Source organism: Paenibacillus koleovorans NBRC 103111 (assembly GCF_004000845.1).
Taxonomy (GTDB): domain Bacteria; phylum Bacillota; class Bacilli; order Paenibacillales; family NBRC-103111; genus Paenibacillus_AA; species Paenibacillus_AA koleovorans.
In genome coordinates, this window is record NZ_BIMA01000018.1 from 1 (window position 1) to 57,671 (window position 57,671).

The following is a 57,671-nucleotide window of genomic DNA, read 5'->3' on the forward strand; positions in this document are numbered from 1 at the left end:
AGCTTGCCGACGGGAGCGGCAAGCTGGCCCGCCGCCTCGCCGCGCTTCTGCGCGACGCGCCGCCGGCCGGCGCCTTCGCCGCGCTCGAGGTCGCCGCGGCCAGCGCGCCTCGCTCCGCCGCAACCAGCCGCCTCGCCGTCGGGACGCACACCGCTCCTATCGACGAAGCCTGGTTCGAGCAGCTCGAGCTGGAGGCCGACCTGCAGCTCACGGCGATGCAGGAGCTCGCCTTGCAAGAGTGTGCTCTCGACAACGCATCCGCGCAGGCGGAGAGCTTGAAGCAGCAGCTCGGCTCGGTCCAGTCCCGCATGAACGAGCTGGCGCAGCTGGAGCAGGGCTGGTCGCAAGCTTGGGCTGCCTGGCTCGAGGAGCAGAGCCTTCCCCGGGCGCTTACTCCGGGCGGTGCGTCCGAGCTGCTTCGCGAAATCGCCCAAACGCGCGAGCTCCTCAAAGATCTAACGTTTATTAGCCAGGAAATCGCAGCGATCACCCAGGATTTGCATGACTACGAGCAGGAAGCGCGAGCTTGCCTGAACCGCCACCCGTCTTACAAGCCCGATACCGACATGCTGCTCTCTCTCAAACAACTGAAAGCCGCCTCCGAGGAACAACGGCTCCTCGAGCAGCGGCGAGAGCAGACGGAGCGCGAGCTGGCGTCCGTTCAAGTCGATATAGAAGCTTCGGAAGGCGATTGTGCACGCGGCCGCGAGCAAATCGATCAGCTGTGGCGGTCGTCGTATGCCGAGTCGCTGGAGCAATTTTGGCTAAACGTACGCGAGCATGAGGAGCGCCAAGCAGCGCTGATCGAGCAAAAGGAAGCGAAGCTGCTGCTCACGACCATTTTCGGCCGCGATCGTGTGCAAGAGGCGCAACACTCGCTCCAAGCTTGCCCGGCATCCGTGCTCGAGGATGAGCGACGGGATGCCGAGAACCGGCTCCAAGCAACCGCCCTTGAGCTGAATGAGCTGCGCGATCGCCGCGGTCGGCTCCTGCACGAGATGGAGGCGCTCGAATCCGGCGAGGATCACGCCGACCGGATGCAGCGCGCGCAATCGGCGGCAGCCGTTGTGCAGCGCCAAGCGCGCCGCTGGGCGACCGTGACGCTCGCCTCCTCGCTGTTCCGCACGGCCCGGGCCAAGTACGAGCAAGATCGCCAGCCCGGCGTCCTGCAAGCAGCCTCACAATACTTCGGCCAAATGACGGATGGCGCTTACACTCGCGTATCCGCGCCGTTAGGGGAGAAAAAGCTGCTCGTCACCGATCGGGACGGACGAACACTCGACTCGTCCGCCTTAAGCCGAGGCACGGCCGAGCAGCTGTACTTGGCGATGCGCTTCGCTTTCGCCGCCGAGCACGGACAGACCGCCGCCTTGCCTTTTATCATGGACGATGTGTTCGTTAATTTTGATCCTCTTCGGCTGCGGGCGTGTTTCCAGCTCGTGAAGGACATTTCCCGCCAGCATCAGGTACTCTTTTTCACCTGTCATCCGCATATTCGTCAAGCTGCTCAAGAGGCGATTCCGGAGCTTCAGTTGATCGAGCTGTAGGTTACTCCCCATCTAGCTTGTAGAGCCACGATTTTACACAAAAATACGAAAAATGATATAAAACCCCTAGTTTCGACTGTATACAAAATGTATCTCCATTTTATACAATCATTTCATATGAATTTATTCCCAATTCATAGAGAAAAGGCATAGAGGAGAATGTGTGTGAAGTCGAAAGTGACTGCAGGCGTGTTGGGCATCTTGCTAGGAGGGTTAGGGGTACATAAGTTTTACTTGGGCAAACCGGGGATGGGCATCTTGTACATTTTGTTTTGCTGGACGGGCATTCCTGGGATCATCGGATTGATTGAAGGGATCCTCTACTTGGTCAAGACAGAGGAAGAATTCAACAGCAAATTCAACCAGAAATACGCGCGTGGTATTGCAGTCTAGCTTCATTGGGAATAAAGTACGGACTGGAAAGTCTTTGGGGGGTAACCTCAAGGGCTTTTTTCTTTAATAGGGAAGGGAAGAGGTGTCATGATCGGAAGTTCACCGGTCCGGTTCTCTGGTGTAAGCGTTCAGTTGGCGCGCGGGGAGGAGAGGAAGGGGTCAATGCTGTCAGGGTAGGGACTCTAACAGCGGCGAGTATGCGGACCATACGGCTCTTATTTGTGAACAAAATGGCTATTTTACTTGACTCTTGCAAAAACCTTGCTGTAAAACAAAGTAATCATTTGTAAACATATAAGAACCTTTGTCGAAAGGCCGAAAACGAAGAGGACATCTGCCATATTTGGAGAAGTTGTTGGTTACCACACCCACAAATTCCCAGATAGGAGATGTCTTAGGAATATGGTAACCTTCTATACGGCGATCGTCAAGTTTCTTTTAGCCCTACGCTTGGAGTTGTCAGGTCCCCAATTCAATCACCTTCTCCATCTCGTGCATGGCATCATTGTGTGCGAGGGACGTAAAAACATATCGCAGCTCCGCAGGTCAACAGGCGAGTACCGCGACCTCAGCTGTATGACGAAATTCCTGAAGAACTCGCCCTGGAATGCGAATCGGCTGCAGCGGCGTCACATGAAGTTTCTCATGGAGAAAATCCAGCGAGAGCGCACCAGGCAAGGGGATCGCCGCGCAATCACCTTCTTCATCGTCGACGATACGAGCTGCAAGAAGGACACCTCGACCAAACATATCGAAGGTCTCGATTTTCACTACTCGCATAACGAGGGAAAAAGCGTTTGGTCCCATTGCGTCGTCACCGCGCACCTCGTAAGTAGTGGCTGCTCCTTTGCCTGGGATTTCCGTCCCTATTTTCGGGAGGAGTACTGCGCGACGCACAAGCTCACCTTCAAGAGCAAGAACGACCTTGCTGTCGAGCTGGTTCAAGCTTACGAATCCGACCAGAACGAGCTGGTTTACGTACTCATCGATAGCTGGTACACAAGCCAAAAGCTTGTCGATGCTTGCAACGCCAAGGGCTTCCACGTCATCGGGGCCGTCAAAACGAACCGCACGATCTGTCCGGCCTGGCATCCGCATCCAGCTCAGCGAATTTGCCGCGAAGCACATCCAAAAGGCTGATCTCCGCTCTGTCACGGTGGAGGGTAAGGGGACTTATCGGATTTATGAATATGAAGGGCCTCTGGCCGACATCGAAAATGTCAAAGTGCTGCTGTCCTGGGAGAACGAATTCGATTCAAGCAAATCGCCATTTTGTATCCTCTGCACGGATCAGAGCCTGGATCTCGTCACGATCCTGCGTTACTATGACGTGCGGTGGAGCATTGAAACCGGATATCGTTATTTCAAGGAACTGCTTGGCTTTGACCACTATCAGTTGCAATCGTTTCATGCGATTCAGCGCTATTGGACGATTCAGTTGCTCGTGTACAACTTCCTGGAGTTACAGCGACAGGAATGGTCCAGCGGCAGCGACAGGCTGACTTTAGGCGATGTCGTCCGTCGCATTCGTAAAGAACATTTTGGCCAGACTGTCGTCTACGTGTATCAGCAAGCGCTAGCCCATCGACCTTTGGCCGAACTTCTTGAAGAATTGAAGCTCAGCGCATAACGGTTGCCGTCGATAACACTACCCGTCTGCCTGTTTGAGGCCTTCTATGTATCCATTTGCAAGAGTCAAGTATGTAACTGAACTGGAGTAAGTAGCAATTCCGTATTGGCCATAGCTTTGAAAATATGGAGTTATTTCTACTCTATATGTACCAGACCCATAGCTTGAGATACTTTTGGTATCCCCCGGTCTTAATGCGGGTGACTTCCATGTGGCGGTTCCTACTAATCCTGTATTTGCCGTGATCGTTGAGGTAGCTACTGTATTCCAGACACCCAATGATAGTTTTTGATATTTTACTCTATAATTTATTTCCCCAAAGGCGTAGTCATCCCAATTTACATACATGAACCCTGATATAACAGAGGCGGTAATGCTACTGGCGTAGCCATTACCTAAAAAGTTATCTACTCTAGATATATCATTTGACTGAGGTCCAGTATAGTGAGGACAACCTGGGTGTGCGCCATTCATTACCGTAACTTCTGCTGTACAGCCAGTTCCCGTGAGATCATCGTATCTTTCATGGAGTCCTATAAAATGTCCAATCTCGTGAGCGGCAGTAAATGTCATGTTAGGAGAGATGCTATATAGTAATATAAATAGTTCCTTGTGTAACAAAGTTTGCATTTCGTGTAGTGTCGTTGTAGACACTAGTAATACTATAACAGCCAGCGTCAGATGGGCATAATGCATTAGAATAATTAAACGTTAAGTCGCTACCTGATCCAGATATTCTCACTTCTGGAACCGCACTATTCCAATTTGAAACAGCGGTGTTCACACTGGAGGTTATTGTAGATGAAGTTGACTGATAGGTTGATACGGTACCATTTATCAACCACCAGTTAGTCCACGTTTCATCACCAACAAATAGTGTAGGCAATTGTTTATTGACGTCATTCACCATCCATACTTGATGGTGAGCCGAGACTGACGATGTGAGTACTAGTAAATAAATAAGAGCTACGGCAAATAAACCAGAAATTTTTTTATTCATATTTCTTCACTCCTTCCAGATAACCCTTGATATTCCCTTTTAGAAAGTGAAAGGGTTCTTTAGCATCTGGAGTTAGCTCCACGTTTAGCACAAAGCCCGTTTTTTGACTAATTACAATTATTGAATCTCCGTTTTGTATTGCATACCAAGGGAGGTGGGGAGTACTCGAGTTATTATTTCCCACTGACTGAGCCGCAACTACAAACGCTTTAACATAAACATTTTCCGGTAGCTGTACACGCTCGCCTGCTATCTCAATAACGGATCCCTTCGTTTCTTCTCCTGATACATATTGAATCCTTCCCTTTTGCTGTGCCCATTCAGTAAAATCCTTTTTCCATTGGAGCTGTTCTTTGATGGTGCTCTCATTTGTCAGTGTGTTAGCAAATTCATCATTCGTATCTTTCTCCCCTGATGCTATGACAACAGATGCAACCAAAAAGATAAGTACAAGTAAAGCGAGTGGAGCAAATAACTTGATTGTTCGACCCATATCAGCCCTCCTTATTTTGAGGAATAATTTTCCTCTTATTCAACTATACAGGATGCTCCGGTGTTTTGTATATATGTTGTATTTATAGTAAATTTATGGTCATTTTATGGATAATTGTGGATATTTCCTGCGCTACTTTTATTGTATGTTCTAAATTCTCTTTATGGGATTTTTTATTTCAAATCTCTTGTAGAAGCAGGAGGAAGGAGGAGAAGTCGCACTGATACTGGATATTACAACGATTCGTTCTTGTTATTTCGTTGAGTTTTAACGCAACTATATAGTTTTATTTGAATATCAGGTTGCCTCAGCATTAATTTAAATAAGAACAAATACTTGATTTTCTGAGTACAAACGAATGTTCGGGGATGGTGAGCATGGCTCAGCAAGAAATCATGACACTGTAAGAAGTTTCAAGAAAAGTTCGGGTCCGATCAAGTTTGTCGCGACCATTTATTTCAAATTCGTTGACCAAGAGTTTTTTGCTGCCTGAAATTCCAGCATTATTCATACTATTATTTGGAAACGCGAAAGCATTACTAATGTACGGAGTGCAAGCATCAAGCTTCCGTTACGGCAGGAACAAACATGCATAAATCGCACACACCGCTGCTGACTTGGTTTTGCGCCATCTTTCTAGTAGCCTACGACAAACGAGGCGTATCCGCCAAAATCGGCCGATTGCGGATTTGGTTGTATAGTAGTTGGGGTAGGATTCCTCCTTTGTGACTTTGCATTCTCAAGGGTACCCTACTTTTTTCTTGTCTGCTAGACTCACCCGGCTTACACATGTTATTTTACGCCATCTCAGGTTGAGGTGTCTTCGCGCAAATAGCGGTATGCCGCCATTACCTTATTCTGGTTTGCTGCTGCTGTTGATGCCAGGTTTGATAGATGTATAGAGCCGTTTGCTAGATTCGAAGAAAGAAATACTAGATTCGTAGGTTTAGCTCCCTTCTCTCCTGGACATACTTGGACTAGGTAGGGAAGGGAGTTGTCGGTTATGGTAAAGCGGGTTTCTTTTCGTCCTTATATGTATGTGGCATTTGCCCTTATCGTCATGATGTTCTGTTGGGAATCGAACCGAATTCAAGCGGCTGTCTTGGATTCTACTATACCGGAAGACGCGATCCGCATCCGTATCTTGGCCAATTCCGACAATGCGCAGGATCAATGGATCAAGCGGCAAGTGCAAGCAGGTGTGGCGCTCGCGATAGGGGAATGGGCGCTGGATCCGCAAAACATCGAAGAAGCCCGCGAAGCGATTACGGCGCATTTGCCGGAGCTGGAGCTGATCGCGAATCAAATCGTGAAGGCGAACGGGTTCTCCGACCCTGTGACGGTCGAGCTGGGTCGAGTGCCTTTCCCCGCCAAGCAGTTCGGCAGCAAGCTGTACCCGGCTGGGGAGTATGAGGCGCTGCGGATCGTGATCGGCAAAGGCGAAGGGCAAAACTGGTGGTGCGTGCTGTTCCCACCTCTGTGCTTCGTCGGGGTGAAGGCGAAAGCGGCTCCGGCTCCTACAGCTGCACCGAGCGCCGCCCCAACAGCAACTGCCGGCAAGAACGCTCCAGCCGCCGCTGCTGCGCCGAGCAGCGGGAAAGCCCCTGCCCCGACAGCTGCGTCAGGAAAGACTAACGCTGCCGCCTCGGTTAAATCGGATGCCGGCAAAGCCGTAGCGGCAAGCGCCAATGTTGGTGCGGCCGTTGCAACGGAGGAAGCTCCGAAAGTGGAAACGAAGTTTTTCCTGTGGGAGCTGGTGAAGAAAGTCGTAAGCAAGGTGCAAAGCTTGTTTGCCTAAGCTGGACCTTGACTTAGAACAGGCAGCGTCGGGTGACACCGCGTGAGCAAAGAGCTATAATAGGGAAAATCATTGTTTAACTTTCGAACGCAAGGTGTTGGCCTCATGACTATCGTATGGCATGTAGATCCGAATGATATCGAACCAGCCGACGGCTGGCCCGGTCTTGCCGAAGCGGGGCGTTTGCTCGCTGCCGGCGAGACCGTTGCGTTTCCTACCGAGACCGTGTACGGCCTTGGCGCGGACGCGACGAACACGGCGGCGGTGGAGGCGGTGTTCCAGGCGAAGGGACGCCCGTCCGACAATCCGCTCATCGTGCATATCGCCGATTGGGCGCAGCTGGACGGGCTCGTCGCCGAGGTGAGCGACACCGCCCGCCGCTTGATGGCCCGGTTCTGGCCCGGGCCGCTCACGCTCGTGCTGCCGGTGCGTCCCGGCGCCGTGTCCCCGCGTGTCACGGCCGGGCTCGACACCGTGGCCGTGCGCATGCCGGCGCACCCGGTCGCGCTGGCTCTGATCCGCGCTGCGGGCTGCCCCGTCGCGGCGCCGAGCGCGAACCGCTCGGGGCGCCCGAGCCCGACGCTGGCGGCGCATGTCCGCGAGGACTTGGACGGGCGCATCGCCGGGCTCGTCGACGCCGGACCGACCGGCGTCGGGCTCGAGTCGACGGTCGCCGAGGTGATCGGCGACTCGGTGCATGTGCTGCGGCCGGGCGGCGTGACCGCGGCTGAGATGCAGGCGGCGCTGCCCGACTGCACGGTGGTGAGCGGCGGCTCGCACGCTGGCGAAGCCGACGGCCGCACCACCACTGGCGATGGCGTCGAGCCTCCGTCGGCCGCTGCAGCAGCAGCCGATGCTGCCGATGCCTTGGCCTACGTGCCGAAGTCGCCGGGCATCAAATACACGCACTACGCGCCTAAAGGGGTCCTGACTATTGTACGCCCCAGCATTACCGTCTCAAGCGCAAGCGCCTTAGGCGACTCAGACCCAGACCCGGACCCGGACCCGCTGTGCGGCTGGGTCCAGAAGCAAATCCGCGCCGCCCGCCAGCAGGGCGAACGCACCGGCGTCCTCACCACGCGTAGCCGTGCGCCGCTCTATGATGCCGATCTCGTGATCGGCTGCGGCGATGCCGACGACCTCGAAGCAGCCGCCCACGGGCTCTACGCCGCCCTGCGCGACTTCGACGAAGCCGGCATCGCCCGAATGTGGGCGGAAGCGTATCCGGAGGGGGGTCTCGGCGAAGCGATCATGAACCGGCTGCTCAAAGCCGCCGGCGGCCGCATCGTAGGGCTGTCCTCGCAATCCTAATAGCAGGTGTACATGTTTCCCCCCTTGTCCGCATATGTTGATTAAGAACATAGGACAGGATGTTCGATGATCGCCTGGGGCGCATCATTCGAACAGGACGTGGGGGAGTTCCAATGGCAGTCGTATCCGCAGCTTCCGCCCATGCCGGGCAACTGTTAACCGTGCTGATGATGGCCGTCGCGCTAGGCATGGACGCTTTCTCGCTAGGCATCGGCATCGGACTGAAAGGCATTCGGCTTCTGCATATTCTTAGAATCAGCATTGTGACGGCGCTGTTCCATATCATTATGCCGTTGGTCGGCCTGTTCATGGGGCAGTACGCCAGCGCCCTCCTGGGGGATGTGGCGATGCTGGCCGGCGGCGGACTGCTGTTGCTGCTGGGCGCGCATATGGTGTACAGCGCGTTCCACAACAACCCGATGGTCACGCTCGACTACCGTTCGACTTGGAGCTTGCTGCTCTTCGCCCTGAGCGTAAGCATCGATTCATTGTCCGTCGGCGTTTCGCTAGGGTTATTCTCGACCGACATTATCCTGACCGTGCTGCTCTTCGGCGCGTTCGGCGGCCTTATGTCCATCCTCGGCCTTTGGCTGGGACGCAATGCGGGGCGCTGGGCGGGCAAATATGGAGAGGCGCTCGGGGGCATCATTTTAGTAGCGTTCGGCATCCGATTTTTACTGTAAAATTGTAACAAAAGGAGGCGTGTCATGCTATGAAGGTTCCACACATCCTATTCGTCTGCACCGGAAATACATGCCGCAGTCCGATGGCCGAAGGATTGTTCCGCCGGTTGACCGAGCGTCAAGGGAAACGCTGGGAGATCCGTTCCGCCGGCGTGGCCGCGGCTTCCGGAGCCCCCGTCTCTCAGCATACCGCTACGGTTCTGCAGGCGCGGGGGGCTTACAACAAGCAGCGTTCCGCCGGGTTGACCGGCGAGCAGGTCGCTTGGGCCGATTTAATCCTGACCATGACGAGCAATCACAAGTTTACCGTCATCCGACGGTTTCCGGAATCGATGGACAAGACGTTTACGCTGAAAGAATTTGTGGAAGACGACCCCAAGGTGTTGGACATCCGTGCGGAGCTAGGCGCTCTGGAGTCAGAGCTGCAGATCAAGGCGGCGCTGTCCGAGCGGATCGGGGAGCGGGAGCTGAAGCGGCTGGACGAGCTCGAGCGGCAACTGCCGGATCTCGATATCGTCGACCCGTTCGGCGGGTCGTTCCAGGACTACGAATCGTGCGCGATTGAGCTCGAGCGGGCGCTGCACAAGCTGCTCGTCAAGCTCGAGGAGGAGGAGCGCCGCGGCGGCGGTTGACCCTTTACACGACCCTCCGGCTTGAGGTATAGTAGGAACTAAGATGAGGTACTCGATGTAACTGGCGACTAGGGGATGACCCCAATGGAGCATCGAGTCATACGGCCGGTCGCCTGGGCAAAGAGCAACGAACGTCTGCGGACGGGCGGTTTGCTCTTTTTTTCATCGGAATGAAGCCCTTGTTTCGGTTATACTAGACAGGTATGCAATGCATCAGCTTGAAGGAGGAACGGATATGAAAATCGCACTTGGCGCCGACCATGCGGGCTTCCGGTTGAAGGACGAAGTGATCGCTTATTTGAAACAAGAAGGGCATGAGGTCGAAGACTTCGGCTGCCATTGCGCCGACTCGATCGATTACCCCGACTACGCGCTTCCGGTAGCGGAGCGGGTGGCGAACGGGGAAGCCGACCGCGGCATCTTGATCTGCGGGACGGGGATCGGCATGTCGATCGCCGCGAACAAAGTGCCGGGCATCCGCTGCGCGCTTGTGCACGATCTGTTCTCCGCCAAGGCGACGCGGGAGCATAACGACTCCAACGTGCTGGCTATGGGAGAGCGCGTGATCGGTCCGGGCGTAGCGCTGGAGATTATCAAAGTGTGGCTGGAGACGCCGTTCTCCGAAGGGCCGCGCCACAGGAATCGAATCGGGAAGATCAAGGGACTCGAAGAGAAGTTCGCCGTTCATCCTTAAAAGATAGCCGCAAGCCGCCCGTTCGATCGGGGGTTCGGTTCAGGGAGGTGCCAGCCGGCAATGTCGCAAGAGCAGCAGCAAACCAGTTCCATCGTGCCGGATCCAGCCGCTTCGTCATCATCAAGTATCGATGAAGCCGCCATCGCTCGCGATGTAGCGCTTATTCTGCGCGAGCTTGTCCAAGCAGGCGCAATTGCCGCCGGCCAGATCGTCGTGATCGGCACGAGCACGAGCGAAGTGGGCGGACACCGCATCGGAACCGCCGGCACGGCCGACGTGGCGCGCGCGATATACGAGGGCGTCGAGGAAGTCCGCCGCGAGGTTGGTTTTCACCCCGCGTACCAGTGCTGCGAGCATCTGAACCGGGCGCTTGTCATCGAGCGCGAGCTGTTGCACAAGCAGCCTTGGCTGGATGAGGTTGCGGTCGTGCCGGTGCGGAAGGCCGGCGGCTCGATGGCCGCTTACGCCTACAGGCATCTTGCGTCGCCGTGTCTTGTCGAGTCGATCCAGGCGCATGCCGGCGTCGATATTGGCGATACGCTGATCGGCATGCATCTCCGCCGGGTAGCGGTGCCGGTTCGGCCGTCCGTCCGCTCGATCGGCCACGCTCACGTAACGATGGCTTATACGCGGCCCAAGCTGATCGGCGGCACACGTGCCGTTTATGTGTTGGAAGACGAAGCTTAATAACCCTTTTCATAGCCATCTTATATCATTCAGGAGGTAATCATCATTATGGAAAACTTGCGCAAATCCGATCCGAAAGTATTAGAAGCGATTCAACTGGAGCGCGGCCGTCAGCAAGACAAAATCGAACTGATTGCAAGCGAGAACTTCGTAAGCGAAGCGGTCATGGAAGCCATGGGCACCGTGCTGACGAACAAATACGCCGAAGGCTATCCAGGCAAGCGGTACTATGGCGGCTGCGAATACGTAGACATCGTCGAGACGCTCGCCCGCGACCGTGCGAAGGAGCTGTTCGGCGCCGAGCATGTGAACGTGCAGCCGCACTCCGGCGCACAAGCGAACTTGGCCGTTTACTTGGCCGCGCTGAACCCTGGCGATACGGTGCTGGGCATGAACCTCGCGCACGGCGGTCATTTGACGCATGGCAGTCCAGTCAACGCATCCGGCTTGCTGTACAACTTCGTGGCGTACGGCGTTAGCGAGAAAGACTCCCGCATCGACTATGACGAAGTCCGCAAGCTGGCGTTCAAGCACAAGCCTCGGATGATCGTTGCCGGCGCGAGCGCTTATCCGCGCATCATCGATTTCGCTGCACTGGGTCAAATCGCAAACGACGTAGGCGCGCTGTTCATGGTCGACATGGCGCATATCGCCGGTCTGGTCGCTACCGGCTTGCACCCGAGCCCGGTTCCTTACGCTCATTTCGTAACGACAACAACACACAAGACGCTGCGCGGACCTCGCGGCGGCATGATCCTGTGCCGCAAAGCTTGGGCGCCGGCGATCGATAAAGCCGTATTCCCGGGCACCCAAGGCGGCCCGCTCATGCACGTGATTGCCGCGAAGGCTGTTGCCCTAGGCGAGGCTTTGCAGCCTGAATTCGCTACCTACGCCCGCAACGTTGTAACCAACGCGCAAGTGTTGGCTGAGGCATTGTTGGCCGAAGGACTGAACATCGTCTCCGGCGGTACCGACAATCACTTGATGATGGTCGATTTGCGCAGTATCAATATCACCGGCAAAGACGCCGAGCATGTGCTCGACGAGGTTGGCGTCACCGTCAACAAAAACGCGATTCCATTCGATACTACGAGCCCGTTCATCACCAGCGGCGTCCGCATCGGTACGCCCGCTGCTACTAGCCGGGGCATGGACGCCGAAGCGATGAAGCAGATCGCCAAGATCATCGCCATGACGTTGAAGAGCCCGAAAGACGAAGCGGTGCTTAACGAAGCGCGCAGTCTGGTGAAGGCATTGACCGCTCGTTTCCCGATGTACACAAGCCTTTCTTATTAAACGTTGTCCACACTGAACCTCCAGGGAGAACCGCCGCAGCCCCAGCGGATTCCCGGAGGTTTTTCGGCGTGCTCGAGGCCTTTTTTTGGCCGGGAAATGTATCGTGCAACCCGCAAAATACAATGCTATAATAAGACGGGTGTTTGTGTTTAGCCGATTTGTAAGAACCTGTATATTTCGCTAATCGCTGACGGTTTCATTTTGCAGGAGGATTCCATGAGTAAAGTATTCGTGTGCGACCATCCTTTAATCCAGCACAAATTGACTTACATACGCGACGCGACGACGACGACCAAAGATTTTCGCGCGCTTGTGGATGAAGTGGCGACTTTGATGGCTTATGAAATTACGCGCAACATTCAGCTGGAGCGGGTGGAAGTGAAGACGCCGGTCAGTATGGCCGATTGTCGCGTCATTTCGGGGCGGATGCTCGGACTCATTCCGATTTTGCGCGCAGGGCTCGGCATGGTGGACGGCATCCTGAAGCTGATCCCGGCTGCCAAGGTCGGCCATGTCGGTCTATATCGCGATCCGGTTACCCTGCAGCCGGTGGAGTATTACGTGAAGCTGCCTACGGATGTCGAGGAACGGGAGCTGATCGTGATCGATCCGATGCTTGCCACCGGAGGGTCGGCCATTGCGGCCATCACCGCGCTTAAGAACCGCAACTGCAGCCAGATCAAGCTGATGTGCCTCATTGCGGCCCCGGAAGGGATCGAAGCGGTACAGCAGGCGCATCCGGACGTGGACATTTATGTCGCGGCCATCGACGATTATTTGAACGACCACGGATATATCGTGCCTGGACTCGGCGATGCGGGAGATCGCTTGTTCGGGACCAAATAAGGAAGGTTCGGCCTGGCAAGGGCAAGGAATGGCAATGGGGAAAGGGAGAGAGCAAACGCGATGAAACGAATTAAAATCATGACCATTTTCGGCACCAGACCCGAAGCGATCAAGATGGCGCCGCTTGTGCTGGAGCTGCAGAAGCACCCGGAGCAGATCGAGTCGCTCGTCTGCGTGACCGCCCAGCATCGCGAGATGCTCGATCAGGTGTTGGACATTTTCGAGATCAAGCCGGATTACGACTTGGATGTCATGAAGGCGAACCAGACGCTGAACGAAGTGACGGTGCGCGTGCTGCAAGGGCTGGAGCCGGTGCTGAGCGAAGCGAAGCCGGATATGATTCTGGTGCACGGCGATACGGGAACGACGTTCCTCGCCAGCTTTGCCGCTTATATGCAGAAAATCGCCGTTGGCCACGTGGAAGCGGGGCTGCGGACATGGAACAAATATTCGCCTTATCCGGAAGAGATGAACCGCCAGTTGACAGGTGTAATCGCGGACCTGCATTTCGCGCCTACCAGCTGGTCGGCCGACAACCTCCGCCGCGAGAACAAGTCGGAAGCGACCATCTACACGACCGGCAACACAGTGAACGACGTCGCGCCTTATGTGACCAAGGAAGGCTACACTCATCCGGTGCTGGACTGGGCCGAAGGCAAACGCCTCGTGCTCATGACGGCTCACCGCCGCGAGAACCAAGGCGAGCCGCATCGCAACGTATTCCGGGCGGTCCGCCGACTGGCCGACGAATTCGAGGATATCGCGATCGTCTATCCGGTGCATCTCAGCCCGGCGGTGAAAGGCCCTGCGCATGAAATGCTCGGCAATCACCCGCGCATCAAGCTGGTAGATCCTCTCGATCTAGTAGAGATGTATAACTTCTTCCCTAAGACGCACCTGATTCTCACGGACTCGGGTGGCATCCAAGAGGAAGCCCCTTCGTTCGGGATTCCGGTGCTCGTGCTTCGCGATACGACGGAACGGCCGGAAGGCATCGACGCCGGAACGCTCGAGCTCGTGGGCACGGATGAGGAATTGATCTACTCCCGGGCGAAAACCTTGCTTACCGATGCGGCAGCCTACAGCCGGATGAGCAATGCCGCTAATCCTTACGGAGACGGACAAGCTTCCCGACGGATTGTGGAGGGCATTTTATATCATTTCGGACGGACTGCCGAGAAACCGGAACCTTTCCAGGCCTAACTCGCGAAAATTGTCAGCATTTGTAGCGAAAACCGGACAGTGTGACTGTACGCTGTGAGCCTCCCAAAACCTGAGATCCGTTGTCCCACAAGGGATTTCAGTTATGGCGTTCACACAATGTTTGAATTTATTAGAATTGACAAACATTGTCCGGCTTCGTTACAATTAGTGAGGATTGAAAGGTCTCTTCACTTGGGGAAAGTCTATTTCCACACGAGGAGGCGTGCTGCATGAACAAACCGCGATCGCAGGACAACCCCTGGCGTGCCGTCGGATTGGTAAGCGCCATCGGCGCCGATCTGATCATCTGCATGTTGGCGGGGTATTTCGGCGGAAGCTATGTCAGCCGCTGGCAAGGCGACCAGCCTATCTGGATCGTCGTCGGCATCATGACCGGTTTTATCGTAGGCGTTTTCAGCATCTATCTAATCATTAGATTTTACACGAAGGGCTCTGAGAAAGATGGATGAATTCACAGCCCACCTGAAAGCGGTACAAAAGGTTACCCTCTTTTTTTTGTCCTTTTGTTTGTTTGCTTGGGCTTTCTTGCCTGACTATCGGCCTTATTCGCTTGGGCTGGTTGTAGGCGTAAGCGTCAGCTATCTCAATGCGCAGTACTTGGCGTTGAAGCTGAGGCAGCTGACCAAAGCAGTCGTCGAGAAGACGAATCGCAGAGTCAACCTTGGGTTTATCACTCGAGCGGCTACATCGCTGCTAACGGTGGTCATTGTGGTCAAGAACCCAGACAAGATCGCGCTCTCTACAACTCTTGCAGGATTATTTATCGTGCAATTGGTAACACTCCTACTGGGTATTGTTTCTAACGCTAGGAGGAAGTAACGCGGCAAGTCATATTCCTTGGAAAGGGGTGAAAAAATCGCATGCATGAATCCGTTATTACGCATTTTGGTGGAATACAGTTTGATTTGACTACACTTTTCATGGTTACCCTGACCTGCGTTATCGTCTTCGTTCTGGCGATCCTAGGAACACGCAGCCTCTCTGTTACCAATCCGGGCAAAATGCAAAACTTCTTGGAGTGGATCGTGGAGTTCGTTAGCGGACTGATTTCCAGCACAATGGACATGAAGAAAGGCAGATCCTTCCTCATGCTTGGCATCACGCTGATTATGTTTATCTTTATCGGCAATATGCTGGGCCTTCCGTTCGGGATCTTTACGGAGCATGACAAGCCGTTCTCGTTCTGGGGCATGGAGATTCTCAGCCAAGCCGACATCGACAAAGCACATCACGAGGACAAGCATCTCGCACTAGTTTGGTGGAAGTCGCCTACGGCTGACGCATCCGTTACAATGGGTCTCGCACTCATGGTAATTGTGATGACCCACTACTTGGGCTTGGTCAAGAACACCAAACATTATTTGCACCACTACATCGAGCCACATTGGGCGTTCCTTCCGTTGACGATTATTAAGGAAGTATCCAAGCTCCTTACGCTCGGTCTTCGTCTATTCGGAAACATTTACGCCGGTGAGGTGTTGATCTCCGTAATCCTTTTAACCACATTCGCAAGTACGGCGCCGCTCATCATCTGGCAAGGCTTCAGTATTTTCGTCGGTGCTATCCAAGCGTTCGTCTTTACGATTCTGACGATGGTCTATATCTCGCAGAATCTGCATCACGAAGAGAGCAGTCACTAAGAACGGCTTTGACTTGTCGCATAGCGATAGGCTCATATAGCAATATCCAAAACTAAACAACTTATTATTCCGAGGAGGAACTTTAAAATGGAAATGCAGTTTCTTGCAGCAGCAATTGCAATTGGTCTGGGCGCACTGGGCGCAGGTATCGGTAACGGTTTGATCGTAGGTCGCGCACTGGAAGGGATTTCCCGTCAACCGGAGCTTCGCGGTACATTGCAAACAACGATGTTTATCGGTATCGGTCTCGTAGAAGCCTTGCCGGTTATCTCCCTCGTATTCGCCTTGCTTTACACGTTCGTTCTGTAATAACCTGTGTGGCGGGGAAGGCTGCGGCTTCCGCGCCTTCATTTTGCCGCCGCGGGTTAACGGGTATGGCATTTACATGAGGTAGAAACCGCTCAGAAGGGAGTGACCCGAGTTGACATTTATATGGACATCGACTGTATATTCGCTAGTAGCGTTCCTTATATTGTTGTGGCTGCTTAAAAAATTCGCGTTCGGACCTTTGTTCGGGATTATGGAGAAGCGCCAGTCGTTGATCGCCGATCAAATCTCGACCGCGGAGAAGAACCGCGCCGATTCCGAGAAACTGTTGGCCGAGCAGAAGCAAGCGATTCAAGCGGCTCGCAAGGACGCTTACGACTTGATCGAGCAAGCCAAAGTAACAAGCGTACGTCAGGCGGACGAAATCTTGGCGCAAGCTAAGGAAGAAGCAAACCGCATCAAGAATGAAGCTTTGAAAGACATCGAGAACGAGAAGAACAAGGCCATTGCATCTCTGCGCAGCCAAGTTAGCGCCATGTCCGTTCTCATCGCATCGAAGATTATCGATAAGCAAGTGGACGAGAAGTCCCAGCAAGAGCTGATTGACCAGTACCTGAAACAGGTAGGGGGCAATGTATGAGCAGGGAAACGATCGTAGCCAAACGTTATGCGAAGGCGCTTTTCGAAGTGGCCTTGCAGCAGAACAGCGTGGCGCAGGTTGAGGAAGAGCTCAAGGGAATCCTGCAAGTGATTCGCGAGAACGCCGACTACGGGAAACTGCTCGAGCATCCGAACATTTCCTCCTCCGACAAGCTGGGCTTGCTGAAGCAAGCGTTTGAGGGTAAAGTGTCCGCCGCTGTGTTGAACACGCTGCAGCTGCTTGTGGAGCGAAGAAGAGAATCCGTCCTGTCGGATCTTGTAGATAGCTATGTGAAAGTGGCCAACGAGTCGTTGGGTCAAGCCAATGCCATCGTGACTAGCGCGTATCCGCTAACGGCCGAAGAATCGCAACAAATCGCACAACGCTTCAGCCAACTGACCGGCAAGAAGATTCGCGTTGAGAACGTTGTGAACCGCAGCCTGATCGGCGGCATCCAAGTTCGCATCGGCGACCGTCTGTACGACGGCAGCTTGTCCGGCAAGCTCCAGCGTTTGCAGCAGTCCTTGTTGCAGCAGGCATAACGTGAACGTGCTTCTGGAAGCACACGCATAGAGTGCGAAGAAATTAGTTAGGGGTGAAATTCGTTGAGTATCAGACCTGAAGAAATCAGCACGCTGATTAAAAAGCAGATCGAACAATACCAATCCGACATTCAAGTCGTTGATGTAGGTACCGTAATTCAGGTGGGTGACGGGATTGCCCGTGCTCACGGTCTGGAAAACGTTATGGCCGGCGAATTGCTCGAGTTCGCGAACGGCGTCGTAGGGATGGCGCTGAACCTCGAAGAAGACAATGTTGGTATCGTTATCTTGGGCCCTTACACGGATATCCGTGAAGGCGACCAAGTGAAGCGGACCGGCCGCATTATGGAAGTACCGGTTGGCGAAGCTATGCTGGGCCGCGTAGTGAACGCGCTCGGTATGCCGGTTGACGGCAAAGGGCCGATCAACACGACGGAATTCCGTCCGGTAGAAGCCAACGCACCAGGCGTTATCGACCGGAAATCGGTTCATGAGCCTATGCAAACCGGCATCAAAGCGATCGACGCAATGGTACCGATCGGCCGCGGTCAACGCGAGCTTATCATCGGCGACCGTCAAACGGGTAAAACCTCGATCGCCCTCGACACGATCATCAACCAAAAAGGCAACGGCGTGGTTTGTATCTACGTTGCTATCGGTCAGAAGCAATCCACGGTTGCCAACGTTGTGGAAACTCTTCGCCGCAACGGCGCCCTCGATTACACCATCGTGGTTACCGCAGGCGCTTCCGAGCCTTCTCCGTTGCTGTTCTTGGCTCCTTATGCCGGCGCAGCTATGGGTGAATTCTTCATGTACGGCGGCAAGCACGCCCTGATCATCTATGATGACTTGTCCAAGCAAGCTGCCGCATACCGCGAGCTTTCCTTGCTCCTCCGTCGTCCTCCGGGCCGCGAAGCTTACCCGGGCGACGTCTTCTACTTGCACTCCCGTTTGCTCGAGCGCGCTGCGAAGCTGAACGACGAACTGGGCGGCGGTTCCTTGACTGCCCTGCCGTTCATCGAGACGCAAGCATCCGACGTATCGGCATACATCCCGACGAACGTAATTTCGATTACGGACGGTCAGATCTTCCTGGAGTCCGACTTGTTCAACGCCGGCCAACGTCCAGCGATCAACGTCGGTATCTCCGTATCCCGCGTAGGCGGTTCCGCACAGATCAAGGCCATGAAGCGCGTTGCCGGCTCCCTGAAGCTGGACTTGGCGCAATACCGCGAGCTTGCGGCATTCGCCCAGTTCGGTTCCGACTTGGACAAGAGCACGCTTGCCCGCTTGAACCGCGGTCAGCGCACGCTCGAAATCCTGAAGCAGCCGAACAACAACCCGTTGCCGGTCGAGAAGCAAGTTGTGAGCATCTACACGGTCGTTCGCGGTCACCTCGACGACATCGCCGTTCAAGACGTTCTGCGTTTTGACCGCGAGTTCCTCGCTTTCGTGGATGCTAACTTCCCGCAAGTGTATGCGAACATCCGCGACACGAAGGATCTGACATCTGACAACGAGAAAGTGTTGGTGGACGCGATCCAGAAGTTCAAGAAGGGCTTCGCGCCATCGGCTTAATCGATATAACCCGGCTATGGTCAGCGGATGTGTGCCACATCCGCTTTCTGCAAGCCGCCCTGAATAGAGCCTGCTTGTGTGTATGAGTTAGACTTTCCTACGGAAAGTTGTGGAGGTGAAATGCATGGCAAAAGGAATGCGCGATATTAAACGCCAAATCAAGACCGTTCAGAATACGAAGCAGATCACCAAAGCGATGGAGATGGTAGCGGCCGCGAAGCTGCGTCGCTCCCAGGAAGCTGCAACGGCAGCCCGTCCGTACGCGGAGAAGATCAAGGAAGTCGTGTCCAGCATCGCCGCCGGAACGAAGGGGATCAAGAACCCGATTCTCGTTTCCCGCGAGATCAAGAAGACCGGGTACTTGGTCATCACATCCGACAGGGGTTTGGCGGGCGGTTACAACTCCAACTTGCTTCGGAAGCTGATGCTGACGATTCGCGAGAAGCACAAGTCCAGCAATGAGTACGTGTTGATGGTCGTAGGCCGTAAAGGACGGGATTTCTTCAAGAAACGCAACATGCCGGTTCTCGATGAAGTAACGGGTCTGTCCGATACGCCTCGATTCGCTGACATCAAGGAGCTCGCCTCCAAGGCGGTCAGCAACTACTCGGCCGGCGCTTACGACGAGCTGTTCGTCGTTTACAATAAGTTCCACAACGCGATTTCCCAAGAGCCGGTGCTCAACCGATTGCTGCCTCTTGAGATGTCGGGTGTATCCAACAAGCCGCAAGCTACAGCGAACTACGAATACGAGCCTTCTCCGGAGGAAGTATTGGATGTGTTGCTGCCGAAGTATGCGGAAACAGTCATTTTCAGTGCGCTACTGGAAGGCAAGGCGAGCGAGTTCGGCGCCAGAATGACGGCCATGGGCAACGCTACACGCAATGCGACGGAGATGATCTCCCGTCTCACCCTCGTGTACAACCGGGCGCGTCAGGCTTCCATTACGCAGGAGATTTCGGAAATTGTCGCCGGAGCGAACGCTCAGGCGTAATTCCAGGCTTACGATTAGGAGGAAAGTAAATGATCAAGGGACGCGTATTGCAGGTAACGGGACCGGTTGTCGACGTTGAGTTCGAAAAAGGTCACCTGCCTCAAATTTATAATGCGGTTCGTATTGAATCGAAGCCGCAAAACGCAAACGAACCGCACATCAAGCTGACGGCTGAAGTAGCCGTTCACTTGGGCGACAACGTTGCGCGCTGCGTAGCGATGTCCTCGACCGACGGTCTCGTTCGCGGAACCGAAGTCATCGATACCGGCGCTCCAATCAGCGTACCGGTCGGTGAAGTAACACTGGGTCGGGTATTTAACGTCTTGGGCGAGCCGATCGACAAAGCAGGCGATGTGTCCACCGAGAAGGTGAACCCGATTCACAGACAAGCTCCGGCATTCGACGAGCTGTCCGTGCAAGCGGAAATTCTTGAAACCGGGATTAAGGTCGTTGACCTGCTGGCTCCATACGCGAAGGGCGGTAAGATCGGCCTCTTCGGCGGTGCGGGCGTAGGGAAAACGGTATTGATTCAGGAGCTTATTCACAACATCGCTCAAGAGCATGGCGGGATCTCCGTATTCGCCGGCGTAGGGGAGCGGACTCGTGAAGGCAACGACTTGTACCACGAAATGAAGGACTCCGGCGTTATCAGCAAAACTGCGATGGTGTTCGGTCAGATGAATGAGCCTCCGGGCGCACGCCAACGCGTTGCTTTGACCGGGTTGACGATGGCCGAGTACTTCCGTGATACCGAAGGCAAAGACGTTCTTCTGTTCGTCGACAACATCTTCCGCTTTACTCAAGCGGGCTCCGAGGTTTCGGCCTTGCTTGGCCGGATGCCTTCCGCGGTAGGTTACCAGCCGACGCTGGCCACCGAGATGGGCGGTCTGCAAGAGCGGATTACGTCCACGAAGAAAGGCTCCGTTACTTCCATCCAAGCGATCTACGTTCCGGCGGACGATTACACCGACCCGGCTCCGGCTACAACGTTCGCTCACTTGGACGCTACAACCAACCTGGAGCGTAAAATTTCCGAGATGGGCATCTACCCTGCGGTAGATCCGCTGGCATCGAGCTCGCGCTTGCTGCAGCCGGACATCGTAGGCGAAGAGCACTACCAAGTCGCTCAAGGCGTGAAGAAGCTTCTTCAGCGCTACAAAGAGCTTCAAGATATCATCGCGATTCTCGGTATGGACGAACTGTCCGACGAGGACAAAATTATCGTAGGCCGCGCTCGCCGGATCCAACGTTTCTTGTCCCAGGCGTTCCACGTGGCCGAGCAGTTCAACGGCTTCCCGGGCCAATACGTGCCGGTCAAAGAAACCGTCCGCAGCTTCAAGGAAATTCTCGAAGGCAAACATGACGACCTGCCGGAAGCCGCTTTCTTGTTCGTAGGTACGATCGAAGAAGCCGTGGAAAAAGCAAAAGGCATGAAGTAATTCCGTAAACCTGCCGAGCCGGGGCGATGTCTGTCTGAGCATCCGTCAGGCGCGTCTCGGGAAGCAGTTAGGCTTACGATGAAGCTTTCTCACGAAAGCTCTCAGGAGGAATTTGCGTGAGTACTTTTTTATTGGAAGTAGTAACGCCTGAGCGTATCATTTATTCTCAGGATGTGGATATGGTCAGTGTCAAAGGCGCCGCCGGCGAATTGGGCATCCTGCCCAACCATATTCCGCTTGTCACGCCGCTCAAGATTGCTCCGATTACGATCAAAAAGGGCAATGCTAGCGAAACGATGGCGGTGAACGGCGGATTCATGGAAGTGCGCAAGGATAAGGTCGTGATTTTGGCTGAATCGGCGGAATTGCCTGGCGATATCGATTTGGAGCGTGCCCGCTCTGCTAAAGAGCGCGCGGAGAAGCGCCTCGGCACCAAGCAAGACGAAGTCGACTTCCGCCGCGCCGAACTCTCCTTGCAAAGAGCGATGAATCGGATTCACGTATCGCAGCTGAAGTAGCAGACGAAGCAGAGGATTTCGGTCCTTTGCTTTTTTTTTGTGGACGTGAACGGATCGTTTTGTATGATCTGCGTCAATGTGGTAAATGAATAACGGAGGAAGGACGAATTAAGGACGCGGATGCCCGCCAATGTGCGTAGACGTTTATGGGTCCTTTTGGTATAATTGTGTGGGTGTTTATTAGAGAAACCAGCGCAATTCATAAGGAAAATTGAATAGCCGGTGATAAGATCGAATTGTTGAAAACGTTTCACCAAACTGGTGTGCCGGAGGCGATGGTATGGCGCTGTACACAAACAATTATGTCTTTGTTGCCATCTTTCTTGCATTGGGCATTTTCCTGCCTATTGCCGCTCTAACGTTCGGACGGCTGCTCAGACCGCATAAGCCGACGGAAGAGAAACAGACAACATATGAGAGCGGGAACGAACCGGTCGGCACGAGCCATGTCCGATTCAACATCCGCTATTATTTGTTTGCGCTGATGTTCGTCATTTTCGACGTGGAGACCGTGTTTATGTACCCTTGGGCGGTTGCCTACAACCATCTGGGGTTATTTGCACTCGTGGAGATGTTGATCTTCGTGCTCCTGCTCGTCGTCGGGCTAATCTACGCTTGGAAAAAGAAGGTGCTGCAATGGACTTCTCTCTAGAATCGATCTCGCTTAGCGAGAAACAAGAGCTGGAACGCAACGTATTCACCACCTCGCTGGAGGACTTGAAGGGCTGGATTCGCAGCAGCTCGTTATGGCCGCTCACATTCGGCTTGGCTTGCTGCGCCATCGAGATGATGGGCACCGGCGCCGCTCACTATGACTTGGACCGCTTCGGCGTCATGTTCCGGACTTCGCCTCGGCAATCCGACGTTATGATCGTGTCCGGCACGGTGACGAAGAAGATGGCGCCGCTGCTGCGCCGCTTGTATGACCAAATGCCGGAGCCGAAATGGGTCATCGCCATGGGGTCGTGTGCGACCGCAGGGGGACCGTACATTCGCTCCTATTCCGTCGTGAAGGGCGTCGATCAGATCGTCCCGGTCGATGTCTACATCCCGGGCTGCCCGCCGAACCCGGCCGCGCTCATCTATGGCATCAACAAGCTGCAAGAGAAAATCCGGTATGAAGCGAAGACTGGGAAGAAGGTGATCGAGCGATGAGCGACGAGTCCACCGAGAAAAAAGACGTAAAGGCAACCAATTCCAACCCCTCGGGTGGGGATTCCGAAGCGAAAGCGGTTGAACCTGCTGCTGCCCCTGAAGCTTCAACTGATGTGGATGTGGATGCGGAAAAGGAAGCCAAGATAAAAGCCGCTGCCGAGGCGCGCGCCGCTCGTGCGGCAGCCCGCGCTGCCAGAACAGAAGGTGCTGCAGAGGAGACCGCTGCTCCTGCTGAGACTGCGGGTGCGCCAGCCGCTGCGGAAGGCAGTGAGGATGCGGAGAAAGAAGCGAAGGCGAAAGCGGCCGCTGAGGCGCGCGCCGCTCGAGCCGCTGCCCGTGCCGCCAAGGAAGGCGGTGCCGAAGAATCGTCCGAGCCTAAGGCTCCGTCGCCGAAACAGCCGGTGCTGGATCGCATTGTAGAACTGATCAAGGAGAACGTATCCCCGGATGCGGTAGAAGGCGCCGTTATCAACGAACGGGATCGCCATTTGCCGGTACTTACGATTCGAGCGGAGCACTGGGCGCAAACCGCCGAGTTTGTAAGGGACAACGAGGAATTGGGTTTGTCGTATTTGCGAAATTTGTCGGGAACCGACTTTGAGACCTATATGGAAGTCGAGGTCTATGCGCTCTCACTGGAGAAGAAGCAGGACTATTGCTTCAAGGTGAAGGCGGACCGCGGCGAGCCTTCCATCCCATCCGTGACCCCGGTATGGGCGACGGCCAACTGGCAGGAGCGCGAAGTGTACGACCTGCTGGGCATTGATTTCCCGGGCCATCCGGACTTGAGAAGAATTATGATGCCGGACGACTGGGTCGGCCATCCGCTGCGCAAAGACTATGTACCGCTGGATCCGGAGGTGTAAGTTTTGATTCGTACCGAAGAGCTGCTATTGAACGTCGGCCCCCAGCATCCGAGTACGCATGGCGTATTCCGGATTATCGTCAAGCTGGACGGCGAGCAAATTATCGAAGCCATCCCTGTAATCGGGTACTTGCACCGGGGCACGGAGAAGCTGGCGGAGGACCTGAACTACACGCAAATTATTCCTTATACCGACCGAATGGACTACGTCTCGGCGATGACGAACAACTACGTGCTCGTACATGCGGTGGAGACGATCATGCAGCTGGAAATTCCGGAGCGCGCGCAATATTTGCGCCTCATCGTGATGGAGCTGCAGCGGATCGCCAGCCACATGGTATGGTGGGGCACGTATTTGCTCGACATCGGGGCAATGAGTCCGTTCCTGTTTGCGTTTAAAGACCGTGAAGTCATCATCAATTTGTTCAATGAGCTTTGCGGCGCTCGCCTTACATACAACTACATGCGCGTAGGCGGCGTGAAATGGGATGCACCGGAAGGGTGGATTCAGAAGGTGCGGGAGTTCGTGCCGTATATGCGCAAACAGCTGAAGGACTACAACACGCTCGTGAGCGGCAACGAAATTTTCCTGCGTCGGATCAAGGGCGTAGGGCAATACGATGCGGCTACCGCGATCCAATACGGATTGAGCGGTGCGAACCTGCGTTCGACCGGCGTGAAGTGGGATCTTCGCAAAGATCAGCCATACGGCATCTACGATCGGTTCGATTTCGACGTGCCGGTTGGCGTCAACGGCGACTGCTATGACCGCTACCTGTGCCGGTTGGAAGAAATGCATCAATCGCTGCGCATCCTCGAGCAAGCCGTGGAGCAATTCCCGGCGGAAGGCGACATTATGGGCAAAGTGCCGCGGGTACTGCGTGCGCCTGAGGGTGAAGTGTATGTGCGGATCGAGTCGCCGCGCGGCGAGATCGGCTGCCACCTCATTTCGAAGGGCAAGGATAAGCCTTACCGCTTGAAGTTCAGAAGACCTTCTTTCGTTAACTTGCAGATTTTGCCGAAGCTGCTTGTCGGTCAATCCATGACGAACCTGATTACAATTCTGGGCGGCATTGACATCGTGCTTGGGGAGGTGGACGCCTAATGTTGACCATCCTGGAGGAAAGCCTTACTTGGGCCAACTTCGGCATTATGCTGTCCGTGTCGGTGCTGATGCTCCTGCTCGTATTGGGCTTCGTAACGTACGCGATCTACTTCGAGCGCAAATTCATCGGCTGGATGCAGTTCCGCCATGGCCCGACGAAGACGGGACCGCTCGGGTTGCTGCAATCGGTAGCGGACGTCGCCAAGCTGCTTATTAAGGAAGATACCATTCCGAAGCAAGCGGATCGCGAGCTGTTCATCCTGGCGCCGATCCTGACATTCGTACCATCGTTTACGGCACTGGCTACATTCCCCTTCACATCGACATGGCATTTCGCCGACCTCAATGTGGGCTTGCTCTATTATGCCGCGCTGTCCAGCATCTCGACCATCGGGATTGTATTGGGCGGCTGGGCTTCGAACAACAAATACGCTTTGCTCGGCGGCATGCGGTCCGCGGCTCAGATGGTCAGCTACGAAATTCCGCTTGTCATCTCCGTGATCGGGGTTATCCTGATGTCCGGCACACTGAATATGCGGTTGATCGTCGAAGGACAGCAAGGCTGGTTCTGGGACTGGAACTTCCTGCCGCAGCTCGTCGGCTTGATCGTCTTCGTCATCGCGGGCGTCTCCGAGCTGAACCGGACGCCGTTCGACTTGCCGGAAGCGGAGTCCGAGCTCGTGGCCGGCTATCACGTCGAGTATAGCGGCTTCCGTTTCGCCTTCTTCATGCTGGCGGAGTACGTGTATGTTTTCGCGATCTCTGCCTTGGTTACGATTTTGTATTTCGGCGGCTGGTATGCCCCGTTCCCGTTCCTGGATTTCATCCCGGGCATTATTTGGTTCCTGTTGAAATTCTCGTTCTTCGTCTTCTTCCTCTTCTGGTTGCGGGCGACACTGCCTCGGGTACGGGTGGACCAACTGATGGGCCTGGGCTGGAAAGTTCTGCTTCCCGTCGCGCTGGCCAACGTCTTCTTGACCGCCATCGTGCTGGAGTTTCTGCGATGAGACCACTGAATAACGGGGTGAATACCTGATGAAAGGCATAATTAAAGGACTCGGCTTGACCTTCAAGACGATGACGCAGAAAAAAGTGACGTATGCCTACCCGGACGCTCCGCTGGAACTGCCGGACCGGTTCCGCGGCATTCAGTTTCTGGATATCGAGAAATGCATCGTGTGCAACCAATGCGCCCGGATTTGCCCGACGGAATGCATCACGCTGACCGGGAAGAAAAATCCGGATCCGGAGAGCAAAGTGAAGCTCGTCTTGGATTCTTACGACATCAACTTCGAAATCTGTATTCTATGCGACTTGTGTACGGAAGTATGTCCGACGGAAGCAATCGTCATGACTAACAACTTCGAGCTGGCCAGCTATACGCGGGACGACCTGTTCAAGGACATGAACTGGCTGAACGAGAATAATACGAACGTGCGGAAAGAAAATACGCCGGGTGCGCCGAAGGGGGCGAAGAAGGATGCTGGATAATTTGGCCGCCTTCTTCTCGAGCGGATCGAATATCGTCTTTTTCGTTTTTGCCTTGTTCGCGATTGGCGGCGCGATCTTCATGATCAGCTTCACGAAGGTCGTCCACATGGTTGTTGCGATCGCTTCCTCCTTCATAAGCCTCGCAGGCTTATACGTGTTGCTGAATGCGGAATTTCTTGCCTTCGTGCAGGTGCTCGTCTACGCCGGCGCCATCTCGATCCTGATGATCTTCGGGATTATGATGACGCAGCATAAGGGCGAGGAAGAGGAACCGAAGCGAATGGCGCATCAGGTGCTGCTGGTGTTGGGGACGCTGGGTTTGTTCGGGATCATTTTCTACGCGGTGCAATCGGTAGAATTTCCGACAAGCGATGTGGAGCCGGTCGCAGACAACACGCTGGAAATCGGCAAGCTGCTGTTCAACCAATACGTCATCCCGTTCGAGCTGGTGTCCGTCCTTCTGACGGTCGCCTTCATCGGCGCCATCGTGCTTGCGAAGCGGGAGGAGGATTAAGCGCATGAGCAATACTATACTGCCCTACCTGACCTTGGCGGCCATTCTGTTCTGTATCGGACTCTATGGCGCCTTGTCCAAGAAAAACGCAGTCGTCGTGCTGCTGTCCATCGAGCTGATGCTCAATGCGGTCAACTTGAACTTGGTCGCGTTCTCCAAGATGGGTGTGAATCCGTCGATGACGGGTCAAATTTTCTCGCTGTTCAACATGGCCGTAGCCGCCACGGAAGCGGCCGTCGGGATCGCCATTCTCGTGGCGCTGTACCGCAACAAGGGTACCAGCGACGTAACGGAAATGACATTGTTGAAGAAGTAGTGCTTTCTAAGTGACTTGGTCTCGACTGAGGCCGGTCTTAAGGAGGAAATACCGATGGAATCCTACTCACAAATCGCGTGGCTGATCCCGTTGTTCCCGCTGGTCGCGTTTCTCGTGCTGATGGCGTTCGGAAGACAATGGAGAGAGCTCGGTCCCTACGTGGGCATTATCGCGACGCTGGCTTCCTTCATCCTCTCGCTGCTCGTCTGGATCGAACGGCTGGGGGACAAGGCGGACAACTACACGTGGAATGCGCTCGAGTGGCTTAAGGTGGGCGACGTCTCCATCCGGATGGGCTTTGAGATCAACAACCTCAACGCCTTGATGCTGGTGATCGTGTCCTTGGTCAGCTTGCTCGTCAATGTATATTCGAAAGGCTATATGCACGGAGACGACCGGATTACCGTGTTCTTCGGCTATGTATCCTTGTTCACCTTCGCCATGCTCGGCGTCGTCATTTCGGAGAATTTGCTGGAGCTGTATATCTTCTGGGAGTTGGTCGGTCTCGGCTCGTTCCTGTTGATCGGGTTCTGGTACCACAAGCCGGAAGCGCGAGCGGCGGCCAAGAAAGCATTCATCATGACGCGGATCGGCGACCTCGGCTTGCTGATCGCGATCCTGCTGCTGTTCTGGTACATCCCGAGCCACTCGCTCGACTTCACCAGCATCCACAACGCTTTGTCGGAGCAACTGATTCCGGACCATATCGTCACTTGGGTCGCGATTCTGATCTTCATCGGGGCCATCGGCAAGTCAGGTCAGTTCCCGCTGCATACGTGGTTGCCTGATGCGATGGAAGGCCCGACGCCGATCAGTGCGCTGATCCACGCCGCTACGATGGTTGCCGCCGGCGTTTACCTAGTGGCGCGCACGTTCGACATCTTCCAGGCTTCGGCCGTGGCGATGGATGTCGTGGCGTATGTCGGTGCGTTCACGGCGATTCTCGCTGCGACGATCGGTGTCGCGCAGAACGACATCAAGCGCATTCTCGCTTATTCGACCGTCAGCCAGCTCGGCTACATGATGCTGGCGCTCGGGATCAGCTCTACGATCACGGCCGGGATGTTCCACCTGTTCACGCATGCGTTCTTCAAAGCGCTGCTGTTCCTCGGTGCAGGTAGTATCATTCATGCCGTGCATACGCAGAACATCCATGAGATGGGTGGCCTGGCCAAAAAAATGAAAATTACGACTTGGACGTTCGCGATCGGAACGCTGGCGTTGTCGGGGATTCCGCCTTTCTCCGGCTTTTGGTCGAAGGACGCCATTTTGTACGAAGCTTATCATGGCGAGCATTGGGGATTGTTCGCTATTGGTCTTATCGCAGCGTTCTTCACCGCGTTCTACATGGCGCGCCTGTTCTTCCTCGTCTTCCTGGGCAAACCGCGTGGAACTAGCGAGGCCCACGAATCGCCTTCCGTTATGACTGTGCCGCTCGTTATTCTAGCGATACTGGCGCTTGGGGCAGGCTTCGTCCAGACGCCGTTCAACGGCTGGTTCGGCGAATGGCTGACCGGGACCGAGACGGCCGAGCACGAAGGGGCGGGACTCGTGATGATCGTGTCCACCATTGCCGGACTGCTGGGCATTTATCTGGGCTATATGATGTATCTGAACAATCGTATTTCCAGGGAAATAATATCCGGACCGGCTCCATGGCTGCATAAGCTCGTGCAGAACAAGTACTATCTGGACGAACTGTATTCCGCCATTATCGTGAAACCGCTCAAGGCGCTCGGCTCCATGCTTATCTTGTTCGATGAATTCATTGTAGACGGAATCGTTCGCTTATCGGCCGCCGCTGTCGGCGGTGTTGGCAAAGTCGGTTCTCGCGTTCAGAACGGGCAAGTGCAAACGTACGGTCTGTTGACCTTGTTGGGACTGCTCATACTAGCGCTGGCGCTTGTCGGAAGGAGGTTCATCTAATATGCTGGATAACTGGCCGATTTTGTCGATGATCACCTTCTCTCCGCTGCTCGGCATTCTCGTACTCCTTTTTATTCCCAAGGATAAAGGTCGTACGCTGAAGACGGTTGCGATTGTGACTACGCTCGTCCCGCTGCTGTTGTCCGGACTGCTCTATGCCGACTTCAAGCAAGACACGGATGAGATGCAATACAAAGAAGAAGTGAACTGGATCCAAGTCCCGTTGAATAAAGAAGTAGGCGAGATCAGCTCCCTGGAATCGTTCTACTACGAATTCAACTACACGATGGCTGTAGACGGCCTGTCGCTGCCGCTCGTGTTCCTGACCGCTCTAGTGACCGCCATGGCGGCGCTGGCTACGGTCCATCTGAAGAAACGCTGGAAGTCGTTCTATATCTGGTTCTTGATGCTCGAGGTAGGCATGTTCGGCGTGTTTATGGCGCGTGACTTGTTCCTCTTCTTCCTGTACTTCGAGCTGACGCTGATCCCGATGTTCTTCCTGATCGGAATATGGGGCTATATCAATCGGGAGAAAGCGGCCAACAAATTCCTGCTCTACAACGGGATCGGGTCGGCCATCATGCTGCTTGCCTTCCTGATCATTGTGAATACCGCCGGGTTCACGATGCTTCAGTCCGATACCGGCACGACTTTCTTCTACAGTGGAAGTGTAGATGTCATTGCCAAGAACTTGTTCCAAGACCCCGAATCGTTCGTGAACGCCACCGCGGAGATTATCCCGGACAACCCGTTCTACATGAGCGACACGATGAAATGGTCCTTGTTCTTCATGCTGCTGATCGCCTTCGGCATCAAGCTGCCGATCTTCCCGTTCCACACATGGATGCTCAAGGTGCATCAGGAGGCGCATCCGTCAGTCGTTATGATCCACTCCGGCATTTTGCTTAAAATGGGAGCTTACGGGCTGATCCGATTCGGGGTGCTGCTCTTCCCGGTGCAAGCGAAGGAGTGGGCCGTCGGACTGGCCATTCTAGGCGTGGTCAATATTTTGTACGGCGCGATTCTCGCGTTTCGTCAGAAAGACTTTAAGCTTATTCTGGCTTACTCGAGTATCAGCCATATGGGCATTGTGCTTCTTGGACTCGCCGCCTTCAACGAGATCGGCATGCAAGGCGCGATCTTCCAGCTCATCTCGCACGGCCTGATCTCGGCGCTGATGTTCCTCATCGTAGGCAGCCTCTACGAGCGGACGCAGACGACCGAAGTCGATCAGCTGGGCGGTCTAGCTTCGGCGCTGCCGTTCATCTGCGGCATTCTGATGCTGGGCGGCATGGCGTCGCTCGGACTCCCGCTGCTGTCGGGCTTCATGAGCGAGCTGCTCTCCTTCCTGGGGCTGTTCGACACCATGCCGGCCATCACGATTGTGGGTACACTAGGTGTTGTCTTTACAGCGGTATACGTGCTGCGAGGTATTCTGAAAGTAAGCTACGGCCCGATGCCGGAAGCATTCCGCTCCTTCAAGGATGCTCGCCTCATCGAGGCGGTGCCGATGATCGCGCTGGCTGCGTTCATCATCTTGCTCGGTGTGTATCCGGCGGTGCTAAGCCAGACCGTGCACTATACGGTGAGCGGCTTCGATCAATGGATTCAAAGTATTGTGAAGGTAGGGGGTTAGAGAGCGATGGAGGAGCTGCAACGTTTACAAGTCTCCGATTTGGCTCACTTGGCCCCGGAGCTCACACTGGTCATTACGGCGATCGTGTTGTCCTTGCTTGATTTGTTCTTACCCAGCCGGGTGAATCGTAATTTCGTAGGCTGGCTCTCGCTGGTCGGAATTGCAATTTCCGCTTTGTTCGTGGCGCTCGATATTCGCGAGCTGAATCCGATAGACGAAGCCACCGGCCTGCTGACATCGCTGGAGCCGGTTCGCCTGTTGGGCGAGAGCTTCCGCATCGACGACTTCGCGAACCTGTTCAAGCTGCTGCTGCTGACCGGCACGGCTCTTATCGTTCTGATGAGCCTTGGCTCCGTCAAGGACGAGGACATTCAGCATAAGGGCGAGTTTTACTACTTGTTCCTGCCGGCAGTAGTGGGAGCTATGGTGATGGCGTCCTCGGGCGACTTGATCACCTTGTTCGTCGGCCTCGAGCTGTTGAGCATCACCTCATACATCATGGTGGGGATGCGCAAGAAACACCTCGCCTCGAATGAAAGTGCGTTCAAGTATGTCGTGCTCGGTGGCATCTCGTCCGCAATCATCCTGTACGGGATGTCGTTCTTGTACGGGATTACCGGCTCGACCAACATCTCGGAGATCAACATAGCGATCTCGGGCGATTATGCCACCTTTGAGCCGATCATTTACCTGGCGTTCTTCCTGCTGCTGGCGGGCTTCGGCTTCAAGATCGCGGCCGCTCCGTTCCACATGTGGGCGCCTGATGTATACGAAGGAGCGCCTACACCGGTCACCGCCTTCCTGGCGGTCGTCTCGAAGGCGGCGGCGTTCGCTTTGGCCTTCCGTGTGTTATACAGCGTTTTCGCGCTTGGCAGCTTCCTGCAGTCCGATATCCACGAGGATATTTTCCTGGCAGTCGCCGTCCTGGCGGCCATCGCCATGATTGTAGGGAACGCGGTTGCTCTGAGACAGGTCAGCCTCAAACGGTTGTTGGCTTACTCGGGGGTCGCGAATGCCGGTTACTTGCTGGTGCCGATCTCGACAGGGTATGACATTGTGCACTACTCGAATTTCTCGGAGTTTTTCTTCTACCTGATCGCTTATCTGTTCATGAACATCGGGATCATCGCGATCTTCATGATGGTGAGCAACTCGACCAAGAACGAAGAGATTTCCGCGTTTGCCGGTCTGTATTATCGAGCTCCTGGCACGGCGGTTGCAGCTGTCATTCTGATCTTGTCCTTGGCAGGGTTGCCGATTACTGGAGGCTTCTTCGGGAAGCTCTACATCTTGCTCGGTACGCTGCAGGTCCATGATTACTGGCTGGCGGCGATCCTGATCGGAACGAGCGTCATTTCGTTCTACTATTATTTCGGGATCATCCGCCAAATGTTCATGCGCTCGACATACACCGAGTCGGAATTCCAGTGCACGCTTCCGCAGCAGATCACAGTCTGGATCTGTGCCGCCGCTACGGTAGCGATGGGGATATTCCCGGGGTACGTACTGCGTTGGATCGAGTCGATCGTCAGCTTGTCCAACGACTTTTTCATCCGGTAAACGGGATGGTCCGAAGCTCTCTTGCCCTTCCGGGGCGAGGGAGCTTCTTTGCGTTTGCGTCGAAAGATGTAACATTTTATTTATCCGGAGAAACCGAGACTTTGAGGGGGTTCTTTGTTACAATAGAAGGGATCGCTACAGCCATTCATTCTTTTCTATGTCATAACGTTACAAAGGAAATTCATTCCTATGATAGATCCTGCAAAATTCCGGTGGGTCCTGTTGCTGGCTCTGGTAGTTCTGCTAGCGACGGGCTTATTGCCGCCTGCCCCTCCCCTCGCCGCACCCCAACTCGTACAAGCCGATGACCTCTCCAATTCGACCTGGCTGATGAAATGGTCAGGGGCGCCTCCCGAAGCCTTCCTGCGAACAAGCCATATTGTGAGCCATAATCCGGAGACCGGCATATGGGTGGCAGGGCCCGGAGAGGGAGTTGATGCGTTCGAATGGCGTGAGCATTGGAGGCATGCTGAAGGCGTCGACTATATGACGACGAATCAGACGGTGCGGCTGTCCGCGGTGAAGCCGAACGACCCTTTCGTGAGTCGCCAAAAGTATCTGGAGCAAATTCACGCCGAAGAAGCATGGGCGGTATCCGTCGGTAACGAGTCGCTCATTATTGCATTGGTCGATACAGGGGTCGATCTGGATCACCCGGATCTCAAAGACAATCTCGTCCCCGGCATTAATTTGATTCAGCGCAACGCACCTCCGCAAGACGACAATGGACATGGAACGAGCGTAGCAGGAGTACTCGGGGCCGTGGGCAATAATAATAAAGGAATCAGCGGCGTGTTGTGGAAAGCTCGGATTATGCCGATCAAGGCGCTCGGGGCAAAAGGGGTCGGCGACGAGGACAAGCTGGGCGAAGGCATTCGCTATGCCGTGGACCATGGGGCAAAAATTGTCGTGCTGTCGGTCGGCCTGCTGCGCAACGACCCGTATCTGGAAGAAATCGTTGATTATGCGGAAAAGAAGGACGTGTTGCTCGTAGCCGCCACAGGCAACGACGAAGGCGAGCATGTGCGATATCCCGCCGCTTATCCGACCGTACTGGGGGTTGGCGGGCTGCGCACGGATAATCTGGTTGAATACCGGTCGAATTATGGCAACGAAGTCGATCTTGTCGCCGCTTGGTCGGTTTATACAACGGCACCAGGTGGCAAGTATGTATACAATGAGGGCAGCTCGATGGCAGCCCCGCAAGTGGCGGCCGCCGCTGCCCTCGCCTGGAGCCGCAATCCTGGCATGAAGGTGCATGAGCTGCGCAATTTGCTTCGCCAGACGGCACAGGATGTAGCGGAGCCGGGATGGGACAACCATACGGGATATGGGCTCCTGCGTGTGGATCGCGCGGTGAATCAGCTCTATGTCGAGGACATGTACGAACCGAACGATACGGTGGCGGCAGCCAAGCCGTTTCCGTTGAACCAGATGGTGATGGGGGAGCTGAGGGGAGGGCGCGATGTGGATTGGTTTACGCTCCATATCCCCTATGACGGAACGATCAAGCTAGACGTTCGCTCCGAGTTGCCTGCGCCTGCAGGCACCCAACTGCTCCATCTGGGACCGAATCAGACGACGCCGGACATTTTCGCCGCCGACAGCTCGAGTATGCTGGAGCTACAGGTTCAACGGGGGACTCACTGGTTCGCGCTGCAGCAAACGAATAATAGCGCGGCCTCCCGCTGGAAGTATCGGTTCACGAACACGTTCCGAATCGGCCCCGATGCGTTTGAGGATAACGACCGATCGTTCAAGGCGTTCCGCCTCGCGCCTCGCAGCCAGACGATCAGCGGAACGTTCGATCATGATGGCGACGAGGATTGGTTTACCGTGACGATGACGCAATCCGGGACGATGTCGCTCCGTGTCTCGGTCGATACGAAACGCATTGACTTGGTGCTCAAGGTGCAGAAGCGCGGAGAGTCCATCACGACGATTGACTCCAACGGAGACGGAGAACCGGAGGAATATCGGTTCGAGGCGTTTCCCGGGACGTATTATTTTGCCGTCGACAAAACATCACCGAGGGCGCTTGCAGGCACCTATACCGTCGACCTGCGGATCGAGGCGAAGCTGCTGGATCCGAACGAGCCGAACGACAAATCGTTTCAAGCGTCCTCGCTCGGCAACCGTTATCCGTTGGAGGGCGTCTTGGACCGGAGCGACGGCTTGCCCGATATCGACTGGTTCCGGATCAGCATCGCAGAAGAGAGCTTGTTACGACTGGGCTTGAGTCAAATTCCGACCGACCGCAGGATCAGGATGGAGCTATACTCAGGAGCGTTATCCGAAATCACGAACCGAGAGAACGCTCTCGGGGTATCGTCGATGGAGATCGTTCAGCGCGTTATCCCAGGCACGTATTTCGTCCGACTCACCTCGGATGCGAATTTCAGAAGCCAGATGTACCGGCTGGAAGCTCAAGTGGATCGGCTTGTCGAAGGCTATACCGATATCAGCGGGCATTGGGCGGAAGCCTCGATTGTCGACCTGACCCGGCGTATGATCTTCCAGGGGTATGGCGACTTCGCCTTCTACCCCGAGCAGTCGATTACTCGAGCGGAGGCCGTCGCCACCTTGGTTCGTACATTCGGCTATACGAAGCAGAAATCCATAAGCTATCCGGATTTACTGCCGGCCCATTGGGCCTATAACGCCGTTTCGCTAGCGGCCCAAGCGGGATTGACGAGCGGCTATCCGGACGGAACGTTTCAACCGGACCGGCCGCTTAATCGAGTTGAAATGACCGTGCTGCTCGCGAATGCGCTAGGGATTGTCGGCAAGCAGCGGGGGAATATGCCGTTCAGCGATGTGGACGATAATTATTGGGCGACGCCTATACTGAAGCAGATGAAGATGGAGGGCTGGATCACCGGGTACGAAGACGGATCGTTCCGGCCGGAGACTCTATCAACCCGGGCGGAATTCGCTACGCTTCTGGCCCGCGTCATCGCTAATTAGACAGGAGGAGGGCAGTACGGATGACTCCGATGGATGAAGTGCAAAATTCGCTTGCCCTGTCCGGTCTTGCGTATATATGCATCGTGCTGATCGCGATATTCGGCTCGTGGTGGGCGCTTCAGCAGTTTCGCTTCGATCTGTTCGTGCGTAATCCGAGGAGCGCTCCCGCCAAAGTGCTCCAAGTGTTGCTTTCCATTGCGCTCGGGTATCAAGTCGCTCGGTTTATAATCGATTATTTCAATTGGACCCAATTGCTCCAAGGCCTGTTCTGAGGAATGGCGGGCCTTGACGAGCGTTGTCGAATAACATCCTTTTTTGTTGTCAACACTGGTAGTAGAGCCATAAAATCTTTTCAGGCTACCGTGCCAAACGGACGATGGCCTGCGAAGACTGTATACGGCAGATGTGCAAGCAGGAATCCATTTACAGTTGTTCCGCCCCGGGGCCGATGCTAAACTGGACGATGGGCTTTTGGAACAAGTACACTTTCAGGCTCGCGGAGGGGATCAAGATGAGCAAAATTATCGTCCGCGGGGGCAAGCGATTAGCTGGGCACGTTCGGGTGAGCGGTGCGAAAAACGCCGTACTGCCTATAATCGCCGCCTCATTATTAGGGTCGGAGGGAGAAAGCGTCATCCAAGATGCACCTCCGCTTGACGACGTTATGACGATCAGTGAAGTATTACGGAGCTTGGGCGTCCAAATCGCTTACAAAGATGAAGTGCTGCGTGTGGATGCAGAGCGGATTATCGCTTGTGAAGCCCCTTACGAACAAATACGAAAAATGCGGGCGTCGTTTCTGGTGATGGGGCCGCTATTGGCGCGCAAAGGCTATGCCAGAATCGCTCTGCCCGGCGGCTGCGCGATCGGCACGCGTCCGATCGATCAGCATCTGAAGGGCTTCGAAGCGCTTGGCGCTGAGATCGACCTGGGGCAAGGCTATATCGAGGCGCGGGTGCGCGGCCGGCTGCAAGGGGCGAAGGTATACCTGGACGTAGCCAGCGTCGGTGCGACGGAGAACATCATGATGGCCGCTACATTGGCGGAAGGCACGACCACGATCGAGAATGCGGCGTGTGAGCCGGAAATCGTCGATCTGGCCAATTACTTGAATGCAATGGGCGCACGGATTCGCGGAGCGGGAACGGGTATGATTCGCATTGAAGGCGTAGAGAAGCTGAGGGGTGTCGTACATACGGTCATTCCGGATCGCATCGAAGCCGGCACGTACATGATTGCAGCCGCTATTTCCGGCAGCCAGGTGTACATCGAAGGCGCTATCGGCGACCACCTGCGGCCTGTTATCTCCAAGCTCCAGGAGATGGGCGTTACGATCATTGAGGACGAGAACGGCATAACGGTACGGGCGGACGGATCGCTGCGTGCGGTGGACGTCAAGACGTTGCCGTATCCGGGTTTCCCGACCGACATGCAGTCTCAGATGATGGCGCTCCTGCTCGTCTCGGACGGCACGAGCCTTATCACGGAGACCGTGTTCGAGAATCGGTTTATGCATGTCGATCAGTTCAAGCGCATGCAGGCCCACATTCACGTAGACGGCCGGACGGCGATCGTCAGCGGCAACAAGAGGCTGAAGGGCGCAAAAGTATGTGCGACCGATCTCCGGGCAGGAGCCGCTCTGATCTTGGCTGCACTGGTGGCGGACGGAGAGACGGAAATTTCCGGCGTGCATCATATCGACCGCGGCTATGTCGACATCGCGCGCAAGCTGCAGAGCTTGGGCGCCGACATTCGCCGTTACGACAGCGAGAAGGCGGAGCAATCGGTCCGGGAAGACAAAGAAGCGGCCGAGCTGCCGCTGTTCACGATCCAGCCCCAGCCGAGCTGGGCCTAACCAGAACGAAAAGTCCGACGCTATGCAGGTAAGAGCATGGCGGCGGGCTTTTTTGTACATTTACTAACCTAGAAGACTAGCGGCAATGAAACACATCCCTCTTCCAACTTCGGTTCTAGCAACTCCTTCGCTCTCATAAACTGATAAAGTCCAGGCAGCGACAACGAGATGATGAAGGAGAAGGAGAATCCGATGAACAAATTGGTGGCGCGGTTGCAGAAATCGTCGGCTCCCTGGGGCTTGATCGGCCTGGGGGCGCTGCTTATCGTATCTATTTTTATCCCGGTGCTTCTAGTAGATCGTTCGCCGAGTCAGCCGAGAGAATCCGGTTTCCTCGGGCAGCCGTTCGTGCAGGGAAATGGCGCACAAGGCGAAATGGCGAAGCCGGTGACGATTCCGGTATACCGGACGACGTCTCATCGTATCGATCAAGTGCCGCTCGAGGTATACGTGCGAAACGTGCTGGCGGCGGAGATGCCGGCGGAATTCGAGCTCGAGGCGCTCAAGGCGCAAGCGATGGCCGCTCGGACTTACATCGTTAAGCGGCTGGTCGAACAGGATGTCAGCAACGTCCCAGTATCCGGCGCTCTGGTGACCGATACGGTGGAGCATCAAGCCTATTTGTCGGAAGAAGAGATGAAGACAGCCTGGGGAGCCGAAGTGTTCGCCGCTCGGATCGAGAAGCTGAATCGAGCGGTGGGCGAGACTCGCGATCAGATTATTACGTATAAGGGTCAGCCGATCTTGGCCGCTTTCTTTTCTACAAGCAACGGGTATACGGAAAACTCGGAAGACTATTGGTCGACGTACATACCTTACCTGCGCAGCGTGCCGAGTCCATGGGACAAGCAGCTGTCGCCGAAATACGAGCAAAAGGTCGTGCTGCCGACGAAACAGGTGTTCCAGATGCTCGGGATCCCGTCCGCCTTGCCGGTGACGACCGGTACTTCGGCGATGCGGATCATGGAATCTACCGAAGGACATCGGCTTAAGCGCGTTCAGATCGCAGGCAAACAATTTTCCGGCCGCGATGTAAGAGAGAAGCTCGGTCTCGCATCCTCGCAATTTACGTGGAAGGTGAAGGGGGCGGAAATCGAGATTACGACTTACGGCTACGGCCACGGAGTAGGCATGAGCCAGTGGGGCGCGAACGGCATGGCGCAGCAAGGCTATGACGCGCAAGCGATTGTCCAATACTACTATCAAGGCGTGGGCCTTCAGGCGGCTTCAAGTCTTCTGAACGGATAAAATGAAATTGCTAGAAAAAATCTATCACTCTGCGTATAAAACCTATCGATCTGGTCAGACTGGTTGATGAGGTGATAACCAATGAGTGATCAAAACAAAGAGACTCAGGTCAAACAAAGCGCTCCGAAAACGAATACCGGAGCCGAGACGGTCAAACTGTCCACATGGAAAAGGTTAACCGCGAAGAAGTGGGTATTTCCTGCAACGTACATGGCAGCCGCGGCAATTATTCTAACCCTCATGTGGGTGTACCAGGATGGAGGCACTCAGCCGACGTCCGATTCCACAGGAGTGGAAGTCAGCAAGACCCAGCCCGATGCGTCCAAAAATCCGGATGCCGTCGCGGTAGGCGCAACTGCCGAAACACTGCAATGGCCGGTTAAAAGTGTCGGTGACGTCGATGTGCTGATGAACTTCTTCGACAGCAAAGCTTCGAATGAAGTGAGACAAGCCGCGATGATCGAGTATGGCGACACCCTGACTCCGCATATGGGCATCGACTTGGGCCGGGATGACGACAAGACGTTTGAAGTGGCGGCTGCCGCCGGAGGGAAAGTAACGCGAGTCGAGACCGATCCTCTAGTAGGCCAACTGGTTGAGATTACGCACAGCAATGGCATCGTCACGATCTACCAAAGCTTGGCCGACGTGAAAGTCGCCAAGGACGCGCAAGTGAAGAAGGGCGATGTGATCGCTTCGGCCGGCCGCAGTGAGCTGGAGAAGGAAATGGGTTACCACATCCACTTCGAGGTTCGTCAAGACGGTACGCCGGTTAACCCGGAGACGCTGCTCGGTCAAAAGCATTAAGCTCGATTCCGTAAAACGGAGGACTTCGGTTCTCCGTTTTTTTTGCGAATGTCAGAGAGTCGTCCCACAAAATTATTTGTACGTGCAAGCTTGTCAGCTTAGGAAACAAAGAATATATGGCCCTGCCCCTCATATACTGTACCAAACTAACTCGAGCAGGGAGGCGAGGGGAGTGCACGATTACATCAAAGAGCGTACGATCAAGATCGGGCGCAGTCTTGTGGAGACAAGACAGACCGTGCGCACGATAGCCAAGGAATTTGGAGTATCCAAGAGCACTGTGCATAAAGATCTGACCGAGCGGCTGCCGGAGATCAATCCGGAGTTGGCCAATCAAGTCAAGCTGATCCTGGAGTATCACAAGTCCATTCGCCATTTAAGGGGAGGAGAAGCGACGAAAGTGAAATACAAGCGGACCCGTTCGCCGAAATCGGCGGATCATCTGGTCACGGCCCGCTAAGTCTTGCCCTCCCGCCTTGTAAAAAACTCCCCACCTAATAGATGCGCCTCCTCATAAGTTTTAGATTAAAAAAAGAGGAATTTTGCAAAAGCTGTCGAAATAGATATACTTACTGTGTAAAACGGGCTATAGTCGTGGCGGACGGATTTCAGGGAGGACTCATCGTTCATGTTCAGTAAAGATATAGGAATTGACTTAGGTACGGCTAATGTCCTCATTCATGTCAAAGGGCGCGGCGTGGTGCTTGACGAGCCTTCGGTGGTCGCCATCGAAAGCGAAACCAAGCGGGTGCTTGCTGTAGGCGAAGAAGCTCACCGGATGGTGGGACGGACGCCCGGCAGCATCATCGCGATTCGCCCTCTGAAGGATGGGGTTATTGCCGATTTCGAAATTACCGAGATGATGCTCAAGCATTTCATCCAGAAGGTCGGGGGCAAGCGGTGGTATTCGCATCCGCGCATTCTGATCTGCGCGCCTACCAACATTACGTCGGTGGAGCAGAAGGCGATCCGCGAGGCGGCGGAACGGAGCGGCGCTCGGGAGGTGTTCCTCGAGGAGGAGCCGAAGGCTGCGGCGATCGGAGCCGGTATGGATATTTTCCAGCCTTCGGGCAATATGGTCGTCGACATCGGAGGAGGCACCACGGACGTGGCCGTCCTTTCCATGGGCGACATCGTCACCGCTTCTTCCATTAAAGTAGCGGGGGACAAGTTCGACTCGGCGATCATGAAATACATAAAAAGCAAGTACAAGCTGCTGATCGGAGAACGGACGTCGGAGGACATCAAGCTGAAGATCGGCACGGTGTATACGGAAACGCGCAACGAGCAGATGGACATTCGCGGCCGCGATATGGTATCGGGGCTGCCACTCACGGTAACGATCCATTCCAGCGAAGTGAAGGAAGCGCTCTGGGAGTCAGTCTCCGCGATCGTCCAGGCGGCCAAGATCGTGTTGGAACGGACGCCGCCGGAGTTGTCGGCGGACATCATCGACCGAGGCGTCATTTTGACGGGTGGAGGCGCGCTGCTGCACGGTATCGACCAACTGCTGGCGGACGAGCTTAAGGTTCCGGTGTTGATCGCCGAAGACCCGATGCACTGCGTGGTCAACGGGACCGGTATCATGCTGGACAACCTCGATAAAGTCACTAGAAAAAAACTCGGCTGATCCGCCGATATATAATGTAGAAACTCATTATTCCATTCCACACGCTGGAGGGATCCCATGTTAAGAGGAATGTACACCGCTACGGCGGGCATGCTGTCGCAGCAGCGGAAGCACGATACGGTCACGAACAACATCGCGAACATCAATACGCCGGGGTTCAAGATGAGCCGTATGGTGTCGCGCTCATTTCCGGAGATGTTGATTGCGCTGACGGAAGGCGAATCGCTCGGCGCTCCCCGCACGTCGATGGGGCGCCTCAACACAGGCGTGCTCGCCGAAGAAGCGCTGACGGTGAACGTCCAGGGCGATTTGCGGGAGACGGGAAGCCCGTTCGACTTCGCTTTGGTGTCGGACATTCAAGTGGAGGGCCTCCAGTTCAATAACGGGAAGACAATTACGGAAGACGGCGAGCGGATCTTCCAGCCGCAAGCGTTCTTCACTGTGCTGAATGCGGACGGAGAGCAGCGATATACGCGCAACGGCAAGCTGACGGTGGACTCTGCGGGCCAACTGGTGACCGCGGAGGGTTTCCGCGTGGCTGGGCTGGACGGAGAACCGATCGTGCTGATTCATCCGGACACGGGTAATCCGATCCCGAATGTAACGGTGAATCGGCGGGGGCAAATTCTCGATTCGGTGGACGGTCGCAACATCCTGGATGCGGCTGGACAACCTATCACTTTGCTGATCAGCCGAGTGGAAGAACCGTTGCGGTTAATTGCGGAGGGCAGCGGCGTGCTGCGCAATGACGAGACAGCCCCGTCTGCGATCGCACCGATTAATCCGACCGACAACGTGCAGGTGCGCCAAGGGTTCATAGAGCGCTCCAACGTCGATCCGACGCAAGCGACGGTCGATCTTATGACCGCTACTCGGATGTACGAGGCGAATCAGAAGATGGTGCAGTATTATGACCGCAGCTTGGAGATGGCGGTCAATGATGTCGGCCGGGTCTAAATTTAGCAGGTTAGGGGGTTCGGTTGGATGAACCATTCCATGATCAATTCCCTTGTCACCATGAAGGGACTACAGCAGAAGCTCGACGTTATCGCCAACAACATGGCGAATATCAATACAACCGGTTTCAAGCGAGCCGAAGTGACGTTTCACGACGTGCTGACGACTACGATGCAGCAGCCGGCGGAGTTCCAACAGAGCGGCCGGATGTCGCCGATGGGGCTGACCCAGGGCTGGGGTGCCAAGATCAGCTCGATCCAGACGCAGATGTCGCAAGGCTCGCTGAAGGAGACCAATCTCCCGACGGATATCGCGATCGAGGGCAACGCCTTATTCGAGATCGCCATCCAGGGAGTCGACGAGAACGGCTTGTCGGTCGCGACGCCGGCTTGGACGCGGGATGGCACGTTCTCATTGAACGCGCGGCCTGAGGATCCCGATAACGTCTACCTGATGACGAAACAAGGGTTTGCAGTGCTTGATGTGAACGATCAGCCGATCCGCATCCCGAACTATCACAAGCTCAAGGTGACCGAGAACGGCACGGTGCTCGCCACGAGCGAGCAGGATCCAAGTGAACCGGCCTTGGAGGTCGGCCAGCTGAAGCTGGTGCAGATCGTACGGCCTCAGGTGCTTCAGCAGCTAGGGGACAACTTGTACACGATGCCGGCGGATATTGACCCCGCCCTGGGCGAAATCGTGCGTGTCGTAGCAGCGGATCCGAACAATCCGAAGGCGGAACAACTGGCGGTAAGACAAGGGTTCGTCGAGCAATCGAACGTCACCCTGGCGGATGAAATGACGGAGCTGATGTTGACGCAGCGGGCGTTCCAGTTGAACGCCAAAGCGCTCGCTTCGGCCGACAATCTGATGGGGCTGACGAACCAGCTTCGGAGCTAGGTTTATTCCTCTCATGGATCAGAAGAAGGACGAGCTGCGACCGAAAGCTCCGCCAGGCAGCGTTAAGCCAGGTCTAAAGCCGACGACGAGCAGTCCGTCTCCCGCCAAGGGGGACAAGCCGGCGAAAACGCGCAAGCCCATACCGCCATGGGCTCGCATTAGCTTCTATATTCTTCGTCTCTTGCTGGTGCCCGTCTTGTGCGTGGCCGCTTTGATCGTTGGGGTCGTAGTCGGGTATTCGTATATCGGAGGCCGTGAATCGTCCGACGTCTGGCAGCTTGAGACGTGGAAGCATTTGTTTAACCTGGTATTCGGTAATTAAGAGGCATGGAACGGCTCCCCGCTGCGGCGGGGAGTTTTATTTTTGCACCAACAACGGTATAATGAATGGATGATAGTTCGTTCGAGGGCGAGGGGTGCGATTGAATCTTCCAAACTTGCTTACGTTATGTCGATTTGCCTTAATCCCAGTCTACATTGTGTTCTATAGCCTCGGGCATATCAAGACTGCTTTCGCGATTGTCGTGCTGGCAGGCGCAACCGATGTGCTGGACGGCTATTTGGCGCGCAAACGGGGACAGATCACGCCGATCGGCATCATGCTCGATCCGCTGGCGGACAAGTGCATGATGGTGACGGTAGTCGTTTCTCTGCTGGTGACGGGGCGCATTCCTTGGGAGGCGGCCGTAGCGATGCTGTTCCGAGACGCGGGGATGATTATTGGATCGGCGTTTTTCCATTTTCGAGGGAAACGAACGGTGCCGGCCAACACGATGGGGAAAGTGGCGACGGTGCTGTATTATTTGGCGTTCCTGTTCGTCTTTTTCGACCAATCGCTTGGTATTGCCATCTTGTGGTCTGCGATCGGGCTCTCGTTTCTCGCCTCGTTCGTCTATATTTTCTTGTTCAAGTCGATCAATCAAGAGACGCAATCGCATGACAATCAAGGGTAGCCCGGATCCACACCGGATCCACAAAAAAAAGAGCATGGCGAAGGACCTCGTTGCCTTGGCGCCATGCTCCCTTATGTGAACCCTTTCGCCTGCAGACGAGAAGGGACAATCCTTATTCTAAGTACATAGAAGGTTTCTTATTCGCGAGCGGGGCCTATGAACAGGCCTTCTTGCTTGAACTTAATGGAGGGAGCAGTTGACGATGTTGGATATCAATCAAATTCAGGAGATCATTCCGCACCGCTACCCGTTTTTGTTGGTAGATCGAATTTTAGAGGTGGAGGAGGGCGTCCGCGCGATAGGGATCAAGAACGTCTCGATGAATGAGCCGCATTTTGCCGGCCATTTCCCGGAACATCCGGTTATGCCCGGCGTTCTGATCGTAGAGGCGCTCGCGCAAGTAGGCGCGGTAGCGATTCTCAAGATGGAGGCGAACCGCGGGAAGCTGGCGTTTTTCGCGGGCATCGATGAGTTCCGTTTTCGCGGACAAGTCGTGCCTGGGGATACACTGACGCTGGAAGTGACCATCACTCGGCTGAAGGGAACGATCGGCAAAGGCAGTGCGGTAGCCAAGGTAGGCGACAAGGTGGTTGCCGAAGGCGGCTTGATGTTTGCCTTGTCGGACCGTTCGTAAGAACAATCGGAACCAGAGAGGAGCCCATTCGGATGAGCGAAGCGCAGGCACGGTATCAAGCGTGGTTGAACGATGAAGCGGTAGATGCCGCGACGAAACAGGAGTTGCAATTGCTCGAGGGCTCGGAGCGAGAGATCGAGGATCGGTTTTATCGCGACTTGGAGTTCGGCACCGGCGGGTTGCGAGGCGTGATTGGCGCAGGAACGAACCGCATGAATCGGTATACGGTGGCAAAAGCTACTCAGGGACTGGCCCGATTCGTCCTGGAGCAGCCTCTGGCGGCAGGCGAGTCGCTGCATTCGGTGGCGATCGCCTATGATTCTCGGAATCAGTCGCCAGAGTTCTCGCTGGAAGCCGCCTTGGTGTTGGCCGGCAATGGGATCCGCGCCTATTTGTTTGACGCGCTGCGCACGACGCCGGAGCTGTCCTTTGCCGTGAGGCATCTGCGCGCGACAGCCGGTATTGTCGTGACCGCGAGCCATAACCCGCCGGAGTACAACGGGTACAAGGTGTATGGCGCCGACGGCGGCCAGCTTGTACCGGCTAGTGCGGAGCGAGTGCTTGCGCATGTGCAGGCCGTGGCGGGGAATGCCGACGTTCTCCGGTTGACCGCGGAGGAAGCCGTCGCGCAAGGGCTGCTGGTGACGGTGGGAGCGGCAGTCGATGAGGCGTACATCGATGCCGTTACATCCGTCAGCTTGAACGCCGATGTCGTGCGTGCGGTCAGCGACGAGTTCAGCATCGTGTATACCCCGCTCCACGGGGCGGGCAACTTGTCCGTGCGGGCGGCGCTTGCTCGCATCGGGTTCCGGCACGTGCATGTCGTGCCGGAGCAGGAGCTGCCCGATGCGGGCTTCTCTACGGTGCGTTCGCCGAATCCGGAGGAGCGCGAGGCGTTCACGCTGGCGATCGAGCTGGCTAAGCAGGAGCATGCCGATCTGATTATCGGCACGGATCCGGACTGCGATCGGGTCGGCGCCGTAGTGAAGAATAGCGCCGGCGAGTATGTCGTGCTCACCGGCAATCAATCGGGTGCGCTTCTGACGCATTATTTACTGAGCAGCTTGAAGGCCAAGGGACAGCTCCCGCCGAATGGCGTCGTTATCAAGACGATTGTCACTAGCGAGATGGGGGCGGTCATCGCTCAAGCTTACGGGGTTTCGACATTAAATACACTTACCGGTTTCAAATATATCGGCGCCAAGATGACCGAGTTCGAGCAAACTGGTGAGAAGCGGTTTCTGTTCGGCTACGAAGAGAGCTACGGCTATTTGGCCGGCACTTATGCGCGGGATAAGGATGCGGTCCTCGCTTCGATGTTGTTGTGCGAGGCTGCCGCCTACTACAAGAGTCAGGGGCAAACGTTGTACGAGGTACTAGAGGAGCTCTATCGGACTTACGGTACGTTCCTCGAGGCATTGGAATCCCGCACGATGAAAGGGATTGACGGCGTTGCCGCGATCCGCGGCATTATGGCGGATTGGCGGAACCACCCGCCTGAGATGGTGGGCGGCGTGCCGGTAGCGGCCGTCCAAGACTACTCGCTAGGCATCGACGACTTGCCGCAAGAGAATGTGCTCAAGTTTACGCTGGCCGATGATTCGTGGTTCTGTCTGCGTCCGTCCGGCACCGAACCGAAGATTAAAGTCTATTTCTCCGTCTGCGGCGGCACCCCGGACCAAGCGTCTGAGCAGCTGAACCGCTTAAGGACCGCCGTTATGGAACGGGTCGACGGATAGAACGTTAGGAGTGATCCCTTTGTTGGAACGGTATTTGCAGTGGAATCGCCAAGTTAGCAAATGGTTGTGGCTGGTCGTCATTGTAGGTTTGGTGGCCTCCCTTCCCCTGGGCATCAAGCGGATTCAGACGGAACGGTCGACTAAAAATGTGGAGCTTGTTTTCGACTATCGCGATTTGCTGGAGGCGTCCCAGTATAAACCGAATCCGGCGGATTACTTGAACCAGCAGCTGACGCGCCTGAAGAACGTCGGCGTCGGCACGATGAGCGTGTACGAGGCTTCGCTCGAAGAGTTGAAATACAGCCGCAGCATTCAAGTGTTTACCCAAAACGAATATTCGGCGATGACCGGCAAGCCGATTGTCCCGAACGAGAACTTCACTTATTTGCTTTTCACTAGCAATGCCGCTAGAGAGAAGCTGCAACCGCTGATCGAGAATGTGTACCGCAAGCGGCTGAACGTCGAAGTGCGGTCCTGGAGCTACAACAATCAGAACGGGTTGATCATCACCCTCCCCTATGAAGAGGCGAATACGAAGCCGCTCCCGCCGGATCCGATCACGCTGGACAAGCTTCATAACCAGCTGGGCTTCCAGATCCTGGCCCGGTTGTCGAACCGGCTGCAGCCTTTCTCGGCGGAGGAGTTCGAATCTACCCTTAAGACGCTTAGCGATTACGGCGTGAAACGAATCGTGTTCGACGGCGTTGCGGTTACGGGCTACGATGAGGAGCCGGAGGACTCGCATGTCAAGGAAGTGGCTCATTTGATGGTTAAGTACGGGATGGGCACTGGGGCGATCGAACGTCTGAAGGCGCCGCAGAGGGGCTTCACCGTGCAGTTCGTGGACCGTTTGCAAGGCAATGCGGTTCGTGTGTTTCCGCTCTTCGATACGGAAGTGAATTTGAAGCCCGACGTGATTGCGGACAAGCTGGTCTTGGCCGTGAAGGACCGGGATATCCGATTGCTGTTCATTAACACCAAGTCGGCCAAGGACACCGAGAAGGGGTTCATGAACGACTACATGGACAATATCATCGAGAGCTTGGAAGGGCCGAAGGGCGCGGTGGAGCGGATCGAAGGGTTCGGCTATAAGCTTGGCGAAGCGCATGCTTTCGTGGAGTACGGCAAAGCGATCGCTTGGCTGAAAGTATTCGTCCTGATCGGCGCGGTGGCGCTCATCGCGATTACGGTGGGGTATTTCTTCCCGTTGCTCGTTACCTTGCTCTTTGCGGTCGGCGTGGTCGGCGTGCTGGGGCTGTATGGTTTGTCTGCGTCAATCGCTCTTCAAGCGGCGGCGTTCGGGGCGGCCGTCTGCGCGCCGACTTGGGCTACCTTGCACGCTATCCGCAGTATTCAGGCGAAGGCGGCGACTAATCCGCGCATTGGGACGGCTATTGTAGTTTTCCTGCGCACCACCGTGATGACTTTTGTCGGTATTGCTTACGTGGTTGCGCTGCTTAGCGGGTTGTCCTACTATTTGGTACTGGAGCAGTTCCGCGGCGTTGCGCTGCTGCATTTGCTGCCGATTGTGTTCGTAGGCTTGTACGTGCTGTTGTTCAACGGGGAGACGGGCATTCGCGGGGTTGTGAAGCGGGCTCGCACGTTGTTGGCTATGAAGATCAGTATTTTGTGGATTGTGTTGGCCGGCGTCGTGTTGGGCGGATTGTGGTACTATCTCTCCCGGACCGGCAACGAGGGACAAGCTTCGAATGTAGAGAAAATGTTCAGGGCGCTGCTGGAAGAGAAGATGGGCGTTCGTCCAAGGACAAAAGAATTCTTGTTCGCGCATCCCCTTTTCATTGTAGGCGCATACTTGTTAATGAGGTATCGCTTCGCCGCATTTGCTTTCATAGGGGCGGTCATGGGACAGCTCTCGCTCGTCGATACGTTTGCGCATCTGCATACGCCGATTTACATTTCGGCGCTGCGGGTCATGTATGGCGTCATCGTCGGGATTGTCGTCGGACTGGCGGCCATCGGCATCTGGAATTTGCTGGCTAGGAGTTGGAAGCGATGGTCCCCAAGTCTGTTAAAAGAATAGCGATTTCCGGATATTATGGGTTTAATAACAGCGGGGATGAGGCGGTGCTGCAGTCGATTTTGCTCGCGCTGCAGGCTGAGGGAGCAGCGCAAGGCGTACAGGTCGAGCCGGTCGTGCTGTCGGCCGATCCGAACGGCACCGCCAAGATGTACGGTGTCGAGGCTGTCCCTCGGATGAAGCTGGGCGAGATGGCAGCTGCTCTGCGACGTTGCGACGGTCTGATCAGCGGTGGCGGCAGCTTGCTGCAGGATGCTACGGGAGCTTTAACCATTCCGTACTACCTGGGCATTCTCCGGATCGCTCAATGGCTGGGCAAGCCGACCTTCATTTACTCCCAGGGGATTGGGCCGGTGTACCGACGCATTTACGACCCTTTTATACGAATGGTATTTAAAAAGTGCCGCTATATTTCCGTACGAGACCAAGAATCGGCTGATCTGCTCGTCCGGATGGGGGTGCCGAGCGGCCGCATCGACGTAGTACCGGATCCCGTGATGGGGTTGCCGCGAAAGTTGGATGCTGGTGCTGCTGCAGCTGGTAGTCGGGATTTGCCGGTTGTCGGCGTCTCGGTTCGGTTCTGGAACAAAGAGCGGGCCGAGCTCGATGCCCTGGCTGCCGCGATAGTGGAAGCCGCTCGGGATCGGGATGCGGTCTATCGCTTTCTCCCCTTCCATCTGCCTTCCGATGAAGAGGCTTCTCGCCATGTGATCCATCGTATCGGGCAGGCAGCCAGGACGGAGCTCGCGAGCGGAATCACGCATCCGCAGGACATGCTGGCGGAAGTCGGCGCTTGCGACGCGTTGATAGGGATGCGGCTGCATTCGCTCATTTATGCGGCTTCGCAGTCGGTGCCCTTGATGGGCATATCCTATGACCCTAAAATCAATCAGTTTCTGCAGCGTCTGGACATGCAAGCTTCAGCTTCCACCGCACCGGATAAGATCGATTTTTCTGCGGAACAAGTCAAGGTCGACCTGCTCGGGTTGTTGGAGGGAGCGTCTGCCTGGCGCAGCGCCAAGCAAGATCGGATCCAGCGGTTGAAACAAGAGGCGAACCGTCCGGCGCAACAAATTCTCGCCGCATTACGTTAATGAAGGATGAAATGGCATGAATAAGTTTTCTACTGTCCATCTATTCGGCGTTCCTTTCTCACAGATGAATATGGCGGATACTGTCCGTTATTTGACGGAAGCCATGGAGAGCGGCACCCCCCATCAAGTGATCACAGCCAACCCGATCATGGTCATGACGGCTGTGAACGATCCCGGCTACAAGGCGATGATGAAACGAGCTGAGCTGATCGTGCCGGATGGCACCGGCGTCGTCTGGGCGGCCTCTTATGTAGGCAATCCGGTTGCGGAGCGTGTCCCGGGTATCGAGTTGATTCAGAACCTGTTCCGGCTTGGCGAAGAGAGAGGGTGGAGGGTCTACTTTCTCGGGGCCGCCCCGGATGTCATTGAAGCGGCTGCTGCGAACATAGCCAAACAATTCCCCGAGCTTCAGATTGTAGGGGTTCGCGACGGTTACTTCGGAGCCGCACAAGATGCCGAGGTTATCGAGGATATTCGCAGCAAAGCACCGCATCTCTTACTAGTCGGCCGATCCGTGGATGGACAAGAGCCGTGGATCGATCGCTATAAGCAAGAGCTGCAAGTTCCCGTTGTAATCGGGGTCGGTGGGAGCTTCGACGTGTTCTCCGGCAAAACGAAACGAGCGCCGGTATTGTTCCAAAAACTTCGCTTAGAATGGTTCTACCGGCTGCTCCGCGAGCCGAAACGTTACAAAAGAATGCTTGCGTTGCCGCAATTCGCAGTGAAAGTGATTCGCGAAAAAGAAAACGTCCAGAAAGTTTGAATGGTTGGCTGAAAAACGCCTGAAAAACCGCTTTTTTACCCTATTTTAGCTGTGGTGTTTCCGGTCGCAAGGGAGTATAATGTGTCCGTTGGCCTATCAGCCAGCTTTTTTTCGGACCACTAGCGATTTTTGACCCAAACACGGTTATAGAGAATAGAGGGGGTGTAGGAAGACAAATGGAGTTTCTTTACGCAATCGGTTTTGCCGCAGCTTGCTTGCTCGCACTGTGCATGACCCCGCTCGTGAAACGATTTGCCTTCTTCGTCGGCGCTGTAGATAAACCCAATCAACGCAAAGTACATACGCGGATTATGCCGCGTCTCGGCGGGTTGGCCATCTTCATCGCGTTTGTGGGAGCTTTCTTCGTGATTGCCCCTACGATTGACGATTATAATGTAAAAGTAGCTTCGGCTCTCCTGATCGGCGGTGCCATCATCGTGCTGATCGGAGCCTTGGACGATAGATTCGACCTGTCGCCCCGTGTGAAGCTGGCGGCTGAGCTTGTGGCGGCATTGGTCATTGTGTTTTATGGCGACATCCAGATCGAACTGGTCAACTTGCCTTTCGGCGATTCGTTCCAAACGAGCTGGCTGAGTATTCCGCTTACGGTCTTGTGGATTATCGGGGTTACGAATGCAGTGAACTTGATCGACGGACTTGACGGGTTGGCGGGCGGCGTATCCGCGATTGCTACGGGGACGATTCTCGTGATGGCGATCCTTATGGGGAATCCTACAGTTATCGTGCTGAGCGTTCTGCTGCTTGGCAGCATCATCGGGTTCCTGTACTATAACTTCCATCCGGCGAAAATTTTTATGGGCGATTCCGGTGCGTTGTTCCTAGGGTTCAGCCTGGCTACGTTGTCTGTGTTGGGCTTTAAGCAAGCGACCGTGGTATCGTTCATCGTTCCGATATTGATCCTGGGCGTTCCGTTGTCCGACACATTCTTCGCTATCGTGCGCCGACGGGTAAACAAGCTGCCGATTTCGGTCGCAGACAAGAATCATCTGCACCACTGCTTGCTACAATTCGGTTTCAGCCATCGCAAGACGGTGTTGATCATTTATGCGATTTCGCTTTTTTTCGGTTGCTGCGCCATCCTGCTTTCACAGACGACCATGTGGGTAACGATTTTACTGATTGCTTTGCTGCTGCTGGTGCTGCAAGTGGGAGCGGAAGCGATCGGGATCGTGAGCAAGAGCAAGAAGCCGGTCATTCATCTGCTCATGCGCGTTCGCTCGAAGAGCACGTCGAAGTAACGATTTGTATCAGCTTTCTCATCACGAACGGTTTGGAGTCAGTCCCTATAAGGATTGGCTCTTTTTGTTGGCCTGGGACAAGCGGATTAGTTTTCCTCGGTCTCTTCATTTTAGACAAAATTTGACCGATAACTACTTTATACAAATGTCTTTCGAAGGCAAACATAAGGAGGAAACCGGTTTTGAAAACGAGGTACCGCAAGTGGACAAGTTTCGTCCTCGTCCTGTCCATGCTCATGACGCTCATTCCGGCCATGTCGGCCTACGCGGCTACGTCGCGGATTACGATTACGGGCTATTACACTTCCGACGCGCAGCCGGACCTGAGCAATTCCATGGTTCCGCGGGTGACCAGCGCCCAGATTACGATTCCGGCTACGATCGAGAACATTAGCGACAATCAGGTGCAGAGCCTGTATTATGAAGTGACGAACGTGACCGTCGCTGCATCGCCTGTACGGGATACGACCAATAAGGCGGTGAAGACCGGCCAATTCGACATCCAGTTCAAGAACGTTCGGTTGACCGAAGGCTTGAACAAAATCGTCGTGAAGCTTGGCGACACCAGCGTCGTTGCTTCCGCGCCGGCTTGGGTGTATTATACGCCGACCACCAACCTGGAGACGTTGACCATCAATGGCGTGACGTTCGAGGACAACAAGCTGTATCCGGACAATCCGATGCAGTCCACGATCGTCAACATCGCCGGTACGGCTCCGAATGCCACGGAAGTCAAAGCGTTTCTCGAGGGCGATCCTGCTCCTAAGAATGCTTTCTTCAGCAACGGCGATTTCTTCTTCTTGGCCGACGACATCAACAAGCCGGTCTCTACGGCAGCGTTCCGCTTGAAGCCGGGCGACAACCCGATGACCATCGTCGCGGTCAACAATTCGAAAACGTTCCAAGTGCAGAAGAACCTGATCTACGACAACGGCAAGCCGTTTGCTTTTAATGCTAAGATCGGGGAATTGGATACGAATGGAGCTCCTTCTCAGTTGGACACCAGCGGGAACCCCATCAAGCATGATCTGATCCGGACACCGATGATCACTACGCCGAAGGCGGAAATTTCTGCTTATCTGAAGGACGACTTGACGGCGCTCGGCGATCTTCAATACAAGTTTGTTGAGGTTATGGTTGGGGGACAGCGTTTTGGTCCCTACAATCTTGATGGAGCGAATGCCGCACCGAAAGTATTTTCCGTTTATCCGAGCGTAATTTATCAGGGCTACACGGCAACGGATATGTTCATCTCTGGGGAAGCCCTCTCCACGAACTCGAAGCTTACTTTGACGGGTAAAGACGGAATCCCGGTTGACTTGGATGCGAATGCATCCATCACGGTCGGCACACCTATTGCCGTGAACACAGCGAAGACGGTAGCGGCTTATCGACTGCCAACAGGTTCCCTTACTGCAGCGAACAGTCCTTATTCAATTGTCATAACAGACGGTGGACGTACGATTCACGATACGGCTTACTCCTTGGGCGTTAATATCCCAACAGGCAACTTAACATTGCCAAGCGTATCCTCATTTGCCGGTATTCCGGATCCTGGAACCGACTTGACCAAAGCCGGCACTCCATGGGCACCAGGAGCCGACGAACGCGCGTTCGAATTTTCTGCCGGTACTCCCAACCAATACGCACTTCAAATTACAGATGCCCAAAATCGTTCCGTTGCATCTGTAGTGGGGACAGCCGGAACATTGGGTGCCGTTAATTTTAAAATACCGGTCATTCAAACGGAAGGACTGTACAAATACAAGCTTACTTATGATGGGATGGCCATCTCGGAGCGGGCTTTCACCGTAGGGCGTAAAGATCCGGCTGCTCCAGACGTTCAAATCAGCGGTCCGATCGTACTTAAGGATGCGGACGCGATCGCCGGCTTCGGCGGACTTACGAACCCGACGACGCTTTCTTTCAGTGGTGTAAACTTGGGCGTCAATAAATCCGACTATACGTCGGCTCGTTTGATTGATCAAGCGAATCCCGCTACAAACATTCCCATTACGGTAACGGATGTGAGAGACACTAGCATCTTGTTTACCATACCGAATCAATCTGCCTTGCAAACCGGAGTTAACTATACGTTGGCATTCACCAAACAGCTGCGCTACCCGGATGGAACTTTGGGTTCAACGTACCCATACACAGGTCCACTTACCGTTGCAGGAGCCGTTTATGCTTCTCCGACCATTGGAACAACTGCGGTGACCGGTATTACGGTTCCTCAATTAATTCCGTCGGAGATAGGCTCCACATCTCTTACGGTTGATGGCGTAGGGCTGATGGATCGCACGCTGCTGGCCCTGGTCGTCATGAACGAAGATGGTACCAATCCGCGCAATGCGAATGTATTGGCGACCATTCCTGCAGGAACGCAGGCCACAGCCGATTTTACTTCGATCCCTGGGTTGATTGCAGGCCATTACTTGATTCGCGTCATTTACAACAATGAGATTTTGGGACAATTTCCATTTGTCGTTGCCGATCCTGTTGCATCGTCGATTTCCGAGAATGGATCGAATGTCGTCGTAGCCGGCAACAACTTGGGCCGCAACTTGAACTTGTTGAAATTACGATTCGCCCCTGTAGACAATCCGGATCAATTTGTGGAGCAAACGGCATCCTCGATCGATGCAGGACGCAACGCAACATTTGTCCGTCCTCCGGGACTGGCCAATGGCGCATACATGCTTACCTTTTTGTATAACGATGTTGTGGTAGGAAATCCTTTTCCTTATAACGTGAGCGCAGCAGCGACCTCTTTGAACGAAGTGGCATCCTGGTCGCGGCCGGGCCGATACAAGGTATTTGATTTCTCGGCGAAGCTGGACATCCCTACGGATAAAGTTCAAGTCGTCGAGTTCCGATTCTACAACTCGTCAAGCGACAACAATCCGCCAACCACGTTTACGTTTAACTACGTCGATCCGAACTTGCCTTATATCGAACAAGTCAAACGATCCGACGGGATGATCCTGACGGAAGGCGGTCGCAATGATATTACGGAGCTGCCGACAACGCTGTCGATCATCACCGATAATAAAACGAACAAAGTGAATGTTTACCTAGGCAATTACACAACGAATACCGGAATTTCTACAACCTTGAATAACCCGGACACCATGTCGCTTCAGTCGTCGGGCAAGTATATATTCACTTATGCCATACCGGATAATATCGCTAACGGGATTACTCCAATTACTTTTATCCCATCGACTGATAATGTGACTAATACCAAGACCGGAGAAAATTATTCAGGACGTCGGCAATATGATTTAACGGTTTCCAATACGCCTTATTTGATCATTAACAATATTTATAGCGGCAGGGTTGTGAAAAATCCGAATCTGGAAGTTACCTGTATTAGGCCATCAGAGACTTTGCCGACCGGAAACTGTATTTCAGGACGTTTGGTGAACATCCCCTTGCCGTTCGGGTCACCGAATCCTTATACAGTAGAAGTTATTGTTAATGATAGCAATACTAATACATTAGTACCGGATCCAACCTTCAAGACGTTCTACGTTCAAGTAGCTAACTTCAAGGAAGGCAAAAACACAATCAAGTTTAACGTTAAAAAAGGTGGGGCTATCGTCACATCTAGCTCATACGATCTTTTCGTATTCAGCACCGAAGCACCGGAATTTCTATCCATTAAACCGATCGAGAGAACGGACATCATTAAGTTCGTGAAGGGGACTCAACCTGAAACTTATTCTACAAGCGAGACATCTGTTGCCTTTTCCGGTCAATTTGCGAATGCTACGGAGATTAAACTGACCAAGCGGACGAAAGATGACAACGGTGCACCCATCGTCATTTATGACCGAAGATACAATAACTTCTCTTCGGCCGAACCGCAAAGCGCAAACCCGAACTATTTCCGGTTGTTGAACAGCCCGACCATCGGACAGTTCGAAACCGTACCGATCACGCTGGCACCAAAGGGAGAAACGATTTTCGAATTCTCGATAGCGAACGCATCCGGCATCAACGTTACACGTACCATCACGATTAGCCGTGAGCCGCTGCCGTTCGTGGTCAAGTACCCGGTTCTCATTACGAACGAGAAGGGCGAGCTCCAAGCCAACATCAACAGCAACTATGTGGAGATCGAGTTGGATGCGGAAGGCGCCGACAGTGTGATGTTTGGCAAAGAGATGGCCGTTCAACGCGAAATATTCGATGAGAATGGAATCAAGCGCAAGCGATTCTTCTATGAACTCAATGATCTTAAGGTCGGCAAGAATACCGTCAAGTTTGTCGTAAACCGTGGCACGAACAAATCTAATGGAGGTTTTATCGTTTATAATGTGGATACTCCTGTAGAAGGCGCCCAGTTCAAGACAGCGCTCAAAACCTCGATGACTGCATTTGACGGACAGATTAAGTTAACATTGCCGCGGGGCACAAACTTCATGCGTAATGAAGCCGGAGCCGTTAATCCATTCTTGTCAGCCGATCGAAAAATTTTATTTGGTATCGCCAATCAGAAGGACGGTCGAGTAGACAAGTGGAAACACCCGACTGCTACAGATGGTCAAGTTGGAAACCGCAACCCGCTGGTTATAACAACTACGGGCCAACAAGTATTGAGTGAGCCTACAGGCAAATTCCGCCCGGCCAGCCCATTGTTCTGGATTGATGCCGGCAGCATTCGCAAGAATGAAACGGATATGAACCAGGCACTCAGCGGCAGCGGTCGGCTCCCGTACGATAACGATACTTTCTATGCTCGCAGCAAGGAAGATCAAGTAGTACCGACCGACCGTGGCACACTGACGTTGAAATACGACTCCATCATACGAAATGATGCTTGGAAGTATGTCACTGTTTATCATTTTGATATATACGAAGACTACACGGGGACTACGCAGTGGAGATGGAAGAACCTCGGCGGAGTTGTTAATACGAATGATAATACTGTGACAGTACCTTTTGAAACATTCGGCTATTATCAAGTGATGTACATGGGGAATAGTTACGACGACGTGACTGGTCACCCATGGGCGCGGAATGAGCTTGATACGCTTTATGCGAAAGGGCTCATGCTGAATAAAGAAGCTTCCGCATTCGTTCCGAACGATGCCATTACACGTGGTGAGTTTGCTACAATGCTGGTGAAAATATTCGATATTCCGCTTCAATATACGGATATCCCGACTTTCACAGACGTACCTCGCGTTAATATTTTAACCAGACTGTACGATTACAAGTATGTCGAGACCGCGGCTCGTGCCGGTATAGTGCGTGGCGCAGCATTAGGAAGGTTCTTGCCGGATTCGGCCGTTACGCGCCAAGATGCGGCCGTCATGATCGCACGTGCGGCCGATTTGAAGCTATCGTCGGATTCCGACCTGAATAAGGTGCTTGCTAACCTTCAGAAGCAGTTCACAGACGGCGAGCAGATCGATATTTACGCTCGTACAGCTGTAGAGGCTGTCGCCAAAGCCGGTCTAATTGAGGGCAAGGAGAATGTGCTGCAGCAAGGCCAGTCCAAAGCTACCGTGCGTTTTGATCCGCTCAATACGTTTACACGCGCGGAAGCAGCTGTAGTCGCTATTCGTGTTCTGAAACAGCAGAAGAAAATACCGAAATGATCTCGCCTAGCTGTCGGCTCCTAGGAGCCGACGGCCGGTTTTTATGCGGCAACGCTGGAAAATACTTAGTAATGACGAAAACTTGCGGGGGATTGTATACTAAGCACGTAGCCGAAACTGCAATACAATCGTATAGCAAGGACGTTACACATCTCCGATGAGAGCTTAGAGCGCATGGCATACATAGTGAAAAAAGTTTTTTGCGCGACGCGCAACTTTTTTCGGCCCTCTGCGTTTAATTAAGTGAATCAGACAGAAACAGGAATGACACAACTCCAATACAGTGATACTTGGGTAATTTTCTCAAATATCTCTTTACGCTGGATTTTCACCATTGTATAATGTTATAGTGGTGTCTGTGTCTCTAGTTTTCTATTGATTTGGTTTACTAGTTTCTGTGACATCCAGTTGCAGACTTTTAATAGTAAATAGCGCTCAAACTCTGGGAAGGGGGTGAATAGGCCGATGAGTAAATCGAGCTTGAATCTTGAACCACATTCTCGAACATTGCAAGACAATAGAGGAGGAGAAAAAAAGGTTATGAAGAAAAGTTTATCCGTACTTGTAGCGGGTGCAATGGTATCTTCCATGTTCGCATCCTTTGCATTCGCAGCTGAGTTGACAACACAAGAGAAATACGACGCACTGAAAGCAGCTGGTATCTTCGAAGGTACTGGCAACGGTTCCGAGCTGAACGCCGGCATGACTCGTGAGCAACTCGCGAAGATCATCGCTCTGGTTAAGAAATTCGACGTTTCCTCGACTGCTAGCGGCTTCACAGACGTTGCTTCCGAC

The 57,671-nt window shown here is 54.5% G+C and carries 56 protein-coding genes, 1 pseudogene and 1 riboswitch (1 of these 58 running past the window's edge); of the genes and pseudogenes, 54 read left to right on the forward strand and 3 right to left on the reverse strand.

Features of this window, described 5'->3' with window-relative positions:
• From PKO02S_RS32285 to PKO02S_RS08390, 4 genes are all read left to right on the forward strand, one after another.
• Positions 1-1,547: ATP-binding protein (locus PKO02S_RS32285; RefSeq protein ID WP_164821351.1), on the forward strand; the 1,547-nt coding region annotated here is incomplete at its 5' end.
• 165 nt (positions 1,548-1,712) lie between these two features.
• Complete coding sequence (locus PKO02S_RS08380) at positions 1,713-1,940, forward strand: TM2 domain-containing protein (RefSeq protein ID WP_373865202.1); 228 nt, start codon at positions 1,713-1,715, stop codon at positions 1,938-1,940.
• Between the two features lie 402 nt (positions 1,941-2,342).
• Positions 2,343-3,080 carry a transposase gene (locus tag PKO02S_RS08385; protein WP_127581029.1) on the forward strand — a complete coding sequence of 246 codons (738 nt, stop codon included), beginning with the start codon at positions 2,343-2,345 and terminating at the stop codon, positions 3,078-3,080.
• Positions 3,081-3,096: 16 nt separating this feature from the next.
• Positions 3,097-3,570, forward strand: a complete 474-nt coding sequence (locus PKO02S_RS08390) for a transposase (RefSeq protein WP_164821352.1) — start codon at positions 3,097-3,099, stop codon at positions 3,568-3,570.
• Between the two features lie 18 nt (positions 3,571-3,588).
• On the opposite strand, the gene PKO02S_RS08395 is transcribed toward PKO02S_RS08390, so the two are convergent.
• From PKO02S_RS08395 to PKO02S_RS08405, 3 genes are read right to left on the reverse strand one after another with little or no spacing between them, the layout of a single operon-like run.
• On the reverse strand, positions 3,589-4,143 hold the full coding sequence (locus tag PKO02S_RS08395) for a hypothetical protein (protein ID WP_127581035.1): 555 nt from the start codon (positions 4,141-4,143) through the stop codon (positions 3,589-3,591).
• Between the two features lie 13 nt (positions 4,144-4,156).
• Positions 4,157-4,570, reverse strand: coding sequence for a hypothetical protein (locus PKO02S_RS08400; protein ID WP_127581038.1), 414 nt, complete (start codon positions 4,568-4,570; stop codon positions 4,157-4,159).
• Positions 4,563-5,063, reverse strand: coding sequence for a hypothetical protein (locus PKO02S_RS08405; protein WP_127581040.1), 501 nt, complete (start codon positions 5,061-5,063; stop codon positions 4,563-4,565). Before PKO02S_RS08405 ends, PKO02S_RS08400 begins: the two co-directional genes overlap by 8 nt.
• A gap of 377 nt (positions 5,064-5,440) precedes the next feature.
• On the opposite strand from PKO02S_RS08405, the pseudogene PKO02S_RS08410 reads away from it, so the two are divergent.
• From PKO02S_RS08410 to PKO02S_RS08655, 50 genes and pseudogenes are all read left to right on the forward strand, one after another.
• A pseudogene (locus PKO02S_RS08410) lies at positions 5,441-5,732 on the forward strand (transposase family protein); the annotation flags it as partial.
• Between the two features lie 334 nt (positions 5,733-6,066).
• Entirely contained in the window at positions 6,067-6,861 is a 795-nt protein-coding gene (gene spoIIR / locus PKO02S_RS08415; RefSeq protein ID WP_127581044.1) for a stage II sporulation protein R, read from the forward strand.
• Between the two features lie 105 nt (positions 6,862-6,966).
• A complete protein-coding gene (locus tag PKO02S_RS08420) occupies positions 6,967-8,172 on the forward strand; it encodes an L-threonylcarbamoyladenylate synthase (protein ID WP_127581047.1) in 1,206 nt (401 codons plus the stop codon).
• A gap of 113 nt (positions 8,173-8,285) precedes the next feature.
• Positions 8,286-8,855, forward strand: coding sequence for a manganese efflux pump MntP (locus PKO02S_RS08425; protein WP_127581050.1), 570 nt, complete (start codon positions 8,286-8,288; stop codon positions 8,853-8,855).
• A gap of 29 nt (positions 8,856-8,884) precedes the next feature.
• Positions 8,885-9,487, forward strand: a complete 603-nt coding sequence (locus PKO02S_RS08430) for an arsenate reductase/protein-tyrosine-phosphatase family protein (RefSeq protein ID WP_127581053.1) — start codon at positions 8,885-8,887, stop codon at positions 9,485-9,487.
• Between the two features lie 47 nt (positions 9,488-9,534).
• Positions 9,535-9,613, forward strand: a riboswitch (ZMP/ZTP riboswitch).
• 109 nt (positions 9,614-9,722) lie between these two features.
• Positions 9,723-10,181, forward strand: a complete 459-nt coding sequence (rpiB, locus tag PKO02S_RS08435) for a ribose 5-phosphate isomerase B (protein ID WP_127581057.1) — start codon at positions 9,723-9,725, stop codon at positions 10,179-10,181.
• Positions 10,182-10,241: 60 nt separating this feature from the next.
• A complete protein-coding gene (locus PKO02S_RS08440; protein ID WP_127581060.1) occupies positions 10,242-10,868 on the forward strand; it encodes a TIGR01440 family protein in 627 nt (208 codons plus the stop codon).
• 48 nt (positions 10,869-10,916) lie between these two features.
• Positions 10,917-12,164, forward strand: a complete 1,248-nt coding sequence (glyA, locus tag PKO02S_RS08445) for a serine hydroxymethyltransferase (protein ID WP_127581063.1) — start codon at positions 10,917-10,919, stop codon at positions 12,162-12,164.
• Between the two features lie 216 nt (positions 12,165-12,380).
• Positions 12,381-13,010: a uracil phosphoribosyltransferase gene (gene upp / locus PKO02S_RS08450; protein ID WP_127581066.1), complete on the forward strand. Its 630-nt coding sequence runs from the start codon at positions 12,381-12,383 to the stop codon at positions 13,008-13,010.
• A 60-nt stretch (positions 13,011-13,070) separates the two neighbouring features.
• On the forward strand, positions 13,071-14,213 hold the full coding sequence (wecB, locus tag PKO02S_RS08455; RefSeq protein WP_127581069.1) for a non-hydrolyzing UDP-N-acetylglucosamine 2-epimerase: 1,143 nt from the start codon (positions 13,071-13,073) through the stop codon (positions 14,211-14,213).
• Positions 14,214-14,443: 230 nt separating this feature from the next.
• Positions 14,444-14,683, forward strand: coding sequence for an AtpZ/AtpI family protein (locus PKO02S_RS08460; protein ID WP_127581072.1), 240 nt, complete (start codon positions 14,444-14,446; stop codon positions 14,681-14,683).
• Positions 14,676-15,053, forward strand: coding sequence for an ATP synthase subunit I (locus PKO02S_RS08465; protein ID WP_127581075.1), 378 nt, complete (start codon positions 14,676-14,678; stop codon positions 15,051-15,053). The genes PKO02S_RS08460 and PKO02S_RS08465 overlap by 8 nt, the downstream gene beginning before the upstream one ends.
• Before the next feature lie 41 nt (positions 15,054-15,094).
• Positions 15,095-15,874, forward strand: a complete 780-nt coding sequence (atpB, locus tag PKO02S_RS08470) for a F0F1 ATP synthase subunit A (RefSeq protein WP_127581078.1) — start codon at positions 15,095-15,097, stop codon at positions 15,872-15,874.
• An 87-nt stretch (positions 15,875-15,961) separates the two neighbouring features.
• Positions 15,962-16,183, forward strand: coding sequence for a F0F1 ATP synthase subunit C (atpE, locus tag PKO02S_RS08475; protein WP_127581082.1), 222 nt, complete (start codon positions 15,962-15,964; stop codon positions 16,181-16,183).
• 112 nt (positions 16,184-16,295) lie between these two features.
• Positions 16,296-16,781: a F0F1 ATP synthase subunit B gene (gene atpF / locus PKO02S_RS08480; RefSeq protein WP_127581085.1), complete on the forward strand. Its 486-nt coding sequence runs from the start codon at positions 16,296-16,298 to the stop codon at positions 16,779-16,781.
• A complete protein-coding gene (locus PKO02S_RS08485) occupies positions 16,778-17,323 on the forward strand; it encodes a F0F1 ATP synthase subunit delta (protein WP_127581089.1) in 546 nt (181 codons plus the stop codon). Before atpF ends, PKO02S_RS08485 begins: the two co-directional genes overlap by 4 nt.
• 63 nt (positions 17,324-17,386) lie before the next feature.
• Entirely contained in the window at positions 17,387-18,901 is a 1,515-nt protein-coding gene (gene atpA / locus PKO02S_RS08490) for a F0F1 ATP synthase subunit alpha (protein ID WP_127581092.1), read from the forward strand.
• A gap of 124 nt (positions 18,902-19,025) precedes the next feature.
• Entirely contained in the window at positions 19,026-19,895 is an 870-nt protein-coding gene (atpG, locus tag PKO02S_RS08495; protein ID WP_127581095.1) for an ATP synthase F1 subunit gamma, read from the forward strand.
• A 29-nt stretch (positions 19,896-19,924) separates the two neighbouring features.
• Positions 19,925-21,334, forward strand: coding sequence for a F0F1 ATP synthase subunit beta (gene atpD, locus PKO02S_RS08500; RefSeq protein WP_127581098.1), 1,410 nt, complete (start codon positions 19,925-19,927; stop codon positions 21,332-21,334).
• A gap of 116 nt (positions 21,335-21,450) precedes the next feature.
• On the forward strand, positions 21,451-21,852 hold the full coding sequence (locus PKO02S_RS08505; protein WP_127581101.1) for a F0F1 ATP synthase subunit epsilon: 402 nt from the start codon (positions 21,451-21,453) through the stop codon (positions 21,850-21,852).
• A gap of 286 nt (positions 21,853-22,138) precedes the next feature.
• Positions 22,139-22,504, forward strand: a complete 366-nt coding sequence (locus PKO02S_RS08510; RefSeq protein WP_127581233.1) for an NADH-quinone oxidoreductase subunit A — start codon at positions 22,139-22,141, stop codon at positions 22,502-22,504.
• Positions 22,489-23,007 carry a NuoB/complex I 20 kDa subunit family protein gene (locus PKO02S_RS08515; protein ID WP_127581104.1) on the forward strand — a complete coding sequence of 173 codons (519 nt, stop codon included), beginning with the start codon at positions 22,489-22,491 and terminating at the stop codon, positions 23,005-23,007. The genes PKO02S_RS08510 and PKO02S_RS08515 overlap by 16 nt, the downstream gene beginning before the upstream one ends.
• The gene (locus PKO02S_RS08520) at positions 23,004-23,873 is read left to right on the forward strand and encodes an NADH-quinone oxidoreductase subunit C (RefSeq protein WP_127581107.1); all 870 of its coding nucleotides are present in this window, start codon (positions 23,004-23,006) and stop codon (positions 23,871-23,873) included. The genes PKO02S_RS08515 and PKO02S_RS08520 overlap by 4 nt, the downstream gene beginning before the upstream one ends.
• A 3-nt stretch (positions 23,874-23,876) precedes the next feature.
• The gene (locus PKO02S_RS08525) at positions 23,877-24,977 is read left to right on the forward strand and encodes an NADH-quinone oxidoreductase subunit D (RefSeq protein WP_127581110.1); all 1,101 of its coding nucleotides are present in this window, start codon (positions 23,877-23,879) and stop codon (positions 24,975-24,977) included.
• The gene (gene nuoH / locus PKO02S_RS08530) at positions 24,977-25,984 is read left to right on the forward strand and encodes an NADH-quinone oxidoreductase subunit NuoH (RefSeq protein WP_127581113.1); all 1,008 of its coding nucleotides are present in this window, start codon (positions 24,977-24,979) and stop codon (positions 25,982-25,984) included. The genes PKO02S_RS08525 and nuoH overlap by 1 nt, the downstream gene beginning before the upstream one ends.
• A 28-nt stretch (positions 25,985-26,012) precedes the next feature.
• Complete coding sequence (gene nuoI / locus PKO02S_RS08535) at positions 26,013-26,468, forward strand: NADH-quinone oxidoreductase subunit NuoI (protein WP_127581116.1); 456 nt, start codon at positions 26,013-26,015, stop codon at positions 26,466-26,468.
• A complete protein-coding gene (locus PKO02S_RS08540; RefSeq protein ID WP_127581118.1) occupies positions 26,458-26,982 on the forward strand; it encodes an NADH-quinone oxidoreductase subunit J in 525 nt (174 codons plus the stop codon). The genes nuoI and PKO02S_RS08540 overlap by 11 nt, the downstream gene beginning before the upstream one ends.
• 4 nt (positions 26,983-26,986) lie before the next feature.
• The gene (gene nuoK, locus PKO02S_RS08545) at positions 26,987-27,298 is read left to right on the forward strand and encodes an NADH-quinone oxidoreductase subunit NuoK (protein WP_127581121.1); all 312 of its coding nucleotides are present in this window, start codon (positions 26,987-26,989) and stop codon (positions 27,296-27,298) included.
• A gap of 54 nt (positions 27,299-27,352) precedes the next feature.
• A complete protein-coding gene (gene nuoL / locus PKO02S_RS08550) occupies positions 27,353-29,224 on the forward strand; it encodes an NADH-quinone oxidoreductase subunit L (RefSeq protein WP_127581124.1) in 1,872 nt (623 codons plus the stop codon).
• Between the two features lies 1 nt (position 29,225).
• Complete coding sequence (locus PKO02S_RS08555) at positions 29,226-30,860, forward strand: complex I subunit 4 family protein (protein ID WP_127581127.1); 1,635 nt, start codon at positions 29,226-29,228, stop codon at positions 30,858-30,860.
• A 6-nt stretch (positions 30,861-30,866) separates the two neighbouring features.
• Positions 30,867-32,420 (forward strand): NADH-quinone oxidoreductase subunit N, encoded by a 1,554-nt coding sequence (locus PKO02S_RS08560; RefSeq protein ID WP_127581130.1) that lies wholly within the window; start codon positions 30,867-30,869, stop codon positions 32,418-32,420.
• A gap of 189 nt (positions 32,421-32,609) precedes the next feature.
• Positions 32,610-35,387 (forward strand): S8 family serine peptidase, encoded by a 2,778-nt coding sequence (locus tag PKO02S_RS08565; RefSeq protein ID WP_246066882.1) that lies wholly within the window; start codon positions 32,610-32,612, stop codon positions 35,385-35,387.
• Positions 35,388-35,407: 20 nt separating this feature from the next.
• Entirely contained in the window at positions 35,408-35,659 is a 252-nt protein-coding gene (locus PKO02S_RS08570; protein WP_127581132.1) for a DUF1146 family protein, read from the forward strand.
• 239 nt (positions 35,660-35,898) lie between these two features.
• Positions 35,899-37,242, forward strand: a complete 1,344-nt coding sequence (murA, locus tag PKO02S_RS08575; RefSeq protein ID WP_127581135.1) for a UDP-N-acetylglucosamine 1-carboxyvinyltransferase — start codon at positions 35,899-35,901, stop codon at positions 37,240-37,242.
• Positions 37,243-37,434: 192 nt separating this feature from the next.
• A complete protein-coding gene (gene spoIID, locus PKO02S_RS08580) occupies positions 37,435-38,490 on the forward strand; it encodes a stage II sporulation protein D (RefSeq protein WP_246066883.1) in 1,056 nt (351 codons plus the stop codon).
• An 81-nt stretch (positions 38,491-38,571) separates the two neighbouring features.
• Positions 38,572-39,297 carry a M23 family metallopeptidase gene (locus PKO02S_RS08585; RefSeq protein WP_127581138.1) on the forward strand — a complete coding sequence of 242 codons (726 nt, stop codon included), beginning with the start codon at positions 38,572-38,574 and terminating at the stop codon, positions 39,295-39,297.
• Between the two features lie 172 nt (positions 39,298-39,469).
• Entirely contained in the window at positions 39,470-39,757 is a 288-nt protein-coding gene (spoIIID, locus tag PKO02S_RS08590) for a sporulation transcriptional regulator SpoIIID (RefSeq protein WP_127581141.1), read from the forward strand.
• Positions 39,758-39,925: 168 nt separating this feature from the next.
• Entirely contained in the window at positions 39,926-40,927 is a 1,002-nt protein-coding gene (locus tag PKO02S_RS08595; RefSeq protein WP_127581144.1) for a rod shape-determining protein, read from the forward strand.
• Between the two features lie 57 nt (positions 40,928-40,984).
• Complete coding sequence (locus PKO02S_RS08600) at positions 40,985-41,884, forward strand: flagellar hook-basal body protein (protein ID WP_127581147.1); 900 nt, start codon at positions 40,985-40,987, stop codon at positions 41,882-41,884.
• 27 nt (positions 41,885-41,911) lie between these two features.
• On the forward strand, positions 41,912-42,784 hold the full coding sequence (locus tag PKO02S_RS08605; protein WP_127581150.1) for a flagellar hook-basal body protein: 873 nt from the start codon (positions 41,912-41,914) through the stop codon (positions 42,782-42,784).
• 13 nt (positions 42,785-42,797) lie between these two features.
• Positions 42,798-43,106: a DNA-directed RNA polymerase subunit beta gene (locus PKO02S_RS08610; protein ID WP_127581153.1), complete on the forward strand. Its 309-nt coding sequence runs from the start codon at positions 42,798-42,800 to the stop codon at positions 43,104-43,106.
• A 100-nt stretch (positions 43,107-43,206) separates the two neighbouring features.
• A complete protein-coding gene (locus PKO02S_RS08615) occupies positions 43,207-43,737 on the forward strand; it encodes a CDP-alcohol phosphatidyltransferase family protein (protein ID WP_127581156.1) in 531 nt (176 codons plus the stop codon).
• Positions 43,738-43,939: 202 nt separating this feature from the next.
• Positions 43,940-44,371 carry a 3-hydroxyacyl-ACP dehydratase FabZ gene (gene fabZ / locus PKO02S_RS08620; protein WP_127581242.1) on the forward strand — a complete coding sequence of 144 codons (432 nt, stop codon included), beginning with the start codon at positions 43,940-43,942 and terminating at the stop codon, positions 44,369-44,371.
• A gap of 32 nt (positions 44,372-44,403) precedes the next feature.
• Positions 44,404-46,110, forward strand: coding sequence for a phospho-sugar mutase (locus tag PKO02S_RS08625; protein ID WP_127581159.1), 1,707 nt, complete (start codon positions 44,404-44,406; stop codon positions 46,108-46,110).
• Between the two features lie 22 nt (positions 46,111-46,132).
• Complete coding sequence (locus PKO02S_RS08630; RefSeq protein ID WP_127581163.1) at positions 46,133-48,151, forward strand: DUF5693 family protein; 2,019 nt, start codon at positions 46,133-46,135, stop codon at positions 48,149-48,151.
• Positions 48,124-49,242, forward strand: a complete 1,119-nt coding sequence (gene csaB / locus PKO02S_RS08635; RefSeq protein WP_127581166.1) for a polysaccharide pyruvyl transferase CsaB — start codon at positions 48,124-48,126, stop codon at positions 49,240-49,242. The genes PKO02S_RS08630 and csaB overlap by 28 nt, the downstream gene beginning before the upstream one ends.
• A 16-nt stretch (positions 49,243-49,258) precedes the next feature.
• On the forward strand, positions 49,259-50,005 hold the full coding sequence (locus PKO02S_RS08640) for a WecB/TagA/CpsF family glycosyltransferase (RefSeq protein ID WP_127581169.1): 747 nt from the start codon (positions 49,259-49,261) through the stop codon (positions 50,003-50,005).
• 176 nt (positions 50,006-50,181) lie between these two features.
• On the forward strand, positions 50,182-51,264 hold the full coding sequence (locus PKO02S_RS08645; RefSeq protein ID WP_127581173.1) for a glycosyltransferase family 4 protein: 1,083 nt from the start codon (positions 50,182-50,184) through the stop codon (positions 51,262-51,264).
• A 182-nt stretch (positions 51,265-51,446) separates the two neighbouring features.
• Positions 51,447-56,876: an S-layer homology domain-containing protein gene (locus tag PKO02S_RS08650; RefSeq protein ID WP_127581175.1), complete on the forward strand. Its 5,430-nt coding sequence runs from the start codon at positions 51,447-51,449 to the stop codon at positions 56,874-56,876.
• 465 nt (positions 56,877-57,341) lie between these two features.
• Positions 57,342-57,671, forward strand: partial view of an S-layer homology domain-containing protein gene (locus PKO02S_RS08655; protein WP_127581178.1) — the 5' portion only. It continues 2,748 nt past the right edge of the window; 330 of the gene's 3,078 nt are visible here — the first part of the coding sequence; the start codon lies at positions 57,342-57,344; its stop codon lies off the right edge, out of view.

Coding starts and splice junctions, on each gene's coding strand:
- PKO02S_RS08385 (WP_127581029.1), top strand. CDS start 2,343: ATGGTAACCTTCTATACGGCGATCGTCAAGTTTCTTTTAGCCCTACGC.
- PKO02S_RS08395 (WP_127581035.1), bottom strand. CDS start 4,143: ATGACATTTACTGCCGCTCACGAGATTGGACATTTTATAGGACTCCAT.
- PKO02S_RS08400 (WP_127581038.1), bottom strand. CDS start 4,570: ATGAATAAAAAAATTTCTGGTTTATTTGCCGTAGCTCTTATTTATTTA.
- PKO02S_RS08405 (WP_127581040.1), bottom strand. CDS start 5,063: ATGGGTCGAACAATCAAGTTATTTGCTCCACTCGCTTTACTTGTACTT.
- spoIIR (WP_127581044.1), top strand. CDS start 6,067: ATGGTAAAGCGGGTTTCTTTTCGTCCTTATATGTATGTGGCATTTGCC.
- PKO02S_RS08420 (WP_127581047.1), top strand. CDS start 6,967: ATGACTATCGTATGGCATGTAGATCCGAATGATATCGAACCAGCCGAC.
- PKO02S_RS08425 (WP_127581050.1), top strand. CDS start 8,286: ATGGCAGTCGTATCCGCAGCTTCCGCCCATGCCGGGCAACTGTTAACC.
- PKO02S_RS08430 (WP_127581053.1), top strand. CDS start 8,885: ATGAAGGTTCCACACATCCTATTCGTCTGCACCGGAAATACATGCCGC.
- rpiB (WP_127581057.1), top strand. CDS start 9,723: ATGAAAATCGCACTTGGCGCCGACCATGCGGGCTTCCGGTTGAAGGAC.
- PKO02S_RS08440 (WP_127581060.1), top strand. CDS start 10,242: ATGTCGCAAGAGCAGCAGCAAACCAGTTCCATCGTGCCGGATCCAGCC.
- glyA (WP_127581063.1), top strand. CDS start 10,917: ATGGAAAACTTGCGCAAATCCGATCCGAAAGTATTAGAAGCGATTCAA.
- upp (WP_127581066.1), top strand. CDS start 12,381: ATGAGTAAAGTATTCGTGTGCGACCATCCTTTAATCCAGCACAAATTG.
- wecB (WP_127581069.1), top strand. CDS start 13,071: ATGAAACGAATTAAAATCATGACCATTTTCGGCACCAGACCCGAAGCG.
- PKO02S_RS08460 (WP_127581072.1), top strand. CDS start 14,444: ATGAACAAACCGCGATCGCAGGACAACCCCTGGCGTGCCGTCGGATTG.
- PKO02S_RS08465 (WP_127581075.1), top strand. CDS start 14,676: ATGGATGAATTCACAGCCCACCTGAAAGCGGTACAAAAGGTTACCCTC.
- atpB (WP_127581078.1), top strand. CDS start 15,095: ATGCATGAATCCGTTATTACGCATTTTGGTGGAATACAGTTTGATTTG.
- atpE (WP_127581082.1), top strand. CDS start 15,962: ATGGAAATGCAGTTTCTTGCAGCAGCAATTGCAATTGGTCTGGGCGCA.
- PKO02S_RS08485 (WP_127581089.1), top strand. CDS start 16,778: ATGAGCAGGGAAACGATCGTAGCCAAACGTTATGCGAAGGCGCTTTTC.
- atpG (WP_127581095.1), top strand. CDS start 19,026: ATGGCAAAAGGAATGCGCGATATTAAACGCCAAATCAAGACCGTTCAG.
- atpD (WP_127581098.1), top strand. CDS start 19,925: ATGATCAAGGGACGCGTATTGCAGGTAACGGGACCGGTTGTCGACGTT.
- PKO02S_RS08515 (WP_127581104.1), top strand. CDS start 22,489: ATGGACTTCTCTCTAGAATCGATCTCGCTTAGCGAGAAACAAGAGCTG.
- PKO02S_RS08520 (WP_127581107.1), top strand. CDS start 23,004: ATGAGCGACGAGTCCACCGAGAAAAAAGACGTAAAGGCAACCAATTCC.
- nuoH (WP_127581113.1), top strand. CDS start 24,977: ATGTTGACCATCCTGGAGGAAAGCCTTACTTGGGCCAACTTCGGCATT.
- nuoI (WP_127581116.1), top strand. CDS start 26,013: ATGAAAGGCATAATTAAAGGACTCGGCTTGACCTTCAAGACGATGACG.
- PKO02S_RS08540 (WP_127581118.1), top strand. CDS start 26,458: ATGCTGGATAATTTGGCCGCCTTCTTCTCGAGCGGATCGAATATCGTC.
- nuoK (WP_127581121.1), top strand. CDS start 26,987: ATGAGCAATACTATACTGCCCTACCTGACCTTGGCGGCCATTCTGTTC.
- nuoL (WP_127581124.1), top strand. CDS start 27,353: ATGGAATCCTACTCACAAATCGCGTGGCTGATCCCGTTGTTCCCGCTG.
- PKO02S_RS08555 (WP_127581127.1), top strand. CDS start 29,226: ATGCTGGATAACTGGCCGATTTTGTCGATGATCACCTTCTCTCCGCTG.
- PKO02S_RS08560 (WP_127581130.1), top strand. CDS start 30,867: ATGGAGGAGCTGCAACGTTTACAAGTCTCCGATTTGGCTCACTTGGCC.
- PKO02S_RS08565 (WP_246066882.1), top strand. CDS start 32,610: ATGATAGATCCTGCAAAATTCCGGTGGGTCCTGTTGCTGGCTCTGGTA.
- PKO02S_RS08570 (WP_127581132.1), top strand. CDS start 35,408: ATGACTCCGATGGATGAAGTGCAAAATTCGCTTGCCCTGTCCGGTCTT.
- murA (WP_127581135.1), top strand. CDS start 35,899: ATGAGCAAAATTATCGTCCGCGGGGGCAAGCGATTAGCTGGGCACGTT.
- spoIID (WP_246066883.1), top strand. CDS start 37,435: ATGAACAAATTGGTGGCGCGGTTGCAGAAATCGTCGGCTCCCTGGGGC.
- PKO02S_RS08585 (WP_127581138.1), top strand. CDS start 38,572: ATGAGTGATCAAAACAAAGAGACTCAGGTCAAACAAAGCGCTCCGAAA.
- PKO02S_RS08595 (WP_127581144.1), top strand. CDS start 39,926: ATGTTCAGTAAAGATATAGGAATTGACTTAGGTACGGCTAATGTCCTC.
- PKO02S_RS08600 (WP_127581147.1), top strand. CDS start 40,985: ATGTTAAGAGGAATGTACACCGCTACGGCGGGCATGCTGTCGCAGCAG.
- PKO02S_RS08605 (WP_127581150.1), top strand. CDS start 41,912: ATGAACCATTCCATGATCAATTCCCTTGTCACCATGAAGGGACTACAG.
- PKO02S_RS08610 (WP_127581153.1), top strand. CDS start 42,798: ATGGATCAGAAGAAGGACGAGCTGCGACCGAAAGCTCCGCCAGGCAGC.
- fabZ (WP_127581242.1), top strand. CDS start 43,940: ATGTTGGATATCAATCAAATTCAGGAGATCATTCCGCACCGCTACCCG.
- PKO02S_RS08625 (WP_127581159.1), top strand. CDS start 44,404: ATGAGCGAAGCGCAGGCACGGTATCAAGCGTGGTTGAACGATGAAGCG.
- csaB (WP_127581166.1), top strand. CDS start 48,124: ATGGTCCCCAAGTCTGTTAAAAGAATAGCGATTTCCGGATATTATGGG.
- PKO02S_RS08640 (WP_127581169.1), top strand. CDS start 49,259: ATGAATAAGTTTTCTACTGTCCATCTATTCGGCGTTCCTTTCTCACAG.
- PKO02S_RS08645 (WP_127581173.1), top strand. CDS start 50,182: ATGGAGTTTCTTTACGCAATCGGTTTTGCCGCAGCTTGCTTGCTCGCA.